Origin of the sequence: Cognatiluteimonas weifangensis, from assembly GCF_003416885.1 — a bacterium.
Lineage (GTDB): Bacteria > Pseudomonadota > Gammaproteobacteria > Xanthomonadales > Xanthomonadaceae > Cognatiluteimonas > Cognatiluteimonas weifangensis.
In genome coordinates this window covers 169,181-223,725 of sequence record NZ_QVPD01000005.1, presented here as the reverse complement: position 1 = coordinate 223,725, position 54,545 = coordinate 169,181, and the positions used below count along the sequence as shown (strand labels likewise).

The following is a 54,545-nucleotide window of genomic DNA, read 5'->3' as shown; positions in this document are numbered from 1 at the left end:
CAGAAGCCCGAGCAGATCGCCGCCAGCGGCACCGGCGACCTGGACGCATACCTCAAGCGCTATCCCGGCGCGGCCGAGCGCATCCAGCGCCGTGGCGGCGGCACGACCTTCATGCCCAACCTGCCGCTCACCAGCGAACAGGTCGGCCAGCTGATCGCGTTCTTCAAGTACACCTCGGAGATGAATACCGAGGGCTGGCCGCCCAAGCCCAAGGTCGATGGCCTGAAATCGCCGCTGGCCAAGCCGATCCCGGGCATCGCCAGCGCCAGTGCCGCCGAGGCACCGGCCGCCGCCGCGTCGGTCGCAAGCGCCGATCCGGCCGCGCAAGGCGCGGAGATCGTGAAGGAATACGCCTGCACCTCCTGCCATGCGCTCGACCGCTCCAAGCTGGTCGGTCCGGGCTGGGGCGGCCTGTACGGCTCGCAGGTGGCCCTGACCGACGGCAGCAGCGTGCTGGCCGACGACGCCTTCCTGGCAGAGTCGATCCGCCAGCCCGACGCCAAGATCGTCGCCGGCCACGTCGCCGGCACCATGCCGTCCTACGCCACCATGCTCAAGGACGACCAGGTCGACGCCATCGTCGCCTACATCCGCACTCTGTCGGGAGACGGGCAATGATCCAGATCCAGTACCAAACCCAGCGCCTGAGCATGCGCTTCTTCATGCTGATGCTGGTGCTGTTCTTCGTCCAGGTCGTGTTCGGCCTGCTCCTGTCGCTGCAGCACGTCGACCCGGCGCTGCTGGCCGGCAAGCTCAACTTCAACGTCGCCCGCACCGAGCACCTCAACCTCGGCATCCTGTGGATCCTGTCGGGGTTCATCGGCACCATCCTGTTCGTCGGGCCGTTGCTGTCCAAGCGCGAGCTGGCCGCGCCGGGACTGATCAAGTTCCTGTTCTACGCGTTGCTGGCGGTGGTGATCTGGAACGTCGCGACGCAGTTCCTGGCACGCTTCGGCATCGCCGGCTGGTGGCTGGGGCAGCCGTGGTTCCATGAAGGGCTCGAGTACCTGGAGGCCGGCCGCGCCGCCGACGTGGTGATCCTGATCGGCTTCTCGATCCTGACCTACGTGGTGCTCAAGACCTTCCCGCCGCGCAAGGAGTGGAACGAGATCCACTGGGGCTTGGCGCTGGGCGTGATCGCGCTCACCCTGGTGTGGATCTTCGGCCTGTTCTTCATCGAGCGTCAGGACGTCAGCGAGTACTTCCGCTGGTACGTGGTCCACTACTGGGTCGAGGGCGTGTGGGAAGTGATCCACATCAGTCTGGTCGGCTTCCTGCTGGTGCTGATGTTCGACGCCAAGGTCAAGAGCGTCGGCTACGCGGTGTTCTGGGGCATCTCGCTGGTGTGGCTGTCGGGCCTGATCGGCAACGCGCACCACTACTTCTGGATCGGCACGCCGGAGTTCTGGCAGTTCTGGGGCTCGCTGTTCAGCGCGCTGGAACCGCTGCCGCTGATCTTCTGCTTCTGGCACATCTACCTGGACGCGCACCACGACCGCAGGCCGCTGAAGAACGCCCCGGCGTTCTACTTCATCCTCGGCTCGGTGGTGCTCGAACAGGTCGGCGCCGGCATCCTCGGCTTCACCATGACCTTCGCCCTGACCAACGTCTGGTCGCACGGCACCTGGGTCACGCCGAGCCACGCGCACCTGGCGCTGTTCGGCACCTTCGGCATGCTCGGGATCGCCTCGGCGTACTACGCGGTGCCGCTGATGCGCAACCTGCAAGGCTACGACGAGCGGCTGGGCCGGCTGGCGTTCTGGCTGGTGTTCGTCGGCATGCTGGGGATGTCGTTCGCCTTCGCCCTGGGCGGCACCATGCAGGTGTTCGCCTACCGCACCCTGGGGCTGGACTGGTTCGGCGGCGACATCTATCCGGCGATGGGCTTCTTCAAGGCGCTGGTGCCGGTGTTCGGTACCGTGTTCCTGGTCGGCACGGGCCTGATCGTGTACGACCTGATCACCCTGGGCCACCGCGTGCCGTCCGAGGCCGCCACGCCGGCCGCCGCGAGCTACGCCGATCCGCACGCGCCCGCCAACGGGGTGCAGGCGGTGACCGGCTGGAGCCGCTACCTCACCGGTTACGAGACCGGCCTGTGGCTGCTGGGCATGTGGTTCTTCGGCGCGGTCATCACCTTCGGCCTGCTCAGCTTCAACCTGGCCAGCGTGCAGGCCGGCAACCCGACCCTGCCCTACCTGCTGGCCTCGATCGGCTACCCCGGCCTGCTGCTGGTGACCCTGCTGTTCGTCTGGCGTTTCCTGGCATCGATGGGCGCGCGGGCGCAGGAGCCCGCGCCCGCAGCCGACGCCGGCGCCTACGCGCTCGGGCAGACGGCCTAACCCTGGGAGGGTCGGCGCCTGCCGTTCCGCACGGTTGCGGGGCGGCAGGCGCGCGGACCTGACGCAATTCCCGCAACCGGTGCCGCCGGCTCAATCGCCGCGGCGCGCCCACCAGCGCCCGAGCACGCGGGCCCGTTCGAAGCGCGACTCGCTGCCCGCACGCAGGCGCGCCAGGTTGGCGCGGTGCGTGTACAGCAACAGCGCCGCAGCCGCCACGGCGAACGCCAGCCGCGGCCATTCGGCCCCGCTCAGCAACGCCAGCAGCGCCAGCGCCAGTCCGGCCAACAGCGTGGACACGCTCGCGTAGCCGCCGACGGCCAAGCTCAGCAGCCACACCGCCAGCACCAGCGCCAACGCGCCCGGCCAGACCACGGCCAGCGTGCCGGCCAGCGTCGCCGCGCCCTTGCCGCCGCGAAAGCCGTGGAACAGCGGCCACACGTGCCCCGCCACTGCGGCCAGCGCGCAGGCATACAGCCACGCCGAAGATGCGGCGGGCGGCAGCAGGCGCAGCGCCAGCCACGCGGCCAACGCGCCCTTGCCGACGTCCACGATCACCGTCCCCAGCGCGAACCACGCACCCTGGGTGCGCAACGCGTTGCTGCCACCGGCATTGCCGCTGCCCAGCGTGCGGATGTCCACGCCGCGCAACCGGCCCAGCAGCAGGCTGCCCGACAGCGAACCGAGCAGATACGCGAGCAGCACCAAAGCGAAATTCACGGGCAGGTCTCCAGGAATGCCCAGCCCGGCGTGCGCGGGTCGTCCGCACCCGGGCGCGCTACGATGTCGCCGCGCGCGCTCAGATGTCCGCCGGCTGCAGACTGAGCACCAGCGTACCCGGCCCGGCGTGCGCGCCGATCGCCGGACCGGTTTCCACCAGCCACGCCTGCGCGCAGTCCAGCAACCCGCGCACGCTGCGCAGTAGCGCCTCGCCGTCGGCGGCGGCGTCGCAATGGCCCACGACCACGCGCCAGCGCCGGCCGCGATCCACGCGCCGGGCCACGTAACGCGCGAACCGCTCCGGGACCCGCCGCGAGCCGAACAGCCCGCCGACCAGGCCCAGCTTGCCGCTGCCCTTGAGCCGGGCGATCGGGGTCAGCCGCAGCGCCTGCACCAGCGGCTTGCCCCAGGCCGGCAGCCGCCCGCCGCGCACCGCCATGGCCAGGTCGCGCGCCATCGCGAAGGTCAGCGTGCGCGGCCGCAGCGCCTGCAGCCGGGCGAGGATCGCGGCCGCATCCTCGCCGCGCTGGGCCGCCTCGGCGGCGGCGATCGCCAGCAACGCCTGGCCGCCGGCGGCGTTGGCGGTATCGAAGACGAAGGTACGCTCGGGATGGCCGCGCTGGGCCGCGGTCTCGGCCGACTGGATGGTGCCCGAAACCGCGCGCGCCACGCCCAGGTACACCACCGCGGGGTGATGCGAGAGCAGGAATTCGAACTGGCGGCGGAAATCCCCCGGCGGCGGCTGGCTGGTGCGCGGCAGCACCGGCGCCTCGCGCAGCTTGCGGTAGAACTGCGCCGGCGTCAGCCCGATCTTGTCCAGGTAATCCTGGTCGCCGAAGTTCAGCCGCAGCGGCACCACATGGATGTTCAGCGCCTCGGCGACGCCCTCGGGCAGGTCGGCGGAGCTGTCGGTCACCACCGCCACGCCGCCGGCGCCGGCCGCGGTCCGCGCCTGCGCGCGCATGTCGTCGGCCTTGGTCGCCTCCACCCGCCCGAAACGCGCCGCCAGCGCGAACAGCGCCTGCGGATCGGCGACGTGCGCATGCACGCGCAGCCGCGCGTGCGAGCCGGCGACCACCACGCACGAGGCGCCCAGCTGCGCGATCGCGGTGCGCAGCGCCGCCGGCTCCAGGCCCGCACCCAGCAGCAGGCACTCGCTGCACCAGCGGTGCGCCGGGTCGGCGTCGAGCAGTTCCTCGTGCGCGCGCGCCGCGTCGAGATCGGCCTCGGCGTCCGGCATGGCGTCGACCTGCGGTGCCGCGATCGCGTTGTCGCCGCCGGCCAGGAACGCGTCGATCCCTTCCAGCAGGTCGACGAACCCCTGTGCGCCGGCGTCCACCACGCCCGCCTTCTGCAGCACCGGCAGCTGCTGCGGCGTGCGTGCCAGCGCGCGCCGCGCCTGCACCAGCGCCGCGGCGAACCAGCCACGCACGTCGAGCACGTCTTCGTGCGGCTCCAGCGCCTCGGCGAACGCGGCGATCACGCTGAGGATGGTGCCTTCGCGCGGCTCGGCCACCGCCTGGCGCGCCGAATGCGCGCCGGCACGCACGGCCCTGGCCAGGTGCGCGGGCGCGACCGCCACGTGCCCGCCGATCTCGCCGGCGACCCCGGTGAGGAATTGCGCCAGGATCGCGCCGGAATTGCCGCGGCCGCCGTCGATGGCATCCTCGCTCACCCGCCGCAGCAGCTCGCCCACGCCGCCCGCCCGGCGGCTCAGCGCGCCGGTCAGCACGCTGCCCAGGGTGAAGGCCAGGTTGCTGCCGGTATCGCCGTCGGCGACCGGGAACACGTTGATGCGGTTGAGGGTGTCGCGGTCGGCGATGACCCGGCGGGCGCCGGCGATCAGCGCGCGGCGCAGGCCCGCACCGCGGATGCGCAGCGCGGTGCGCTCGAGGACGATGGCATTCATTGCGGGCCAGTGTGCCGCATGCCGCGGCCAAAAACAGGGTGCGCTGATCCAGATCAATCCGCGGGCCCGCGCCGGCGACGACGGGCCGGTACCATGCACCTCGCGCGGCCCGGTGCCGCAACCGGGATGGGGATGCCCCCTCCGCGCTCCGCGCCAACCCCTCTCCCCGCCCGGAAGCAAGCCATGTCCCCGACGTTGTCCGAACAGATCGTGCTGGTCACCGGCGCCGGGCGCGGGCTGGGCCATGCCATCGCCCGCGCCTTCGCCGCCGCCGGTGCGCGCGTGGTCGTCAACTACCGCGCCAGTCGCGCCCCGGCCGAAGCGCTGTGCGCGCAACTGGGCGACGGGCGCGCGCTGGCGCTGCAGGCCGACGTCACCGACCCGGCCGCGGTCGCGGCGATGCTGGCCGCCGCCCGCGCGCATTTCCGGACCCCGGTCACGACCGTGATCAACAACGCCCTGGCGGACTTTTCCTTCAACGGCGACGCCCGCTCCGGCGCCGAGGCGATCGCGTGGGAGGAATTCGACGCCCAGTTCCGCGGCAGCGTGCGCGGCGCCCTGAACACCATCCAGGCGGCCGTGCCCGGCATGCGCGAAGGCGGTTTCGGGCGGGTCGTCAACATCGGCACCAACCTGTTCCAGAACCCGGTGGTGCCCTACCACGACTACACCGCGGCCAAGGCGGCGCTGCTGTCGCTCACGCGCACCATGGCCGCCGACCTGGGACCGGCCGGGATCACCGTCAACATGGTTTCCGGTGGGCTGCTGCGCAGTACCGACGCCAGCGCCGCCACGCCCGAGGCGATCTTCGACCTGATCGCGGCGGGCACGCCGCTGCGGCACGTCACCACGCCGGAGGAATTCGCCGACGCGGTGCTGTTCTTCGCCTCGCCGTGGGCGCGCGCGGTGACCGGCCAGAACCTGGTGGTGGACGGCGGCCTGGTCAAGGACTGAGCCGCCCCGCCGCGCGCGGTCAGTGCCGGCTGCTGTGGTACAGCTGCGCCAGCGTATCGGCAGGCACCGGCACGGAAAAGTAGAAGCCCTGCGCCAGGTCGCAGGCCTCGTCCTTGAGGAACTGCAGCTGCTGGCGGTCTTCCACGCCCTCGGCGATCACCCGCAGGCCCAGGCTGTGCGCCAGGCGGATGATGGCGCGCGTGATCTCGCGGTCTTCCTCGTCATGGCCCAGGTCGCGGACGAAGGCCTGGTCGATCTTCAGCGCATCGATCGGCAGGCGCTTGAGGTAGGCCAGGCTGGAATAGCCGGTACCGAAATCGTCCACCAGGATCTTCAGCCCCAGCGCCTTGAGCCGGGCCAGCAGGACGATGGTGTTTTCGGCATCGGACATCAGCGTGGTTTCGGTCAGCTCCAGCTTCAGCGCGCCGCGCTCGACCTGGAAATCGCGCAGGCAGCGCTCGACGTATTCGCAGATCTCGCTGTCGCCCCAGCTCGGCAGGCCGGTGGGAAACCCCTCGGCATCGCGGCGGGCGTCGGGCGGGACCTGGCGCCCGGACATGTTGACCGAGACGCTCAGCCCCTCGATCCCGGCCCGGCGCCAGCGTTGCAGCTGCCGGCAGGCCTGGGCGATCACCCAGCGGCCCACGGCGACGATCTGTCCGGTCTGCTCCAGCACCGGGATGAAATCCGCCGGCTCCACCTCGCCGCGGTCCGGGCACTGCCAGCGCAGCAGCGCCTCCACCCCGGTCCAGCGGCCGCTGCGCAGATCGACCTGCGGCTGGTAATGCAGCACGAACTGCTCGCGTTCGACCGCCTGGCGCAGCGCGGCTTCCAGCTCCCGCCGCTCCTGCGCCCACTGGTTCATCTTCGGGGTGAAGAAGCGGTACGCGTTCCGGCCCGCGGCCTTGGCGTGGTACATCGCGGTGTCGGCGTAGCGCATCATCGCCTCGGCGTCGCAGGCGTCCTCCGGGCATACCGCGATGCCGATGCTCAGGGTGACCACGGCCATCGCCTCGCCCAACAGGAACGGATGCCGCATCGCCTCGGTCAGCTGCCGGGCCAGGGCCGCGGCGTCCTGCGGGTGGCGGGCGATCGGCGCGATCACGCCGAACTCGTCGCCGCCGAAGCGGCCGACGATGTCGCAGCTGCGGGTGCAGGCCTGGATCCGCTCGGCGACCTGACGCAGCAACTCGTCGCCCATCGAATGGCCCTGGGTGTCGTTGACGTACTTGAACCGGTCCAGATCCAGGTACAGCAGCGCCAGACTGTGGCCCTGCTCGATCGCCGCGCGGCATTCGCGTTCCAGGCACTCGGTGGCGTAGCGCCGGTTGGGCAGTCCGGTCAGGGCGTCGTAGTGCGCCAGCCGGTGCAGCTTCTGCTCGGTGCTGCGGCGCCCGGTGACATCGTGCACGGTGCCCACCAGCTGCACGCAGCGTCCGTCGGCGTCGAACACCGGCGCCACCATCACCTCGCCGTAACGCTCGCCGGCAGGGAAGCGCGCGATCTCCTCCCAGTACATCGGCTGGCCGGACGCGGCGGCCTGCGCGTAATGCGACAGGGCCAGGCCCAGCGACGGTTCCGGGAACACCTCCTCGACCCGGCGCCCGATCACCTGCGCGGCGGTCAGCCCGGTGGCCTCCAGGAAGCGGGCATTGACCGCGCCGAAGCGGTAGCCGTCCGGCAGCACGTCGATCAGGTAGACGATGTCCTCGATGGTGTCGAAGATCACCTGCAGCGTCGGCGCGCGCTGCTCCCGCGCGCCGCCGCCGCCGGACGGCACCGGCGGCGGTTCGTTGCCCGAAGGCGGGTTCACGGCCATCGCGGGTCTCCGTTCGTCGCCGGCCTGCGGAGCCTCCGGCTCCGGGCAGCGCGTCCGCGGACCGCGCGGGAATTCCGGCGGGAATCCTCGCAAGCCGCGCACCAACCGGCCGGGGCACCGCCGCCCGGGCCACGCGTCGGGTTCGTCGCTCGACCCTGCGCGGTGCAGACAACGGCCACCCCCGTCGCCGCAGGCCAGCCGGCGGATGCATCGACGCGTCGCGGAAAAAACGGCGGTCCGGGCGGGCGCATCGTCACCGCACGTGCACGGACGACGCAGCGGCCGCGAGCCGCCTGAAGCGATCGCCGCACCGGCGCCGTCGGAGCGTGCGTGCCAGCGCCGGCCGGGCCGATTGCCGCATCGGCTCAGGGCGGCAATCCCGCCCGCCGCAGGGCGTCGGCCAGCTGCGCGGCATCGTCGGGATTGCGGAACGGCTCCTTGCTCATGAAGCGGGCGCTCGAGAACTCCGGCTTCAGCGCCACGCAGTCGGCGGCCTCGCGCCGGGCACGGTCGCTGTCGCCCAGCCGCGCGTGACAGGCGGCGCGCAGCGCGGCCACGCGGTACTGGCGCACGGGGATGCGGTCGAACATCGCCAGCGCCTCGCTGTCGCGCCGCAAGACCATGTACGCCTGGCCGAGCGAGCGCCAGTACCAGGGCGGGTCGAAATAGGGATCGATCTCGCGGGCGCGGCGGAACCAGTCCAGCGCCTCCTCGGCCTGGCCGAGATAGACCAGCATCAGGCCCATGTCGGCGATGTTCCACTGGTTGTTCGGGTTGAGCTCGATCGCGCGCCGCGCGTACTGCAGGGTCAGGTCGTAGGCGCGCCGCTGCAGGCAGACCTGGGCCAGGATCGAGAAACAGGTGCTCTCGTGCTCGTCGAGTTCCACCGCGCGCTGCGCCAGCGCGTAGGCCTGCTGCAGCAGGGCGTCGGCAGCGGCGGGGTCGCGCTGCTCGTCGTACCACTGCCCGGCGCGCATCGCCGCGAGCATGGCGTAGGCCAGGCCGTAGCCGGGGTCCACCTCGATCGCCTTCTCGAACAGGCGCGTGGCTTCCGCCACGCCCGCCGGATCGCTCCAGGGCAGGATGTTGCCGCGCAGCACGTACTCGTAGGCCGCCTGGCTCGCCGCCGGCTTGCGCCGCGCGCGTTCCGCGTCGACCACCCGCACCCGTCCCACCAGGGTGCTGACGATGGTGCGCACCACCTGGTCCTGGACCGCGAAGATCTCGGCCAGGTCGCAGTCGTACTTCTCCGCCCAGATGTGGGCGCCGGTGCCGGTGTCGATCAGCTGCGCGGTGATGCGGATGCGCTCGCCCATGCGCCGCACGCTGCCTTCGACGATGAAACGCACCTGCAGCTCGCGCGCGACCTGCTGCACGTCGACGGCGGCGTCGCGGTAGCGGAACGAGGCCGTGCGCGAGCGCACCGCCAGCAGGCGCCAGCGCGAGAGCTCGGTGATGATGTCCTCGGTGATGCCGTCGCCCAGCGACGCCTGCTCCGGGTCGCCGCCCAGGTTGGCGAACGGCAGCACGCAGATGTCGACGCGCTCGGGCATGCCGACGGGGACCGGCGGCAGCTCCGCGAGCGCTGGCGCGGGCCGGTCCGCCGCGGCGACGGCAGAGGACGGCGGCACCGGCGGCGCCGGTGCGGCCGGGCGCACGATCAACGCCGCGAGCGCACGCAGCATGTCCTGCAGCGGCGGGCCCGCCGCGTGCACGTCGGCATCCTCCAGGTCGATGGTGTGCAGCGCGCGCACGTCCAGCGGCAAGGTCGCGCCGTCGAAGCGCACCGGCACCAGGATGCCGCGCTCGGCGGCCTCGCGCGCCTCGCCGCGTACCCAGCGCGAGGCGACCGAATCGGCGCTCCAGACCACCAGCACGGCGCGGGCCTGGGCCAGCTGCGCATCGATCAGGCGGTCGAACTCCTGCCCCGGCGCGATCTCCGGATCCCACCACACCGACCAGCCCCGGGCTTCGATCGCCGCCACCAGCGGCGCGACCCGGGCACGATCGCGGCGGGAGTAGGAAACGAAGACATCGGCCATGTCGGGGAACCTCAACCGCAGCGGTCGCCGCTTCCCCATCCGGCCCGGCGAGCATACTCCCGGCAGCGCAAGGCAATGTCGGGCCGACGGCCGCACGGCGAGCGCCGCGCCGCGGCGCCGTCACTGGTGGTTAGCGTCCGCCTGCCTACCCTCCATTAGTCCGACCGGGGATGTCCGATGAAGATCCTGATGGTGCTGACCTCGCACGACCGGCTCGGCGCGACCGGCGAGAAGACCGGTTTCTGGCTCGAGGAATTCGCCGCGCCGTACTACGTGTTCCGCGACGCCGGCGCCGAGGTCACCCTGGCCTCGCCCGCCGGCGGGCAGCCGCCGCTGGATCCCCGCAGCGACGCGCCCGATGCGCAGACGCCCGCCACCGCGCGTTTCCGCGACGACGCTGCCGCGCGCGCCGCACTGGCCGCGACGCTGCGCCTGTGCGATGTCGCCGACGCCAGCTTCGACGCCGTGTTCTATCCCGGCGGGCACGGCCCGCTGTGGGACCTGGCCGAGGACCGCGACTCGATCGCCCTGATCGAAGCCGCCTACGCGGCCGGCAAGCCGGTCGCCGCCGTATGCCACGCCCCGGCCGCGTTCCGTCACGCCAGGCGTCCCGACGGTGCGCCGCTGGTGCAAGGCAAGGCGGTCACCGGCTTCGCCAACACCGAGGAAGCGGCCGTGGGCCTGAGCGCGGTGGTGCCGTTCCGGGTCGAGGACATGCTCCGGCACAACGGCGGCCGCTATTCGAAGCAGGACGACTGGCAGGCGCATGTGGTCAGCGACGGCAACCTGGTCACCGGACAGAACCCGGCGTCCTCGGCGCCGGCGGCGCATGCGGTGCTGGCGCTGCTGCAGCGCGGCTGAGCCCGGGAGCCACTCGTCCGATCGCGCATGCCGCACGCGGCGCGGCGCGTTCGATCGCCGTTTCCGCGAAACCGGGATGGGGCAATCGTCCGGACCCTCCTCGACGATCGCGCGCGCCGCAGCGCGTCACCAGCTCAGGATGAAGTCGCCATCGCCCCGTGGCGCGACATCGCAACCCAGCGGCGCGCATTCGCGACGCAGCATCGCCAGCAGCCAGTCCCGGTCCGCGTCCCGCGCCAGCTCGATGCGGAAGCGGCGGATGCGGGTCGGCACCAGCGCCAGCTCGCGCAGGCAGCCGTCGGCGGCATCGATGCGCGGGAAGTACATCAGGCCCAGCTCGCCGCGGAACGCCTCGTGGCCGCCGATGCCCTCGTAGTCGTTGAGCAGGTCGCCGCAGCCGTAGAGCACCAGATGCCCGCGATGGACCTCGATCGCCTTGGGATGATGCGAGGAGTGGCCATGCACCAGGTCCACGCCGGCGCCGTCGATCAGCGCGTGCGCGAACGCGCGTTGCGCCGGCGCCACCGCATACCCCCAGTTGTCGCCCCAGTGCACGGAGAACACGACCACGTCGCCGGCACGCTTGTGCCGGGCGACCTCGGCGCCGATCCGCGCCACCGTGCGCGGCGACAGGTCCGGCAGCCGCTGCACCCCGGCGCGGGCCGCGCGCGCCGCCCAGAACTCCGGCACCCCCGCATCCTCGCTGGCCGCCGCGAACACCAGCACTCGCCGCGCCTGCGGCAACGGCAGCACCGCCGGCGCGCGCGCCGCCGCCAGCCGCGGCCCGGCGCCGGCGACGGCGATGCCGGCCGCGCGCAGCGTCGCCAGCGTCTCCGCCAAACCCTCGCGGCCCCAGTCCAGCATGTGGTTGTTGGCCAGTACGCAGCAATCGACGCCCGCGGCGGCAAGCACGTCGACGTTGCGCGGCTGCATGCGGTAGTTGATGCCCTTGGGCCAGGGCCGGTCGTGACGGGTGACGGCGGTTTCCAGGTTGACGATGCGCGCCTGCGGCTGCCGCTGCCGCCACTGCGCCAGAGCCTCGCCCCAGACGTAGTCGGCGGCAACCTGGCGCGGGATGCGGCCGCTGACGGCCTCGGCCAGTTCCACGTAGCGGCGCGCGTCGCGGACCACGGCCTCGTGCAGCAGCGGCTCGGACGGATGCGCCAGGATCTGGTCGATGCCGCGCCCGAGCATGACATCGCCGCACAGGAACAGCGTGATCGGCATGCCGCCATGGTCGCGGCCGCGCCCGGCGCGCGGCAACGCCCGCCGCGTCGCGCTGCGGGTGTCACCCATCGCCGCGCCGCCCACCGCGCCCAGGACGATGCAGGCCAGCTGCCGCAGGAAACGCCGGCGTCCGCGCATGCCCGGCAGCCTGCAGGCAGCGGCGTGACGCGCGCCTGAAGCCGCGCCCGTCGACGCGCCTGCGGCGTCGCAGCGTCAGCGGGCCGCGTCGCGGTCCGCGGCGTGCGCCTGGCGGCCGAAAGCCAGCACGCGTTCGACCAGCCAGTCGATGTCGGCGCGGCGGCTGCGGAAGTTGACGATGCACACGCGCAGGCTGTAGCGCCCGTCGAGCGTGGTCGGCGACAGGACGATCTCGCCGGTCGCCAGCAACTGCGCCTGGATCGCGGCGTTGATCCGATCCAGCGCGGCCGCATCGGCGCCTGCCGGGCGGTAGCGGAAGCAGCTGATGCTGAGGTCGGAAGCCAGCAGTTCCAGCTCGGCCTCGGCGCGGACCCGCCGGTCGAGGTATGCGCGCAGCGCGATGTTGTCGGCGATCGCGCGCCGGTAGGCATCGACCCCGCGCAGCTTGAACATGACCCACAGCTTCAGCGCGCGGAACCGCCGCGACAGCTCCATGCCGTAGTCCCAGAACGCATGGCTCTCCAGCGGCGCGGTCTCGGTCACGGTGATGTACTCGGAGGTGTCGGCATACGCATCGCGCAGGCGTTGCGGGTCGCGCACCAGCAGCACGCCGGTGTCGAACGGCGCGTACAGCCACTTGTGCGGATCCAGCGACAGCGAGTCGGCCCGGGCGAAACCCTCGCGCAGGAAGGCGTAGGCCGGGGTCAGCGCGGCCGGCGCGCCGTAGGCGCCGTCGACATGGAACCAGACGCCGATCTCGCCGCAGACCGCGGCCAGCTCCGCCAGCGGATCGATGCTGCCGGCGTTGGCGGTACCGGCCGAGGCGGCGACCAGCGTCGGGACCAGACCGGCCGCGCGATCGGCGGCCAGGGCCGCGCGCAGCGTGTCCGGCTGCAGCCGTCGCGCCGCGTCCACGGCCAGGCTGCGGACGTGACCGACTCCGAGAAAACGCGCCGCCTTGGCCAGCGACAGGTGGGTCTCACGCGAGGTGTACAGCACCAGCCGCTCGCGCGCCGTACCCGGATGCCGGCGCTGCGCATGCTCCACCGCCGCGCCCAGCGCGTGCAGGTTGGCCGCCGAACCGCCGCCCAGCAGCAGGCCGTGACCGCCGCCGTCGAAACCCACCAGCGCATCCAGCCAGTGCAGCACCTGCCGCTCCACGGTCGCGGCGGCCGGCGCCGAGCGCCACGCGGTCACGTTCTGGTTGATGGCCGAGGCCAGCAGGTCGGCCAGCGCGCCGACCGGGTCCGGCGAGGCGCAGACATGCGCGAACTGACGCGGATGCCCGTTATGCCGCGAATGGCGCAACACCTTGTCGCGCAGTTCTTCCAGCAGCCTGGCCGCGTCGATGCCCTGTTCCGGTGGCGGTTGCTCGAACAGCGCCGCCAGTTCGACGCCGCTGCAGTGGCGCAGCACCGGCGCATCGGGTTCGGCAGCCAGCCACTGCGCGGCCAGCTCCAGCATGTCGCCGCCCAGCTGGCGGAAGCGCTCGACCGGCATGTCGAGCTCGCTGCGGGCGGCGGGGGCGTCGTGGTGGTTCATGCGGTGGTGTCCTTGCGAGACGGCGCCATGACTGTGGCGGTACGGATCGGGAAAACCATAAGCCAATGGCTACGCCGGCGCCGACGGCGATGGCTATAGCCGTGTCCGCCGCGTCCAGCAGGCGCTTGCTGCCGTACCGCCGCGCGCCGCAAGGTTCGCACAGCGCACGCCCGGGTTTTGCGCCCGCGGGTGTATAACGCCGGGGTCCCCACGGGAGCGAGCGCCATGAAACACCTGCTCAAGTTTGCCGTCTTCGCCATCGTCGCCAGCATCGCGCTGGCGCTGCCGTCGTTTGCCGCATTGAAGGTCGGCGCCCGTGCGCCCGATTTCAGCGCCCCCGCCTATCTCGCCGGCGAACCGTTCACCTTCAAGCTCGCCGATGCGCTGAAACAGGGCCCGGTGGTGGTGTACTTCTTCCCCGCCGCGCATACCCCCGGCTGCAACCTGGAAGCGCACCTGTTCTCCGAGGCCATCGACAAGTTCAAGGCGCAGCACGCCACCGTGATCGGCGTCACCGCCGGCAACGTGGACGAGCTGGCGGATTTCTCCCGGGAAACCGAACACTGCGGCGGCAAGTTCCCGGTCGCCGCCGACCCCGGCGCGAAGATCGCCCGGCAATACGACGCCCTGCTGAAGATGAAGCCCGGCTGGTCCGACCGCACCTCCTACGCGATCGCGCCCTCGGGCACGATCGCCGCCGTGCACTCGGACCTCAATCCCAACCAGCACGTGAAGGCGATGCTGGACGCGGTGACCGCGCTCGGAAAGTAGCCGGTACGGCGCCGCCTCAACCTCGACTGGCCGAGCGGCAGGATTCGTCTCCGGGGCAAGCCTGCAGCGCGATCCAGTCGCCGCCGCTGCTGCCGAATCAGGCGTTGCCGGGGGTGTCGTAGCGGCTGCTGGCCAGGCGTCCGGCGATGCTGTCGAGGCTGCGACCGAGTTTTTCGCCGGCGCCGGCGATCGCCAGTTCCACGGTGGCCGCCTGGTGCGTGGCGACGACGGGATCCAGGCCGGCGGGGCGGGCCTCGAGCACGCAGCGCTTGTCGACGCCACCCTTGTCGCTGTTGACGTCGCTCAGGTGGGCCTGGATCCGGGTGATCTGCGCGCCGAACCGGGACGTCGCCGCCGCGACCGCGGCCTCCAGCAGCTGCTGCAGCCTGTCGCTCGCGGGGATCGTGCGGTCGGTGTGGATCAGGATCTGCATGGCGTCGTCTCCGGAAGGATGCATGGCGGGCGCGTTGGTGCTCGGGATTTGCCGGCCGCGCCGTGCGGCCGGCGCGTTCGGTACGGCGGCCGGCTCAGTACCGGTAGATCGCGGCGAGTCCGCTCGTGCCCGGCATGCGTTCGGCCGGCACCACCAGCACCTCGCCGCCGCTGCGCAGGACGCGCTCGCCGAGCACGTCGAGCAGATCCTCGTCCGCAGCGGCGTCCGGCTGTGCGAACGCCACGGCGCCGGCGGCGTCGATGCGGCCGGGTACCCGACGCCCGGCCTCCAGCAGCAGGGTCGCCACCCGGCCTTCATCCGCGGTCCGTGCCACGTCCGACAGGTCGGTCGAGCCGTGCTGCGCGGCTTGCGCGGCGGCGAACGCCTTGAGCATCCCTGCCAGGCGCTGCAGGTACCAAGGTTTCAGCAGTTGCCAGGCGCGCTCGCGCAGTTGCTCCGGCGTCAGCGCTTCGGGATTGACGTCAATCGCGGTGGCGATCAGTTGCGGGTTGACGCTGAGCGCGCGGAACAGCCGCTGGTGTTCGGGCAGCGCCGCCAGCAGCAGCGGCAACCCGGTGGCGCGCGAATGGTATTCGAGCACGGCGCGATCCACCTGACGGAAGAACTGTTCGGTCTCGACGTCGATCGCATCCTGCTTGACGTCGCTGGCACCGTGCCGGCCCATCGCGCCGGGCTCGATCCGGCCGTAGGTGCGGCTGGCGCGGTCGCGCTCGACCTCGCGCGTCACAACCTGGTCCACGGTGCGCGGTACCTGCGGCGCCAGTTCGATTTCCTGCATGCGATCGCGGTTGCCTTCGAACAGACGGGCGCGGTGCCGATCCAGGCCCAGGATCTGGAAGCGGTCGGCGGACTGCACGATCCGCAGTAACGGCCGGGTGTGCAGGCTGTCGCCTACGACGGCCACCTCCGGCACCGGACGCGGCAGTCGGTAGACGCGGAACATGCCGGGCGCAGCCAGCACCGCCAGGCCCTCGAGGTTGTGCTCCCAGAACTCGGCATCCGCCGCCAGCGCGCGGAACCGTGCCAGCAGCGCATCGGCGTCCCGGTCCGGATATTTCTGCTGCAGCCCGGCCTCGAGCGAGCGGATCAGGTTGCGGAAGCGGATCGGATCCTGCTGGCGGTCCGGGAACTGGCGATGGGTCGCCTGGTACACGGACAGGCACGGCGCCGGGTACGCGCCCAGCAGCAGGTCCGGGTAGTCGTGTTCGAGCTGGTCCATGGCGGTGTCCGGATCGGGATCGCAATTGCGATCGTTACCGATATCCGGGCGACGGCGCGTGAACGCAACGCCGCGCAGCGTCCGGTCGCGCGGGATGCGGCGCGACCGCCGGCGCCCTGCCCTGCTCGGCGCCGCGGCCGCGCGCGCTTACGCGGCGACGCCGTCCAGCACGATCCGCAGCATCGCGTCCAGCCCGGTGGCGCGCTGCTGCGGAGTCATCGCTTCGCCGCGGCGGATGTGGTCGGAGACCGCGAGCACCGCGATCGCCTCGACCCCGAGCGCAGCCGCCGCGCCGTACAGGCCGGCGGCCTCCATCTCCACGCCCAGCACGCCGTGGCGTTCGAGCAGGTCGAACAGCGCCGGGTCGGGATGGTGGAACAGGTCGGTGGAAAACACGTTGCCGATGCGCACCCGCGCGCCGGCGCGCTGCGCGGCGTCGGCAACGCTGCGCACCAGATCGAAGCTCGCCAGCGCCGCCAGGTCGTAACCGCCGAAGCGCAGGCGGTTGACCCGCGAATCGGTGCTGGCGCCCAGGGCGACGACGATGTCGCCCAGTTGCACGTCGGCGCCGGTGGCGCCGCAGGTGCCCACGCGCACCAGCCGCCGCACGCCGTACTCGCGCACCAGCTCGGTGGCATAGAGCGAGCACGACGGGATGCCCATGCCGGTTCCCATCACCGAGATCCGGCGGCCGCGCCAGTGGCCGGTGAAGCCCGGCATGTCGCGCACGTTGCTGACCTGCTCGGCGTCCTGCAGCAGCTGCGTGGCGATGTGGCGCGCGCGCACCGGATCGCCGGGCAGCAGCACGGTGTCGGCGAAGGCGCCGGCGGCGGCGTCGATGTGCGGCGTGCTCATGCGGAACCTCCGGGAAACTCCAGGTCGCGCGCCCGCACGGCGATGCCGGGCGACTCCGGCGCCGGCGGCAGGCTGCGGCTCATGCGCGCGCCGATCCCGCGTCCAGCGCCGCCAGGATGTCGTCCAGCAGGCTGCTGGCACCGATGCGGAAGCGCTGCGGCGTCGCCCATTGCGGCCCGAGGATGGCGTCGGCCAGGGCGAAGTACGTTGCCGCCTGCGCCAGCGTGCGCACGCCGCCGGCGACCTTGACGCCGCAGCGCCCGCCGCGCGCCTGCGTGGCCTGCAGCAGCCGCTGCGCCGCCGCCGGGGTCGCATTCACCGCCACCTTGCCGGTGGAGGTCTTGAGGAAATCGGCGCCGGCGTCGAGCGCCAGCCCGGCGGCCGCGTCGATCAGCGCATCCTCGTGCAGCATGCCGGTCTCCAGGATGACCTTCATCCGTGCGCGGGTGCCGCAGGCCTCGCGGCAGGCGCGCAGCACGGCCGTCGCTGCGGCGGCATCGCCGGCTTGCAGGCGCCGCCACGGCAGTACCACGTCGATCTCGTGCGCGCCGGCAGCGAGCGCGCGCCGGGTCTCGCGCTGCACGCGCGCGGGATCGGCGCCACCGTCGGGGAAGTTGACCACGGTCGCGACCCGTACCGCGGCCAGACCTTCGTCCTGCAGCCGCGCCCGGCAGGTGGCAACCCACTCCGGATACACGCACAACGCGGCTGGCGCCCCGTGCGGCGTGCGCGCGGCGGCGCACAGCGCCTCGATCCGCGCCATGTCGTCGTCCTCGCCCAGGCTGGTCAGGTCCAGCGCGGCCAGGGTGCGCAGCGCCAGCGCCTGCAGGTTCGGTTCCATTGTGGTGCCCCGCTCCCGATTGCTGCAGCCACGGTAAGCGATGTCGCCGGGCAGCCGATTGACGCCCGTCAAGGCCGCACGGGACGCACGGGGGCCGCGCCAAGCGCACGGCCGAGGCTCGCCCGGATTGCCCCTCCTCCGATTCTCCGGGCCGGTGTAACATATCAAATCGAAATGGGAATCACCCGCATCTTCACTGCATCGACGGCAGGATGGACATACCCGTCGCCATGACCGCGCCGGCTGCCGGCCACGTCGCCGACGCCCCCGGCGCGACCATCGGCGCGCCGGCGCCGTTGCTGGTCGCCTACGCCACCCAGACCGGCATCGCCGAACTGCACGCCCGCGACACCTGCCGCGCGCTGCAGGCTGCCGGCGTGCCGACCCGGCTGCTGGACTTCGACAGCCTGTCGCTGCCGATGCTGCATGCCGCCGACCGCGCCCTGTTCCTCGTCAGCACCAGTTACGACGGCGACCCGCCGGACATGGCCGAGGCCTTCAATCGCGACGCGATGGGCCGCAGCGCGCAGCTGGCGCACCTGCGCTACGGGCTGCTGATGCTGGGCGACAGCTACTACGACGATTTCTGCGGTTTCGGCCGCCGGCTGCAGCGCTGGCTGCAGGCCAGCGGCGCCCGGCCGCTGTTCGAGCCGGTGGCGATGGACGACGAAGACCCGGCCGCGCTGCAGCGCTGGCGCGTCGGCATCGGCGCGACGGTGCTGCGCTAGGGCAGGCGGCGCATGGCCGTCCCTCTTCCCGCCGCTGCCCGCCCCTCATCCGCCCCTGCGGGGCGCCTTCTCCCCGCACGCCGGGAGAAGGCGTCGTCCCTCCGCAATCGGTGGCAGCATCAGGCCGCAGCGGCGACGTCGTCGCGCAAGGCGCGTCGCAGGATCTTGCCGATGTTGCTCTTGGGCAGCGGCTGCTCGCGGAACTCGACGATGCGCGGCACCTTGTAGGCGGTCAGGTGCCGCCGGCAGTGCGCCAGCAGGTCGTCCTCGCTCAGGGCCGGGTCGCTGCGCACCACGAACACCTTCACCGCCTCGCCCGAGCGCGGGTCGGGGACGCCCAGCGCGGCGGCTTCCAGCACGCCGGGGTGCAGCGCCAGCACGTCCTCGACCTCGTTGGGGAACACCTTGAACCCGGACACCACGATCATGTCCTTCTTGCGGTCGGTGATGCGGATGCTGCCGCGCGCGTCCATCACGCCCATGTCGCCGGTGCGCAGCCAGCCGTCGGCGGTGAACACCTTGGCGGTCTCGTCGGGCCGCTGCCAGTAACCCGGCATCACCTGCGGGCCGCGCAGGCAGATCTCGCCGACCTCTCCGAGCGCGACCGGCGCGCCGTCGTCGTCGAGGATCGCCGCCTCGGTGCTCGGGATCGGCACGCCGATCGTCCCGCTCCATTCCTCGACGGTGACCGGATTGGCGATCGCCACCGGCGCGCTCTCGGTGAGGCCGTAGCCTTCCACCAGGGGCACGCCCGCCCGCTCCTTCCAGCGCCGCGCGACCACCTGCTGCACCGCCATGCCACCGGCCACCGCGAGCTTCAGGTGGCTCAGGTCGACATCGGCGAAGCCCGGCGCATCGAGCAGCGCGCGGAACAGCGTGTTGACGCCGACGATCGCGGTGAAGCGCGTCTGCCGCAGCGTCTTGACGAACGCCGGCAAGTCGCGCGGATTGGCCACCAGCACCGTCTGCGCGCCCTTGCCGAAGAAGGCCAGGCACGCAGTCAGCGCGAACACGTGGTACAGCGGCAACGGCAGGATCGCCGTTTCCGCGCCGTCGCGCATGTTGGGCGCCATCCATGCGGTCACCTGCAACAGGTTGGCCACCATGTTGCCGTGGGTCAGCATCACGCCCTTGGCCACGCCGGTGGTGCCGCCCGTGTACTGCAGGAACGCCAGGTCGTCATGGTTCAGCGTCACCTCCTGCAGCGCCAGCGTGCGGCCGGTGGCCAGGGCCCGGCCGAAGGGCACCGCACCGGGCAAGTGCCATGGCGGCACCATCTTTTTCACGTGCTTGACCGCCGCGTTGGTCAGCAGCCGCCGGAGCGGCGGCAGCAGATCGCCCACCTGCGTCGTCACCACCGTGCGCAGCGGCGTGGCCGCGACGACCTGCTGCAGCGTGTGCGCGAAGTTCTCCAGCACCACGATCGCGCTCGCGCCGGAATCCTTCAGCTGGTGCTCCAGTTCGCGCGGCGTGTACAGCGGATTGACGTTGACCACCACCAGGCCGGCGCGCAATACGCCGAACAGCGCCACGGGGTACTGCAGCAGGTTCGGCAGCATCAGGGCCACGCGCTCGCCGCGCCGCAGTCCGGCCGCGCTCTGCAGCCAGGCGGCGAAGGCGCGGCTGTCTTCGTCGAGCTCCCGGAACGTCATGGCCGTGCCCATCGAGCAGAACGCCGGCAGGTCGGCAAACCGCGCGCAGCAGGTATCCAGCACCTCGGCCAGCGAGGCGAAGCGCTGCGGATCGATCTCGGCCGGGACGCCGGGCGGATACTGGGCGAGCCATGGCTTGGGCATGCGTGCGCGTCGGTGTCGGAAGCCTGCGAGCCAGTATTGCCCGCGCGGCGTGATAGAACGGTCGTGTCGCGGGCCACGCCCGCCGGCCGCAGCGCGGGCGGGAGCCGCCGACCGGCACCGCGCCGCCGGCCCACGGCGGCCGTCCGCCCTGCGGGTCGCCGTTGACCGCTTCACCGCCCCTCAAGGAGATCCCCATGCACCGCATGCTCGCAGCCGCATTGCTCCCGCTGTCGCTGGCCGCCGCCCTGCCGGCCTTGGCCCAGGACGCCCCGCCGCAGCTGTCGCCCGAGGAGGCGGCGATGATGCAGGCCTACCAGCAGGCCGGCACGCCCGGCGCCGCGCACGCCGCGCTGGCGAAAACGGTCGGCGACTACACCCTGTCGATCCGCAGCTGGAACGCCCCCGACGCGCCGCCGACGGTCGAAACCGGCACCGCCACGCGCAGCATGGTCCTCGGCGGCCGGGTGCTGGTCGAGCAGGTGCAGTCGCAGATGTACGGCCAGCCCTTCACCGGCCACGGCATGCACGGCTACGACAACGTCACCGGCAAGCACTGGGCGACCTGGAACGACAGCATGTCCACCGGACTCATGGTCAGCGAAGGCAGTTGCGACGACGCCGGCGCCTGCAGCTTCACCGGCAGCTGGAACGACCCGGTGACCAAGGGCAGGATCACCACGCGCATGACCAGCCGCTGGACCAGCCCCACGGTCGAAGTGTTCGAAATGTACGGTCCGGGTCCGGACGGCCAGGAAATGAAGATGATGGAGATCACCTACACCAGGCAGTAAGCGCGGGCGCGCCGGCTGCGGCCGGCCCCTCATCCGCCCCTGCGGGGCACCTTCTCCCCGCCCGCGGGGAGAAGGCATTGCACGACCCGGAGCCGGCGGGTGAGGGGCCGCCGGAGCTGGCCATGCCTGTGAGCGACGCTGTAGCCTGCCTGCGGCGAATCCATTTTTGTTGCAGGAAGCCGCCATTGATCGCAATTTCCACGCAATTGTTGAATTTTTACGTCATTTCGCATAAAATTCGCGTTCTCCCGCCCGACCAAGGAGACGCATGTCCCGCACCCGACCGCCCCGCACCCCCACCACCCTCGCCCCGACCAAGACAGCCGCCCGCGCCGCAGGCGCCAGCAAGGCAGCCGTCCGCTCCGCCGCCAATCCGGCCAAGGCAGCAGCCCGTTACGCCGCCACATCCCCCGCCAAGGTCTCGCCCCGCCCTGTCACCGGCGCCGCCGCGGCCGCGACCAAACCGGCAGCCCGCTCCGTTGCCGCAACCCCAGCCAGGCCGGCAGCCGGCCCCACCGCCGCTTCGGCCAAGGCAACGGCCCGCTCTGCCGCCGCAACTCCCGCCAAGGCCTTGGCTCAAGTCGCCGCCGCTTCGGCCAAACCCACGGCCCGTCCCGCCGCTCCGGCCAAGGCGTTGCCCCGCCCCGCTGCCGGCAAGAACGGCAACACGCACGCGGGCATGAGTCGCGAAGACATCGCCGACCACATCGCCGCCTTCCGCAAGCGCGGCGGCCGCATCGAGGTTCTCGGCACCACGCCGCTGCGCACGACCGCACCGGCCGCATTCCGGTCCCGGGCCACGGTCCAGCGCCAGACGCAGGCGCGCGCGACCGGCAAGACCGGCGGCTGAGGCGACACCAGCCGCATCCCGACCCCGGAACACGGTCCAGCGTCAGGCGCGGGCGCGCGCGTCCGGCAAGGCCGGAGTCCGAGGCGACACGGAGCGATCCCGGTCCCCGGAACAGGGGCCGGCGCCAGGCGTCCGGCAAGGGGGCCGAGGCGACGCCGGCGCGAGTCGCGAACCGGCGCCCCAGACGATGGACCTGCGCGGCTGGTTCCCGCATATCGGACTTCGTACGCCGGATTCTCCCTGCGCACCGGACTCCCCGCGAAGATCGCCGCCGCCGACGCGCCGCCTTATCCGGCGGGCGTTATCCGGCGGGCGTTGCGGGATGCGCCAGGGCGTAGTCGATCGCCGCCCGCACCGCCGCCACCTGCGCGGCGTTGCATTGCTCCGGCGTCGCCCGCGGGCTGTCGGGGTAGACCTCGGTGGTGGTCTTGTAGCGCGCCGCGGTGATGCCCGCGCACAGGCCGAGTTCCTCCAGCGCGTACTCGATCACGCCCGGCGCGACCACCGGCGAGCCGATGATCGTGCCGTCGGCGTCGGCCGGGGCGATGTGGGTGACCGCGGCCACCGCCGCGATGATCGCCTGCTGGAACGCCGGCTGCGGCGCCGCGCTGTCGTCCACCAGGTAGAAGCCGTCGGGGATCGTGCCCGGCGTGAACGGCTTGCCGTCGCGCGCGGCCAGCGCCGGGCGGAACTCGGACTCGTCGCTGTCGGTGGTCTCGTGCAGGTCGATGTGCACCAGCACGCGCTCGCGCAGCGGCGCCACCAACTGCAGCAACGCCGCCGACTCCGGCGCCGGGCTGTCGGCGCGGAACGAGCGGTTGGGGTCGAGCGCATCCGGATTCCATCGGTGGATGCGCTCGTAGCCCCACGGGCTGACGCACGGCGCGATCAGCAGGTTGACGCGGCCGGCGTAGTCCGCGGCGTGGTGCCCGGCAAAGCGCAGGGCGCCGTGCACGCCGCTGGTCTCGTAGCCGTGGACGCCGCCGGTGACCAGGGCCACGGGACGCGCGTCGCGCCAGTCGCGGCTGCGCAGGGCGAACAGCGGATAGCGGTCGGCGCCGTAATCCAGCTCGCCGTACTGCTCCACGTCCAGCTGCGCACGCAGGCGCTCGATCGCCGCCAGCACGTCGTCGGCGTAGCTGCGCCGACGCACCTGCCGCGCGCGCCAGGCCGCGACTTCCGCCGCGCCCCAGACCACGCCGGGGGTGCCGATGGGATAGGAGGCTGCGGGCTGCACGGTCACGGGGCGGATCCTTCGAAGTTGCGGTGGAGAGACCGAAAACTGTAGCAGGAACGCCGTCCGGCCCGGGTTGCACGCATCCGGGACACTTCGCGCGCCATGCCCGGCCGCGACTGCAAACAATCGCGCGCGCCCGCCGCGACGACCCGCGGGCCATCGTGCGTGCAATCGCACGGAAGGATCCCGCGCGCAGCCGCAGACGCGCATGCGGCCCGGCGCGCATGGGGTCGCGACGCGCCGGCGCGCGACCTGCGGTGCGGTGCGCCGCTCAGCTCGCGGCGAACGGCCGGCGGCTGCGTCCCGCGGCCGGGCGCGCTCCGACGCGGTCGAACCAGGCGGCGATGCGCGTCAGGCGCCGGTCGAACGGCTGCCCCACGGCATTGCCGAACTCCAGCCACACGTACAGCCAGATGTCGGCGGCGCTGAAGCGCGCGCCGCACAGGTACGGCCCGTCGCCCCACAGGCGTTCCAGCCAGGCCAGCCGGTCCTGCGCGATCCGCTTCAGTCCGGCCGCCGCTTCCGGCGCCACCGGGATGCGGCTTTCGAACCGCGGCCGCCCCTCGGCGTAGTGGTAGGCGTTGTGGATGAATTCGGTGACGTTGAGCTCGACCCGGCGCCACCATTGCCGCGTCTGCGCGCGCTCGGCGGCATCGCGGCCGATCAGCGGCGGCTCGGGATGCAGCTCCTCCACGTATTCGGCGATCGCCACGGCTTCGGCCAGCGCGCGGCCGTCGTCGCACTGCAGCGCCGGCGTCTGCCCGGCCGGGTTGATCGCCAAAAACGGCGGCTGCCGGTTTTCGCCGGCGAACACGTCCACATGCACACTCGGCAGCGCCAGCCCCTTCTCCAGCAGGAACATCCGCAGGCAGCGCGGCGCGGGGCTGTCGGCGTCATGCAGCAGCATCGGTGGTGTCCTCCGGATCGGCATGGCGATCCTGCGCCCGCACGCCGGACTTGCGCGCCACGATCACCTGGCTGAGCGGCAGGAAGCGGTCGAGCCGCTGCTGCAGCTGTCGCCCCTGCGGCGTCTGCAGCAGCGCGTGCCAGGTCGCGACCCAGTGGTCCAGCACCGGATGCGCGGGATCGTCCAGCTCGACCCCGCAGGCCGGGAACAGCGCCCACCAGATCGACCAGAAAAACCCGTACTGGGTGTGTTCCAGCACCGTCAGCCCGGCGTCGGTCACCAGTTGCGCGAATGCGTCGCGGCCGATGACGCGCCGGGCGCCGGGCTGCTCGAGGTAGTCCGGCGGCAGCGCCTGTTGCTGCAACGCTTCCTGTCGCGCATCGGGCACGCTCAGCAGGTACAGCGCGCCCACGCCACCGACCCGGTACAACTCGGCCAGCAGTTGCCGCGGATCGTCCACGTGCTGCAGCAGCTCGGTGCAGACCAGCCGCGTGGCCACGCCGTCCCGCAACGGCAACCGCTCCGCGCAGGCGGCCAGCGCGGTCGCCGCGCGCGCGTCGGCCGCGGCCAGCCCGCGCCGCACCTCGCGCAGCAGGCGCGGCTGCCGGTCGAGCGCAATCACGCGCGCACCGTGACGGACGCAGAACACGCTGTTGACACCGGCGCCGCAGCCCACGTCCACCACCACATCGTCGGCGCCGATCGGTACGCCGCGGAACAGTTCCCCCGTGTCCTCCCGGTACCAGCCGCTGAGGCGGGCATCCAGCAGGCCCACCGCCGACACCCCGGCCGGCACCGCGGCGCCGGTGGGCGCCAGCGCCGCGGACGGCGGGACGGCGTCGCCCCAAGCGGACGCGGCCGCCATCGGCGGATCGGGCTGCCGGGTCATGCGCGCGCCGCCGGCGCGGGCCTGGCCCCGCCCCTCGCCGCAGCGGCGCCCGGCCGCCTGCATTCCGGCCGGCGCGACGGGCCCCGTCCGGCAGTGATCCAGGTCATGGCGGCCGCCCTGCGCCCGCGCAAAGCTGGGCCATCGCCAGTACGGAGCCGCGCATGGGCAAGGCCATCCCCATCGACCTCAACCCCACGCACAGCGTGGAGATCGACGGCGCGCTGGTGGCGCGCGGCCTGGGCATGGGGCTCGACGAATTCCGGTGGCTGATGGAGCACCACAAGATCACCGTGCTGTGCGAGCGCGGCACCGGCGAGGACGCCGGCCTGTACCGCGCCAGCTTCTACCACGAAGGCAAGCGCACGCGGCTGGTGGTGGACGGCGACGGCAACCCCGTGCCGGGGCGCGATGCCTGAGCGCGGCTAGCTGCAGTGGCCGCAGCAGGTGCTGCCGCCGCTGATGTGGACCTCGTGCTCCAGCAGCGTGGCCACGCAGCCGATTTCCTCCAGCACGTCCAGCACCTGCGCGGCAGTGGCGGTGGAGAGCACTTCCAGGCGGCCGCGCCTGGCATCCAGCACGATCTTCGCGTCGGGATCGAGCGGGCGCAGCCCGGCGGCGAGCATGCTCGCTTCGAGATTGCGGTTGGACAGTTCGAACTGCATTGCGGTTACCTTCAAGGATGCCGGCGTTCCCCGGAGCCGCCATGATGGGCGGGGCCGCTGCGGGCGCCCTTGATCCGCGTCAACCTGACGGCAATCCCGACCTCCCCCCGATGCGCCGATGGCAGGCCGATCGCGCTCAGCGCAGCAGCCGCGCCAGATCGTCGTCCTTCTCCCGCCACAGTTCGTTCATCCATTGCTGGAAGCGCGCGCGGAATCGACGGTCGTTGGCGTAATCGCCGCGCAGCATCGCTTCGGGGATCGGACGCCGGCGCACCTGCACCCGCACCTCGGGCACGCGGTTGGCCAGCAGGTCCAGCATCGACGGCGCGCCGCCCGGATAGGCGATGGTCACGTCCAGGATCGCGTGCAGGCCCTCGCCCATCGCGTCCAGCACGAACGCCACGCCGCCGGATTTCGGCTTCAGCAGGTGCCGGTACGGCGAGCCTTGCCGCGCATGCTTGGCCGGCGTGAGCCGCGTGCCCTCCACGAAGTTCATGATCGCCACCGGGATCGCGCGGAACTTTGCGCAGGCGCGGCGGGTGGCCTGGATGTCGCGCCCGGCCAACTCCGGCCGGCGCGCGATCTGCCTGGGCGTGTAGCGGCCCATGAACGGAAAATCCAGCGCCCACCACGCCAACCCCAGCAACGGCACCCAGAACAGCTGCCGCTTCAGGAAGAAGCGCAACAGCGGAATGCGCCGGTTGAACACCTTCTGCAACACCAGGATGTCCACCCAGCTCTGGTGGTTGGCCAGCACCAGGTAATGGCCATCGGCCTCCAATGCCGCGCCCTCGTCGACGCTCAGTCGGGTGCCGATGAAGCGGTCCCACAGCCGGTTGTTGACCCCGATCCAGCTTTCCGCAATCCCGGTGAGCAACGGGTTGCTGGCCAGGCGCAGGCGCTCGGACGGCAGCAGCGCCTTCGTCAGCGCCACCAGCAGCAACGGCAACACGTGCGCCAGGGTGTTGACCGCGATCAGCAGGCAGATCAGTGCAACGCTCAACACGTTCGGTTCCTGGTCGGGAGGCGGCCCGGACGCGACATTCTTGCACCGATCATCGCCATCGCCTCCCGGCGTCGGCGCCAGCAGGGGCACGGCGAGTGCCCATGCGCCCCGCGACTGCCCTATCGCCCCTCGGCCGCGGCCGCCTCGCGCCCCTGCTGGCGGATCAGCGCTTCCTGGCGGGCCTCCTCGATCGCCTCGCGCACGCTGCCGACGTCGGCGGCGTGCTCGTCGTGGGCGAAGCTGCCGGTGAGCGCGGTGTCGGGCTGCAGCGCGCCGGCCTCGAACAACGCCCACAGCTCCTCGCCATACCAGGTGTCCAGCAGCTCCGGCGCCCAGCGGCCCAGGTACGCGGTGAGGTTGTTGACGTCGCGCAGCAGCATCGTCCGCGCGGCATTGTTGCCGGCCGCGCTGACCACCTGCGGGAAGTCGATCAGCACCGGGCCGTCGGCATCGACCAGCACGTTGTACGGCGACAGGTCGCCGTGGATCAGCCCGCAGCACAGCATCCGCGTCACCTGCCGCACCAGCACCGCGTGGAACGCGCGCGCCTGCTCCGGCGTCGGCGCGTACTCGCCCAGGCGCGGCGCGGCCAAGCCGTCGGCGTCGGTCACCATCTCCATCACCAGCACGCCGTGGTGGAACCCGTGCGGCTCGGGCACGCGCACGCCGGCCTCGCGCAGCCGGTACAGCGCGTCCACCTCGGTGTGCTTCCAGGCGTCCTCCTGCTGCTTGCGGCCGTAGCGGCTGGCCTTGCCGATCGCCCGCGCCTCGCGGCTGCCGCGCACCTTGCGCCCTTCCTGGTACTGCACGCGCTGCTGGAAGCTGCGCTGCGCCATGTCCTTGTAGACCTTCGCGCAACGCACCTCGCCGCCGCCGCGGACCACGTACACGGCCGCCTCCTTGCCGCTCTTGAGGGGGCGCACGACCTCGTCGATGACGCCGTCGTCGATCAGCGCCTGCAGCGCATGGGGGGTCTTCATGGAATCCTGGGGGCGGCGCGCCGAGCGGCGCGACCGGGCCGGCATTCTCGCACCTCCCGGCCCCGGAGCGAGCCGATCCTGCGTGGGCGTTCACGCAGGGCCCTGCAGCACGCTGCGTTGCAGTGCCGGGCTTGTCCCCGGCGCCGGGCGGCCGCATCCAGGTTGTCGCGCCGGGCGCCGCGCGGCTGGCGCGCAGCTTCCCGCCGCCGCGCGCAGCGCGCGACACTATCCCTCCCGACCGGCCGACCCGCCCATGGACCTCCTGCTGCATCTGATCGCGCACTACGGCCTGTGGGTGGTGTTCATCGCCGTCCTGCTGGATCAGGGCGGCCTGCCGGTGCCCGCCTTCCCGCCGATCATCGTCGCCAGCGCGATGGCGGTGGCAGCGCAGCAGCCGCTGTGGCCGATCGTGCTGGTGGCCGCGCTGGCCGCGTTGCTGGCCGATGGCCTGTGGTACGCCGGCGGCCGCCGCTTCGGCGCGCACCTGCTGCGGCTGGTGTGCCGGCTGTCGCTGTCGCCCGACTCGTGCGTGGCCGGCACCCGCGACACCTACGCACGCTGGGGCGCGCCGTCGCTGGTGGTGGCCAAGTTCATCCCCGGCTTCGCCGCGCTGGCCACCACCCTGGCCGGCCAGACCCGCACCGGGCTGGCGCGCTTCGCCCTTTACGACGGCCTCGGCGCCGCGCTGTGGGCGCTGGTCGCGGTGGCCACCGGCGCGCTGTTCCACGACGCGGTCAACGAGGTGCTGGCGCGGCTGGACTCGCTGGGCCAGACCGGCCTGCTGGTGCTGCTGGCGGCCATCGCGCTGTTCGTGGCGTACAAGGCGTGGAAGCGCCAGCGCTTCATCCGCCTGATCCGCATGGCGCGGATCTCGGTGCCGGAACTGCAGCAGCTGCTCGACGCCGGCACCGCGCCGCTGCTGCTGGACGTGCGCCCCGGCGCGCAACGCGCGGCCTCGGGCTGGATCCCGGGCGCGGTGCAGGCCACGCACGTGGGCGAGCTGGACCTGCCGCCGCAGCGCGAGGTGATCGTGTATTGCGACTGCCCCAACGAAGCCTCGGCGGCAAAGCTCGCACGCGAGTTGAAGCAGCGCGGCTTCCAGCGGGTGCGGCCGCTGGCCGGCGGCTTCGAGGCCTGGCAGGCGCACGGACTGCCGGTCGCGCGCTGAAGGGATCGCGATGGCCGGCCCGCCCTGCCGCCCCGTCCAACGGTCACCGCTGGCGCGTTGCAGGCGGCAGGCAGCGGACGAGGATCGGCATCCATGCCGGCGCCCTGCCTTGGGCGATCGCGCCTCCGGAAGCGGCCCTCAATCCTCCAGGATCTGACAGGCTTCGAGTCGATTTCCGTCCAGATCGCGGAAATCGAAAAACCGCACCCCGGCACTCTCCACCAAGTCCCCGACACGCACCCCGCGGCGCTGCAGCTCTTCCCGGGAAGCGGCCGCATCCGGCGTCGCGAAAATCGGGAACGGCCCTGATGCGTCCCGACCCGGCGCGGGCTCCCCGGCCTTGCGCTGCCACAGCGTCAGGCTCGTGCCGTGCGCCAGCGGCAGGACCGCCAGACGCTCGTCAGGGTCCGTGAACGAGGCCTGCAAGCCCAGGGCCGCGGCATACCATGCGACCGCGGCTTCGCAGTCCGCGACCCGAAGGATGAAGGTGTCGATCCGGTCGAACAGTGGCGTTGGCTGCTGGGTCAATCGGGTTGCCTCTGACGATGGGCGGATGCGGCCTTGCTGTTTTTGCGCACAGTCTGGGGCAGCGACCTGGCGCAAACGGCATGCATTGGTGGGCATGGTTTCCTGCCAACGTGGCTGAGTTAAGCCGGGCCGCCAGAGGCGAACCGGTTGGCACCGAGGCCGCGAGCGGTCTCGGCTTGAACGTTGTCAGGCCGCACTGGGCCTAGGCCTTGCGGTTGTCTGGAAGCCAGCATGCAGGATTGCGCCTGTAGCGGATATAGCTGGCAAGGGTAAAGATGGCTCCGGTAGCGAGGCCCCACAATCCGGCATATTCAAGCGCCGCCATTGGCGAATGTCCCTTGGCGAACTCCGCCACCATAAGAACGGCGAAGGCTACTGCGAGTGCCACCAGGAATCGTTTGATCCAGAAGGCTGCGCCCATCTTGAGCTCCATTGCGAACGCCCTGGATCAAGCCGAGCCGCGAAGCGGCGTCGGCTTGAATGAAGGTGCCAGGCCCATCCTATGCCAACAACTGCTTGAGGGACGGCACCGGAATGAAAGGCATGTATTCGTGCCAGCCCAGGAATAGAGAGAATGCGACATGGATGGCGGGCGAAGACAGGAACGCCAGGGCCAGATACTGAGCCAGCTCCCGCCGCCTCAGACGGAAGGCTACGGGCGGAACCAGCAGCGTGGCGAGCGCCGGCACGGTGTAGTAGATCCACCACGGCAGTCCAAAATTGTTACCGTACTTGGCGAAGACCATGCCGCCCACGACCACAACTGAAGCCACGACGGCGACCGCGGCTACACGGGGCCGAGACGCGCGATTGCGCGTAACGAACCGCAACAGGCCGACGAACACGGCCAGCGACACGGCGACGAAGATCCAAAAGCGCGTTACATCAGATTCCATGCCGCTCCCCGTGGCAACTAACACCTTATGTCTTGCGTAATCCTTACTCTAGCGCCGCGAAGCTCCGACTCGGCTTGAGCGCATTGTTACTGGCACCCACCGGGCAGGCGCTGAACCAAAGATCGCGTCAAGGCATAACGATTTGCATCCGTCAGCGTGTCATTGGACTTCAAGGCAAGGAAGTGACCGTCCGCATCCGCCCAAAATCCGTCACCGTGCGGCGAAGCTGAATTGTATTGGCAGGCCGCAGCTCGACTGGATAAATGAATTTCAGAAATCGGATTGCAGCCAGGAACATCTTCGAGTGCAGTACCAGGCGGACAAACCCGCAGGCTGCAAGTCTTGGCGTCGGTCGTCACGTAGCCGCAAGTCCGTACGAACTTCCCGTCCCATGAATCTCCATTTTTGACGAGATCAACGGGTTCGACAGTTATGAATTCATTTGTGCATCCGGATAGGATCATGGCAAGCAACAGCAGCATTGACTTTTTCATGGCACCCAACGCTCAAGTTGGACCGAATTGCAGCGCGCGGCTGACAACATGGCAAGTCTTTTCTGCCGTGTTGGTGTCGTAGTGATGCAATTTTGGCTTGAATGTACGCGGACATAGAACGGCTCAGCCTGACCGAAGCTTTGTTTGATCGATCTGGGGGTCAGGAGCGCCAGGTTCAGCTGTGAACCGGGGACGTACTCCTTGAAAAGCTCCAGCGCCTCGTAAAGCGATGTCATGTTTGGGGCACCATCGAAAGTCGGTACCAACACATAGTCGCCGCCGCCCGGATCCAAGACGAGATAAGCCTCGCGCAAGTCTGGATTATTCGCTAGGAGAATGGAAAGACGCTGCAGCAACTCAGATGATATTTCCGAGACAACCTTCTGCTCTGTTGCATCGGCTGCCGGTTTCGTAGCATCCGGAGTGGTCATGCATGCCGTCAGCAGCACTGCAGAAAGAGCGAAAGCGAGTTGTTTCATCGTAGCCCCTAACACCTGAGTTAAGTCGCGCCGCTCCGGTCAGCTTGAATGAATTGCTAGACCTTGTGCGACTCATAAAGATCAGCCCACGAAATAGTCCTTATGCCATCTGATCCGCACAAAAACACACTATCAACGGGGATCAAAGCGCCGAAAGCCAGAAACTTGTCTCTATGTATTGCTTGAAAGGCGCGGCTATAAAACGCCACAGAGGCCTCCGGGATAAGAACTGAATATCTGTTGTTGTGCCGTTTGTCGCGGCCCGTTTCTTTCAGCAACTCTCCGAATATCTTATGGACGGTGTTGTGTTTGTCCCCAGAGTCATCGCTCTTGGCCTCAATTACCCAGTGCGTGCCGTCTTGGCTTATGTATTCAACGTCCGATAGCTTCTTGGATCTGCAATTCTTGTTCAGGAGCGACTTGATCGAAATGCGTGGGTCAGTCGACTTCCTGAGGTGCTCGACGAAGAGATCGATCAGGCTCTGTTCTGGGGATCGCCGTGTTGTCATGGGCAAGATCTAACGCTCAAATTAAGCCGAATTGCACAACTTAGCTGGCAACATGGCAAGCTTTTTCTGCCATGTTGATGGCGTAGCGATGCAATTTCGGCTTGAACGCATTGTTAGCTGTAGCGGCTACCAATCCATGTTTGCCGCATCGTCCCAATGATGATGAAGTGCGTCTAAGAAGCTAGCCATGCTCTCTTGACTCTCCATAGCGCTTACATACGCCCCATTGCAGGCATCACTAAGGATTATTGGCAGGCCACTGTCGACGTACAGCTTGGCGATACCCAAGTCCGTCGACCAGAGCCAACCAAGGAAATCTGATATCAACCGGAGGGCGTCGAAGTCCTTGGTGGACGGGCGCTGGTAAATATCAAATGGATGTTCCGTGCTCTCGGTAATTAGCAACGGGACAGCGCCAGCCCCGGAGTGGAAGGAAAAGGCTTCCCCGCGCTTACCGAATGATCCATGTGCGAGGAAGTTCCGAATCTGCACACGCAAGTCAAGAAGGCCGTCGAAATGCTTCTTTGCATCCGGGCATCTGATGTCGATAGCTAGCCTAAACTTTTCTTTCCACTCCGCACTCGCAAGCTTTCGCACTTGCTCGCCAGTGGAAATTTTCGATTGCAGTATCGCCAGATGAATGAAAACATGCTCCGACCAGCTAAAGAATGCCTCGATAGCTGCTTGTGCGAACCAGTGTGCTTCAGTATTCGCTTGCCTGGCGCGGGAATAGTCTTTACGACTCATCAACGCCGTATGTTGCAGATCCGACTCTGAGGCTTTGTTAGAGAAGAATTCATACCTTTCGTAGAGCCATGAGGAATGATTGGCTACGTTGAGCTTCGAGCCCATCGCTTCCTGTTCAGCGCGCCAACGAAAATAGGGCTTCGCCACCGAGCAAGCTCGCTGAACTAACTTACATATATCAGTGGCGTCCTTTTCGCCCTGCTCAGTGGGCGCGCCACTCATACGCTTGGTCGAGTCATGCTGAGGCTCGAATATTCCAAGCCCCATCTTTCTGTGCTCGATAAGGTAATTTCTGCCTCGGTATTGAAGTGGGACTGACCAAGCGACCTTCTCACCTTGCCCGGAATGGGGAAACTGCAGCAGGTCGATTAGAAGAAAATACACTAAATAGTAGGGTGGAAGCGAACGCCCGCCGTTCGTCCGTGAGCTCAAGAAGAGTCCCATCTTCTCTTCCGAACTGAGTCTGCGCGCAAGTCGAAGCGGCTCCAGAAGTGCAGCCGCACGCTCTCGGCTTTTGGCGATCTCGGGAGGAAGGTCTGGCTCGGTCATGTAGGCAATGATTTGCTACAGCTAACGCTCAAGTTAAGCCGAATTGCAGCGCGTAGCCGGCAACATGGCAAGCTTTATCGGTCATGTTGTTGGCGTAGCGATGCAATTTCGGCTTGAACGCATTGTTAGCCGTCAACGGAAGCCGCAATTTCATGGAACGGCAGGTATATATTCCCTGTGCGCGCTGCGTGTTGCTTCTTCCTTTGAATAAGGCTGACAAAGTCTATGCGCTCTTCCAGAACAGCCATGAGATCAGCCCCATCGATTAAAATGATCACGACGCCGCCACTTGAATGTGCGGCGACCCCGTCTTTTGAAAAGCCATTGATCGAGAGGAAGACACCGAGGGTGTTTTCCAGCTTGCGCCGAACTTTGGCAGCAAAAGTGTCAAGATCAGAAGCATCGCAGGGCGCTTGCTGCCACTTTGCCTCAAATAGGTAGTCGGTTCCGTCTAGCGCGAAGGCGCCATCGATCTGCTCACCCGTGTTCCGGAAAGATGCTTTGGGATCCAAATCAAAAAGCTCGAAAAGATCGTACATGACCTTTTCTAGTTCGAAACCGCGCTGCTGTGCGTTAGGTGAAGTTACCAACGCCATGTAGCGGTTCCGTATGTCTTCGAGTTTTAGACGGACGGCTGCATTGCTCTTCAGCTTTTCTGCGGCCTCCCTCTGGCGCTTGGCGACTTCGTCTCGCTCTGACTTTATCTGCTCGTGAGGCGTAAGAAGTGACCTCAGTTGGAGAACATCTGCTCTTGCTCGTTCGACTTTCTGTGCTCCACCGTCAAGCTGAGCGAGATGCTGAAACTGATTCATCTCACAAACAGAGTGGCATAGCCGCGTAAGGTCTCCCAGATGGCGATCCTGGTCGTCAGTAAGAATGTCTACGAGGTCAGAGACGATCTGACGTTTGTAGTTTTGCCAGTTGATCCGGTTGAGCGGCGTAGGGTCTGATAATGATTGCTGAAGAAAGCTGCGAAGATCCCCTTTGTACCAGTAGATGGCGCAAAGAGCCTCCTTTAGAGCTACCAATGCGGCAGGTGACATTCGCTTGCTCACGTCGTCTCCCCTTTGACGGCTAACGCTCAAGTTAAGCCGAATTGCAGCGCGTAGCTGGCCACATGGCAAGCTCTTTCTGCCATGTAGACGGCGTAGCGATGCAATTTCGGCTTGAACGCAATGTTAGCTGTCTAGCCCGCCTAGTTGCGCGCTCGTGATTCGGTAGACCAGCCCTTGAGGATGGATGCCGCTGTGCTTCCTAACGGCCTCGGGCGTAACCCGGGAAAAGCCTGCCTTTTCATAGAATGTAGCTGCGCCTTCTTCGCACTCGAGCCAAATTCCAGACGTTCTGTGTGGGTCGCTAAGCTGCAGCGCTCGTCTGACGAGCGCGACGCCTATACCCTGGCGCTGAAAATTTGGGAGCACGCCGACAAATGCAAGATAAGGGCGCAGTCTCTTCCAGAGATGACGACTACTCGGATCTGGCCGGTCGATCAAAACGGATGCATAGGCAACGATAGCTCCGTCGATTCTTGCGACTAAATTGATCGTGCCATCGCGTCCAATGTTTTGCGCGTACTGATATGGGTGATTGCTGGGCAGAACGGCGTGCTGGATAGCCACGGCGTCCTGGAAATGGCTCGAGTTTGCCATACGAATTTTCATGAAATTCCGACTGGCAGCTAACTATCTGTTATCAGTTTAAAACGCTGGATATCAAGCCGGCATTTCATTTCGATGAGGGCGGTTCCAGTCACGGTCATCTCGCGCCCTTGCGCTGACGCGCTGTCTTCTTTGGCTGGACGACCCCGAACCGAGGATACGACACGCGGTCGCGGCGCGTGCGATGCGGACGCGGCGAGCCCGCCGGCAGCGCCGCCCGTGCGCGCTGCGCGGGCGGTTGGCCTACACCGCCGCTTCCGCGCGGTGCGCCGCCAGCCAGGCGGCCAGCGCTTCGGGCGGCAGCGGGCGCGCGTAGTGGAAGCCCTGCGCCAGGTCGCAGCCCTCATTACGCAGGAACTCGGCTTCGTGCGCGTGTTCGACGCCCTCGGCCAGGGTCTGCAGACGCAGGTTGCGCGCCAGCTCGATCACGGTGCGGCAGATCTGCTCGTCGTTGGGGTCGTTGCCGATGCCGCTGACGAAGGCGCGGTCGATCTTCAGCCGCGTGACCGGCAGGCGCTTGAGATAGGCGAGGCTGGAGTGGCCGGTGCCGAAGTCGTCGATCGCCAGGCGCACGCCCTGCGCCTGCAATGCGAGGAGCGCGGCGATTGCCCGCTCCGGATCGCGCATCAGCGTCGACTCGGTGATTTCCATCTCCAGCCGCTGCGCCGCCAGCCCGGTGGCGGCCAGCACCGCGGCCACCTGCGCCGGCAGCCGGTCGGCGTCGAGCTGGCGCACCGAGCAGTTCACCGATATCGCGGGGATGTGCAGCCCGGCAGCGTCCCAGGCGCGCAGCTGGCGGCAGGCTTCCATCAGCACCCACAGCCCGACTTCGTCGATCAGCCCGGCCTCCTCGGCAACCGGGATGAACCGCGCCGGCCCGACCAGGCCCCACTGCGGATGCTGCCAGCGCACCAGCGCCTCGACCCCGACCAGGGTGCCGTCGCGCAGATCCAGTTGCGGCTGGTAATGCAGGCGGAACTGGCGCTGGGCCATCGCCAGCCGCAGGCCGCTTTCCACCGCCAGTCGCTGCTCGGCGCCGGCCGAGAGCGCGGCCTCGTAGAACTGCTGCCGGCCCGGGCCCTGGCGCTTGGCTTCGTACAGCGCGAGCTCGGCGTGGCGCAGCAGGGTGTCGGCATCGGCGCCGTCGCGCGGATGCAGCGCGATGCCGATGCTGGCGGTGATCACCATCGGATGCATCGGCGCCAGCAGCGGCCGCGCGAACGCTTCCAGCATTTCCTGCGCCAGCGTGGCGACCGGTACGCCGCCGGCCGGCAGCACCAGTGCGAACTCGTCGCCGCCCAAACGGGCGAGGAAGCCGCTGGCGGGCAGCAGCCCCTGCAGGCGCCGGGCCGCGGCGCGCAGCGCCTGGTCGCCCAGCGCGTGGCCGAGGGTGTCGTTGATGCCGCGCAGGCGGTCCAGGTCCAGCACCAGCACCGCCAGTTCGCCGCCCGCGGCGACCGCATCGCACAGGAACAGCTGCAACAGCAGGCGATTGGGCAGTCCGGTCAGCGCATCGTGGTGGGCGACGAAACTCAGTTCGGCGGCGTGCGCCTTGGCTTCGGACAGGTCGGCCCAGGTGCCGACCACGCGCAGCGGCGCGCCGGGCGCGGTGGCGAGCGTGCGCAACTCCTCGTGCAGGTGGCGGGTGGCGCCGCGGCCATCCAGCAGGCGGTAGTCGCGGGTCAGCGACGGGTGCGCGCGCAGGTGCGCCAGCGCCGGCTCCAGGGTCGGCAGGTCGTCGGCATGTACCCGGCTGTGCCACCAGCCCGGCTGCATCATCTGCGCAGGGTCGTACCCGTACAGCCGCGCGCAGTTGGAGCTGACCCAGTCGATCACCAGCTGCTCGCCCTGCTGGTGCATCAGGAACAGCACTACAGGGCTGGCGTCGAGCACCTGTTCCAGCTGCGCGCGCGCCTTGTCCGCCTCTGCCGTCGCCCGCCGCACGCGCCAGCGCAGCATCAGGCTGAAGCCGGCCAGCGCGAGGATGAGCCCGGCGGCGCCCGCCAGCGTCGGCAGCAGCCAGCGCGGCCGCACGGTGATCGGCGCCGGCGCCAGCGCGCGGCTCATGGCGCGGAAATACGGCGACTGCGGCTGGTTGCGCCAGCGCGCGATCCAGTGGTCGATCCGCGCCAGCTCGTGCGCGCGCCGGCCGCGGGCGGCGGCGTAGTACAGCGTCGCCGGATTGAACATCACCGGCGTCTCCAGCAGGCCGTAGCTGCGCGCCGTGCGCCGGCCGAAGAAGTTGTTGGCCGCCGCCACGTCCGCGTGCCCGTCGCGCACGGCCTCGAAGGCGGCCGCGAAGCTGTCGGTTTCGACCGGCGTCCACGGCACCTGCAGGCCGCCGAGCACGTCGTGCAGCGCGCGTGCCTGCACGCTGCCGCGCAGCAGCGCCACGCGCCTGTGCGCCAGGTCGGGCATCGCCCCGATCGCGATCCCGGGGTGCCGGAACAGCTGCGACCAGGAATAGGTGACCGGCACGGCGTGGAAGTCGAAGCGCTGGTCGCGTTCCGGCGAGTAGGCCACGTCCGGCATCAGGTCCAGTTGCCCCGCCTGCAACCGCTGCAGGCAGTCCTCCCAGTCGCAGCGCTCGTAGGCCAGGCGCCAGCCTTCCTCGCGCGCGATGGCGCCCAGCAGTTCGACGAACAGCCCCGCCGGGCGGCCGTCGGCGTCGGTGTAGATCTTGGGCGGGTTTTCGTACACGCCGACCCGCAGCAGCGGCGCCGCCTGCGCCGGCGCCGCCCGGCCGCTGCGCAGCGGCAGCCAGGCACCGGCCGTCGCCAGGACCAGCAGCGCGACCGCAATCGGCAAGGCCCGTGCCCGCATCGGTGGGTGGCTCCCCCGAGAACCCGGCCCCAGCATACCGGAGCCGGGCCGGGTGGCGCCGCGGCGCGCCCGCCTAGTCGAACGCCGCCAGCACCGCGGCGACGTTGTCGCCGATTTCGGCCACGGCGTAGCCGCCCTCCTGCACCAGTACCGTGGGCAGCCCCAGCGCCGCGATGCGCGCGCCCAGCCGCGGGAAGTCCGCGGCCTGCAGCTTGAACTGGCTGATCGGGTCGCCCTCGAAGATGTCCACGCCCAGCGACACCACCAGTGCCTGCGGCGCGTGCCCGGCGATGCGCTCGAGCGCCTGTTCGAGCGTGGCCGCGTAACGCGTCCAGTCGGTGCCGCGCGGCAGCGGGAAATTGTGGTTGCAGCCATCGCCGGCACCGGCGCCGCGCTCGTCGGCGTGGCCGAGATAGAACGGGTACTCGGTGTCCGGGTCGCCGTGGATCGACACGAACGGCACGTCGTCGCGCTGCCAGAAGATGTCCTGGGTGCCGTTGCCGTGGTGGTAGTCCACGTCCAGGATCGCGACCCGGGCCAGGCCCGCATCGCGCAGCCGCTGCGCCGCCAGCGCCGCGTTGTTGAGGAAGCAGTAGCCGCCGAACATGCCGCGCCCGGCGTGGTGCCCCGGCGGGCGGCACAGCGCGTAGGCGCTGCGCTCCCCGGCGGCGACCAGATCGGCGGCGGTCAGGGCGCAATGCGCCGCCGCCTGCGCCGCCTGCCAGGTGCCCGCGACGATCGGGCTGCCGGCGTCGAAGGCGTAATAGCCCAGGCGCGCATGCAGGCCCGTGGGCACGCGGTCGCGGCGCAGGCCGCGCGCCGGGAACGCGCCGGGCAGCATGAAGCCCTCGCGCCCCTCCGCGCGCCATTGCGCGTACGCCCCGCGCAGGAACGCCAGATAGTCCGCGTCGTGCACGCCGGCGAGCACCGCATCCGGATACTCGCGCGGCGGCTCGACCCGCCAGCCGGCGCGCGCGACGGCCGCGAGGATGTGGTCGACCCGCGCGGGCATCTCGAAGCACGGCACCAGCGCGCCGCGGTGCAGTTCCATGCCGCCGTCGTGGAGGGCATGGCGGGGGGAATGGATGATGCGCATCCGCCGATGATAAGCCGGGGTCAGGCGTCGTCGACGGCTTGCAGGTCGCCCGCGTCGTAGTCGTAGCCGAGCAGGTCGCCGGGCACGCAGCCCAGCACCGCGCACAGCTTGGCCAGGGTGCGGAAGCGGATGCCCTTGACCTTGCCGCCGCGGAACAGCGACAGCTGGGTTTCGCTGATGCCGACCGCGGCGGCGAGTTCGCGCGCCTTCATGCCGCGGCGCGCCAGCATCTCGTCCAGCGTCACCCGGATCGGCATCAGAGGATCCCGTCCAGTTCGGCCTGCAACGCGCGCGCCTGGTCCACCAGCCGCGCCAGCAGCACCAGCGCGGCGCCGACCACGCCCAGCACGATGCCCGACAGGTCGAAGTACAGGTAACCGCCCTCCCCGCCCGCGATCCAGCGCGTCAGGTTGGTCACGGCAACGACGTTGAACAGCGCGCCGGCGAGCACGCCGATGCCGATGTGCCGCATCGCGCGCGCCACGGTCGGATGGAACAGGCGGCCGGCGGCGAGATCGCCCAGCGCCCGCTGCACGGCCCACAGCGCCCACAGGTAGCCGAGCCCGGGCAGGAGCCGGACGGCGAGCAGCAGGGCTTGCGTGCCCGAGATCCCTTCCGCGGCCGCCGGCGGGCGCCAGGGCCACAGCGCGGCCAGGGCCACCGCGCCCAGCATCAGGTACAGGAGCACGAACACGACCAGGGTCGCGGCCCGCAACAGGCGGCATTGACTGCGGAAACGGTCGGGTACCGGCATGGCGGCTCCTCGGGTCGGGGTGGGGTCGAAAATTTAATCTTGACTTAAAGTTTTCCTTCCGGATACTTTACCCCGGACTTAAATTTTTTGGAACACCTCCCCATGCCTCCCGCCATCGAAACCCTGGCCCTGACCCGCCGCTTCGGCGACCGCCTCGCCGTCGACGGGGTTTCCATGACCGTCCCCGCACGCAGCATCTACGGCTTCCTCGGCCGCAACGGCGCCGGCAAGACCACCACGATCAAGTTGCTGCTGGGGCTGCTGAAGGCGGACGCGGGGCAAGCCCGGATCGTCGGCATCGACGTCGCCACCGACCGCCTGCGCGCGGCGCGCAAGGTCGGGGCGCTGCTGGAGGCGCAGGGCTTCTACCCGCACCTGAGCGGGCGCGAGAACCTGGGCCTGACCTGCCGCCTGCTGGACCTGCCCGCTTCGGAGGTCGACCGCGTCCTCGACGTCACCGAGATGACCGCGCACGGCCGCAGGCGCGTGTCCGATTACTCGCTGGGCATGCGCCAGCGGCTCGGCCTGGCCCGCGCCATGCTCGGCGCGCCGCCGGTGCTGGTGCTGGACGAACCCAGCAACGGCCTGGACCCGGAAGGCATCGCCGACATGCGCCGCTTCCTGCGCGAGCTGCCCGCGCGCACCGGCGCCACCGTGCTGCTGTCGAGCCACCTGCTCGACGAAATCGAACGCACCGCCACCCACATCGGCAGCCTCAGCCACGGCCGGCTGGTGCTGGAAGGCGCGCTCGACGAACTCAAGGCCGGGCTGGCGACCGAAGTGGCGATCGGCACCGACGCCCCCGAGCGCGCCGCCGCGGTCGCCCGCGAGCATGGCTTCGACGTCATCCGGGCCGACGGCGCGCAGGCGGACGGGGGGCCAGCCGGCGCCGCCCTGGTCGCGCGCTTCGGGCCGCACGAGGACGCACGCCATGCAACCGCGGCACTCAACCGCGTGCTGTGCACGGCCGGCCTGCGCATCCACGCCCTCGCCCCGCGCCAGCGTTCGCTGGAAACCCTCTATCGCCAGTCGGCGCCCGCCACCGCCCTGTCCTGAGCCACGGAATCCGCCCATGCCCGACGCACCTTCCCCCCGTTTCGCCACCGCACTGGCCGTGGAGGCCTACAAGCTGCGCCGCTCCCTGGCCCTGCTGCTGGCCGCGGTCGCGCCGCTGCTGATCGCGGTGTTCATGTTCTTCAACGTGTTGCGGATGAAGCATCCCGTGTCCTGGGAGACGATGCTGCAGACGTCCGCGGGGATCTGGGCGTTCTTCATGCTGCCGATGAGCGTCACCGCCTTCACCGCCCTGGTCGCGCACACCGAGCATGGCCCGCGCGCCTGGGACCACCTGCGCGCGCTGCCGCTGCCGCGCTGGCATCTGCACGCGGCCAAGGCGGTGTGCGTGCTCGGCGTGGTCGCGGCGATGAGCCTGCTGCTGGCCCTGCTGTCCACGCTGGCGGTGCAGGCCGCGGGCTGGTGGAAGCCCGCGCTCGCCGCCACCGGAACCCCGGACCTGGCGGGATACCTGGCGCTCCTGGCGCGGATTTTCCTGGCGGCGTGGTTGCTGGTCGCGGTGCAGCTGTGGATCGCGCTGCGCTACGCCAGCTTCGTGCCCGCGCTCGCCACCGGCATCGGCGGCACCTTCGTCGCGGTGGTCGCCACTTCCGCGAAGATCGGGCTCGTGTTGCCCTGGCAGATCCCGGTCAACATGCTGGCCGCGGACCCGGCGCGCGCGCAGCTGGCCCTGGCGCTGGGCAGCCTCGGCGGCTGCGCGGCCTTCGCGCTGATGCTGTGGCGGCTCGGCCGGCGCGAAGCGCTCGCGTGACGGCAATGGGGGACAATGCCGGACCGCGACTTCCGGGTTCGCCCATGCCCCGTCCGCGCCTGTACGCCCATCCGTTCTCGTCCTACTGCCAGAAGGCGCTGGTCGCGCTGTACGAAAACGCGACCGCGTTCGACTACCGCAACCTCGAGGACCCGGAAGCGGGCGCCGAGCTCACGGCATTGTGGCCGCTGCGCCGCTTCCCGGTGCTGGTCGACGGCGAACGCACCGTGATCGAAGCGACCTGCATCATCGAATACCTCGACCTGCACCATCCCGGCCCGGTGAAACTGATTCCCGCGGACCGCGACGCCGCGCTCGAGGTGCGGATGCTCGACCGCTTCTTCGACAATTACGTCTCCACGCCGCAGCAGAAGGTGGTGGCCGACCGCCTGCGCCCCGAAGCCGACCGCGATCCGTACGGCGTCGGGGAAGCCCGCGCCCTGCTCGAGACCGCCTACGCCTGGCTCGATGCGCGCATGGCCACGCGCGCATGGGCCGCCGGCCCGGACTTCACCCTGGCCGATTGCGCCGCGGCGCCGTTCCTCTTCTACGCGGACTGGACGCATCCCATCGATGCCCGTTTCGCCCATGTCCGCGCGTATCGCCAGCGCCTGCTCGCCCGCCCCTCGTTCCAGCGCGCCGTGGACGAGGCGCGGCCGTTCCGCGCCTACTTCCCGCTGGGCGCGCCGGACCGGGATTAGCCTGGCGCCCGCAGCGCGGGATCACATCCTCGACGCGGTCAGGCGCACATCGGCATTGCGCCATGCGCGGGCGAAATCCTGTTGCACGCGGGCAGCCTCGGCCGCCTTGCCCTGCGCGCGCAGGCTCTGCGCCAATCCGAACAGCGACCAGCCGTTGCCCGGATTGCGGTGCAGTTCCTCGCGGTAGACACGCTCGGCGTCGCCCGCGCGCCCGGCGTCCAGCAGCACCGCGCCCAGGGTCTGCCGCACCGGGGCGTGCCAGCCGGGCGGTTCGTCGTAGGGAATGCGGTCCTCGATCGCCACCGCCTCGCGCAACGCCGCCACCGCGGCGTCGTGCGCGCCGCGCGCCGCCGCCAGTTCCGCCGTGACCATGCGCTCGGCGATGCGCGCCGCATGCGCCAGCGGGTAACGATCCCACACGGTCAGCTTTTCCATCAGCGGATCGGCCGCCTGCGGGCGCAGCGCGTCGAGGTGCTTCTGCGCATCGTCGAGGCGCCCCTGGCGTACCGCCGCCATGCCCTGCGCGTAGTGCCAGATGGCGGTGACGTAGGGCAGGTCGGGCGCCGGGTTGGGCCCGCCGACGATCTCGTCCCAGCGGCCGAAACGCACACGCTCGAACCACGGCGTGAGCCAGTAGTGCTGCAAGCCGGCGAACCCGTCCTGGCGCATCAGCTCCTGCAGGTCGGTGCGCTCGGCGGTGGTCCGTGCCGCCGATTGCGCCAGTGCGCTGTTGCCTTCCATGCTGGCGGCGAACCACAGGAAGTGATGGTTGTGCGGCACATACCCCAGCGGATACACGCCCTGGGTATTGCCGCGGCACAGGGCCAGATACGCGTCATCGGCCTCGATCGCGCGCTGGTTGGCGGCCACCGCATCGTGCCAGCGCCCGACCCGCGAATAGATGTGCGCGGGCATGTGCACCAGATGGCCGGAACCGGGAACCAGCGCGCGCAGGCGGTCGGCCGCGGCGGCGCCGCGCTCGGGCGCGGAGGAAGCCTCCACCGCGTGCACGTAAAGGTGCAGCGCGCCAGCGTGGTCGGGGTTGCGCGCCATCACCGACTCCAGCACCGACACGATCTCGGCGGTGTGCCCCTTCGGCCGCTGCTGCTCGTCGTAATAGTCCCAGGGCTGCAGGTCCATCATCGCCTCGGCGTGGAACACCGCGGCGTCGAGGTCGTCCGGGCGCTGCTGCACCAGCTTGCGCGTGGCCTGCGCGTAGGCCCGGTCCAGCGGTTTGCGGTCGGCCGGCGGATCCTGGGCATAGCGCGCCGACAGCGCCTGGATATAGGCGCGTTCGCGCTCGCTGGCCCGCGGCGCCAGCGCCTGCGCGCGCTGCAGCCGGATCCAGGCATCGGCGTTGTCCTGCGGGTCCATCGCGGCGTTGACATGCGGGCCCAGCACCAGCGACGCGCCCCACCAGCACATGGCGCAGTCGGGGTCGAGTTCGGTGGCCTTGAGGAAGGAACGCTCGGCGGCGTCGTGGTTGAAGCCGAAGGTCAGCATCAACCCCTGGTCGAACCAGCGCTGCACCTGCGGGTGCGTGCTGGTCACCGGGAAGTGGTAGTTGCCCAGGCCCTCCAGCAGGTTGGCGCCGATCATCGCCATCTGCGGCGGCGATACCGCGGGTGCGGGTTCGGCGCTGGCCGCCGCGCCGGGGTTGCGGCAAGCCGACAGCGCCAGCAGCGCGGCGCTGCAGGACAGGGCGAGCGGACGGAAGAAGACGGATGACATGGCGTGTGCTCCGGGGGATAGGCACGAAACGGAAGCGTGACGGCGGCGGGCTGATGCCTGAACCGGCGACAGAACGACCATGGCCCGCCACGCCCGGACCAACGCAGGGAGAAACGAAGCCGGGCCAGGACACCGCTGCGGCCGCCCCGGGCGGGCATTCGATGCCGTAAAACCGGGATCGGCAAACAAAGCGGTCACAGTGGCGTGACCCGATCATCACGCGGCTTCACTTTTCCCGTGCTATGGGAAACTGCCGCGCTGCGGCGGCCGCGCCACCGCACGCCCCATCGGCCCGGCGCCAGGAGACCCCGGATGACCAGCAAGAACACGATCTGCCTGTGGTACGACGGCTCCGCGCTGGAGGCCGCGACGTTCTACGCCGACACCTTCCCCGACAGCGCGGTGGGCGCAATCCTGCGTGCCCCCGGCGACTATCCCGCGGGCAAGCAGGGCGACGTGCTCACGGTCGAGTTCACCGTGCTCGGCATCCCCTGCCTGGGCTTGAACGGCGGGCCGCAGTTCCGCCACAGCGAGGCGTTCTCGTTCCAGGTCGCGACCGAGGACCAGGCCGAAACCGACCGCTACTGGAACGCGATCGTCGGCAACGGCGGCCAGGAAAGCGCCTGCGGCTGGTGCAAGGACAAGTGGGGCCTGTCGTGGCAGATCACCCCGCGCGCGCTGACCGAAGCGATCGCCGACCCCGACCCCGCCGCGGCCCGGCGCGCGTTCGAGGCGATGATGCAGATGGGCAGGATCGACATCGCCGCGATCGAAGCGGCGCGGAAGGGCTAACCACCATGCGCAAGCTCATCGTGGCCGCAATGATCAGCCTCGACGGCGTGATGCAGGCGCCCGGCAGCCCGGAAGAAGACGGCAGCGGCGGTTTCGCCCACGGCGGCTGGGTCTGGCCCTACTCGGACGAACACGAAGAGGCGATGGGCGGCGTGTTCAAGCGCCCGTTCGAGCTGGTGCTCGGGCGCCGCACCTACGACATCTTCGCCGGCTACTGGCCGTACGTGCCGCAGGGCGCGCCGCATCGGGACATCGCCGACCTGTTCAACGGCGCCGCCAAGCACGTCGCCACCCACCATCCCGACACGCTCGCGTGGCGGAACAGCCGCGCCCTGGGCGCGGACATCGCCGCCGCGATGCGCGCACTCAAGCGCGACGACGGCCCCGACCTGCTGACCCAGGGCAGCAGCGACCTGGTGCACCAGCTGCTGGCCACCGACCTGGTCGACGAGCTGCGCCTGCTGGTCTACCCGCTGCTGCTCGGCCGCGGCAAGCGCCTGTTCGACGAGCGCGCGCAGGCGTCGGCGTTCCGGCTGGAGGAGTCGCGGGCCTCGACCACCGGCGTGCTGGTCACCCGCTACGTGCGCGAGGGCGAGCTGCGATCCGGCGGTCGGTGAGCACGCGCCACGCGCGCTTGCCGATGCGCCGAGCGGGTGCCGGCGGAATAAGCCGGTTACCGCTCGGCAGGCACCGTGTTCACCATCCACGGGATGCCGAACCGGTCGACCAAACTGCCGTAACCCGGCGACCAGAAGGTCTCGCCAAATTCCATCCCCACCGTACCGCCTTCCTTCAGCGCATCGAACCAGCGGCGCGCCTGGTCGGCGTCGTCGGTATGCAGGGTCACGTCGAAGCCGTTCTTCGGCTTGCCGATGTTGGGCGCCCACGGCTCGTCCATGTCCGCGCCCATCAGCGCCTGGTCCCCGACCTCGAGCCAGCAATGCATCAGCCAATCCTTGTACTTGGCATCGGTGACCGTCATCTCCGGCGGCGCCTCGCTGTAGGGATAGGCCGCGGTGATCCGGCCGCCCAGGACTTTCGCGTAGAACTCGAACGCCTCGCGGCACTGGCCACGGAAGCTGAGACTGGTCACGATCTTCACGAGACGTCCTCCTGTGCATGGCGGGCGTCGCCACGGCCGCGGCGACGGCGCAGGTTGCCATAGCGCCGTTAAAGCAACGTCACGGCCGAAAGCGCGCAGAGGACGGCTACGGTCGAGGCCTCGCAATGTTTCCGGCTGCGGTCATCGGCAGGCTGCTCTCGTCGTGCGCCGTTTGCGGCCTGCCGATGACCGCCTGCCGATCACAGCCTGCGCTCGACCCCCAGCCACCAGCCGCGGTCGACGGCTGCATCGTCCGTACCCCAGCGGTACCGCAACGCGCCCGACCACCCCGCGCCGCGGCCGCCCTGCAGTTGCAGGTCGAAGGTCGAGGCATCGCGCGCCGCAGCGTCGTCGATCCGGAACACTGCGTCCGGTGCGCCGGCAAAGGCCGCCGCCAGCGCACGGCCATCCATGTACCGCGCGTGCCGACGCGTACCCGCCGCGTCCAGCCGCAGCCAGCCGTCGCCCCAATGCCAATCGCGGGCATAACGCAGCCCGGCTTCGGCGCCGAGGCGTCGATTGCCCGCCGCCTGCCCCAGCAGCTCGAATCCGGTATCTCCCGTTTCGGCGAAGCCACCGCTGCCGATCGCGTCGTACTGCAGGCCGGCAAACGGGGTGAGTCGGCCGCGGCCGAACGCATGGTCGAAACCGCCTTCGAATCGCGTACGCAGTCGGGTCATGCCGAAGCTGGTCGTCGCCTGGTGATCGCGACCATCGCCCAGCTCGATCCGGCGCCAGCTGTCCACCTGGCCACGGCCACCCTGCACCTCGCCGTAGGCATACCAGGGGCCGCGCCAGGCATAGCCGTACAGCATCGCCACCGACTGCCGCGTCAGCGCATGACCACCGCCACGATCGAAGCTCATCGAAGCCTGGCCGCTGCCGACCGCCACACCCACCAGCGCCTGTGGTCCCAGCCGGTGGCTGGCGCCGGACACGACACCCGTTTCCGACATGCGGCCCGGCATGGCTCCCGCACCGCCGGAGCGGGTCTGCATGTTCGATGCCGCCCAGGACCCGCTCGCCAGCGGGGATTCGCGCCAATGCCGCAATTGCGGCCAGGACGGACCGTACCCGCTGAAGCTGTCCAGCAACCGGCTGCGGGCACTGGCGAAGGATTGACCCGACAGGCTGTCGAGCGTCGCGGTCAACCCGGGCATGTCGCGGATACTCTGGATCGCGGCCGAGGAGCGCAGGAACCGGCGTTGCGAATCGGACAGGCCACTGCGATCCGGCAAGGATGCCAGCACGTCGGCTGCGGCGAAGGCCTGGTCCAGGCGGGCGGCGCTGTTCATGGTCATCGCATCGGCACCACTGCCACCCACGGCGCTCTGCGCGGATACGCGCGTCAGCCGATACAGGATGTCGTTCGCACCATATTCGACGGTGCCTTCCAGCAGCAACCCAGGGGCGACCACTTGATCGAAACCGCCGCTGACCCCGCCAAAAGCATGGAGGATGCGTTCGTAGCCGGTCGCGTTCTGGACATAACTCACGTATTCGCGCACCTCGCGCAACTCCAGCGTCCCGCCTTCCAGGATGGCCTGGCCGCCGATGATCAGCGGCGTGCCGAACTGCAGCGCCAGCGTCCCGGCAGCGGTCTGCCGATAATCGCCGGTCACATAGGCACGGTAGGGCCTGCTCCCGTCGCACAGGCAGTTGCCCGCGCTGTACGCGGGGCCGTGGACGTAGAGCACGCCACCGTCGTTGAAGACGGAGCCGTGGATCGCGGTGTGGCCGTGGATGCCGCCGTCGGCGCCGTCCTCGAGATCGAGCCTGCCGGTTCCGTCGGCATCGGTCAGGCCGTCGGGCACGGTTTGCGAACGGATGGTGACATCCGCGTAGAGGTCGCCTTGCACGCGCAAGCGGCCGGCATCGATGAGCACCCCGCCATCGAAGCGGTTGGGGGTGGCAGTGCCTGCACCGTCCCAGCCCTGCATCAATGGGGTGTGCCCGCCCCACCAACCGTCGAACGCGAACGAACCAGCGGTGGAAACGCCCACGATCGGTGAGCTGAACGGACCCTCGAGATATACATCGCCGGTCGAGTTGTAGGCAGGCGGCGGGGGTTCCGGCGGCAACGGCTCTTCCGGTGCCGGCGTCTGCTGCTGGTTCGCCGGAGCCTCCCAACTCCACGGCGCCGCCGCAGCCGGCGGCTCGGTCGGCGGCGGATCGCTGCGAATCATCCCGCCTCCACTGCCACCGCCGCACCCGCTCGACAACGACGCGCCAAGGGCGACGGCAATGGCGACCGGCAGATGCCGGTAGTCCATGACTGCATGGCTGGATTTCATGTTCATCGCGCTACCTCCGGATGGCCCGGAACTGAGGCCCGGCCTACCCTTCGAGAACGCACACCGCAGCTGCGGCGGCATGACACCCGCCCAACGATTCCATGAAATTTGCCTGAAGGTGCAGTAAGCTCGCCGAGCGCCGGTCACCCGGCCGGCGCGAGGGTTGGCTCATGACCGATGAGACGACCGCCATCCCCAGGCCGCAGGCGATCTACGAGTTCGCCGACCTGACGCTCGACGCGGGCCAGTGCGCCGTGTATCGCGGCGCGGCGCGCATCCCCCTGCCGAAGCTGAGCTACGCGCTGCTGCATGCTCTCGTCGATGCCGCGCCCGATCTCCTCGCCCACGACACCCTGGCCGAGCGCGTCTGGCAACGGCGCCTGGTCACGCCCGAGACGCTGGCCCAGCGCATCTCGCTGCTGCGACGCGCGCTTGGCGACGATGCGAACGATCCGCGCTACCTGCGAGTCGTCCGCGGCATGGGATTCCAGCTCGTGCCTCCCGTCAGGGTGCGACGGAATCCCGCGGAGCCCAGGTCATTGCCTGCGGCGTCCATGGCCGGCCCGGCAGCGTATGGCGGGAGCCTCACCGCGGGCATCGACCTGTCGCTACCGGCGCAGCCGTCGATCGTCATTCTCCCGCTCGACTCCGACCGTGTCCCCCACCATCAAGATTATGCGCGCGGGCTGACGCACGACATCATGACGCGCATCGCGCGCACCCGTTCGCTGTTCGTGATCGCACGCGGATCGGCCTTCAGCTTCGCACCGGGCGTGCACGACGTGCGCGAGGTCTCCCGAAAACTCGGCGTGCGCTATGTCGTCCAGGGCAACATCCAGTTCGACGGCGCGAAGATGCGCATCAGCGCATTCCTGGCGGATGCCGTCGAGGGCCGGGAACTGTGGGCGGAGCATTTCCAGTGCAGGCAGGAGGGCCTGTTCGACGCCCAGGAGGAGATCGTGGACCTGATCGTCGGTGCGATTTCGGCAGAGGTCGAATTGGCGGAAAGACGGCGGGCCCTGCTCGAGCGCCCGGCGAGCCTGGACGCCTGGAGCGCCTATCACCGCGGCTGCTGGCACATGTACCGTTTCACGCCTGCGGATTACGAGCTGGCCCAGAGCTTCTTCGAACACTCGGCCCGGCTCGACCCCGCCTCCCCGCGCACATTCGCCGGCTTGTCGTTCGTGCACTGGCAGCGCGCCTTCCTCGAAATCTCGCCCGACCGGCCCGGGGAAATCCGGCGCGCATTCGACCTGGCGCTGCAAAGCGTCTCGCTCAATTCACGCGACCCGCTCGGACACTGGGCCCTCGGGCGCGCGCACCTGTTGCGCGGCGAAATGAGCGAATCCCTCGCGGAACTTTCGCTGGCGACGGACCTGAACCCCAGCTTCGCCATCGGCCAGTACAGCCTGGGATTCGCGCAGATGCATGCCGGCGACACGGCGCGCAGCATCGAGCTGGCGGACAGGGCGCGCCGCCTCAGTCCGTACGATCCCATGAGCTTCGCGATGATCGGCCTGCGCGGCTTCAGCCTGGCCCTGGCCGGCGATTACCAGCGAGCCGCCGAGCTCCTGGCGGATTCAATCGGCCGGCCGAACGCCCACTTCAACATGGTCGCCATGGCCGCTGTCTGCGACGCGCTCGCGGGCAACGACGACGCGGCCCGACACGACCTGACCCGATTGCTCAAGGCCAAGCCGGGGTATGGCGCGCGGGATTTCCTCCGCGCATTTCCGCTGCAGCAGGCCGAGCACACCAGGCTGATCGACGATGCGTTCCGCCGCCTGAAGCGCTTGGCGTGAGCGCAACCGGCGCTCAACAACGGACCAGGTCGGTGTGGCCGAAGCCCTGGCTGTAGTCCAGCACCGAGATCACCACCGGCTCGACGCGGAAGATGCGGACCTGGTCGGGCGTGGGCATCGGCATCGGCAGCGGCGTCGTCTGCGCGGGGTACTTGCCGGGCAGCAGGCCGAGGATGCGCTCGGCCTCGCTGCGATCGCGCACGGGCGTCGCCCGCGCGGCCATCGACAGGCCGGTGATGCGCATGATGTCCGGCGTGTCGTGATCGATGGTCAGCGACACCCGATCGTCGCGCGCCAGATTGGCCGCCTTCTGGCTGTCGAGTCCGCACAGGAAGTACAGCAGCAGGCCCTCGTTGACGTAGCCGACGGTAGTGGCCTGCGGCCAGCCGTCGGGGCGCAGCGTCGCGACGGTCATGATGCGGTGCGCGTCGAGCAGGGCCTCGATCTTGCGCCGAATGTTCTCGTCCATGCCGGGTGCTCCGCCGTGGCAACACGCAGCATCCTCGGTCCGCCCGGGCGCCGGACGTTGACCTGCGTCAATCCCGGGAGCGCGTCGCGGGAGCAGGCAGCGCCGGGCGAGGTTCACTTTCCCCTCACGCCGCCGGACTCATCGCCATATCCCCGTCGCCGCTGCCGACCTTCGCATCCCGCGGCAGGACACGCCGGTCACGCGCGCCGAACCGGAATACGAACGCCATCCTCTCCTCGAAGAAATCCATCTTGGCACCGGTACTCGTAGCCATCCCCCGCCGCAGAGGCGCGGCGGGCATCTTCATGGATGCATTGCAGCGGACCGGACGTCATGCCCCCTGCCCCCCCTTGTTGCGTTGCCGGCGGCGGCGCCACCAGCGCAGCAGGCCGTACGACAGGCGCACCTTCTCCTGCCCCACCGGCAGGTCGGCGCGGGCGAAGATCCACGAGGACTTGCTGTAGGCGATCTGCTGCGCGGGGTACACGCTGCGGTGGCCGATCACCAGGTAGGCGGCCACGCAGGCGCCGGCGACGTGCAGCAGCGCACCCGCGCCGAACAACTCCACGCCCATCAGGATCGCCGCGATCGGCGCGTTGGAGGCCGACGCCACCACCGCGGCCAGGCCCACCGCCGCGCCCAGCGCCGGCGCCAGCCCGAACAGGTGCGCGAACGCGCCGCCCAGCACCGCCCCGATCACGAACTGCGGGGTGACGATGCCGCCGTAGAACCCCGAGCCCAGCGTGATCGCCACCAGCAACGCCTTCCACAGGAACCCCAGGTGCGGCACCGCCTCGCCGTGCAGCGCGCGCTCCATCACCGGCAGGCTCAGGCCGAGGTAGTCGTCCGGCACCATCAGCACCAGCAACGCGACCAGCGCGCCGCCCAGCACCGGCACCAGCGGCGGCCACAGCGCGTAGCGCGTGCGCAGCCGTCCGAACAGCCGCCGCGCCAGCTGCAGCAGTTCGACGAACAGCCACGCCGCCGCCCCGCACAGCACGCCGATCAGCACCGTCTTCAGGAACAGCAGCTCGGTGAACCCGGCCGCGAAGTCGATGTGGTAGACCGGATACGGCACGCCCAGCGACTTGCACACCTGCAGCGCGGTCACGCCGGCGACGATGCCGGGGAACAGGAAATCGTGGCGGATGCGCCCGATCGCCAGCATCTCCACGCCATAGATCGCGCCCGCGATCGGCGTGCCGAACACGCTGGCGAACCCGGCGCTGACGCCGCACGCCAGCAGCCGCTTGCGCAGCTCGGAATTCAGCCGCAGCATGCGGCCGATGCCCGCCGCTAGGCTGGCGCCGATGTGCGCGCACGGCCCTTCCTTGCCGGCCGAGCCGCCGCAGCCCAGGGTGACCAGCGCCGCCGTCGGCTTGATCCACGCCGTGTGCAACGGCATCTGCCCGCGCTGCTGGTTGACCGCGACGATCGGCGAATCCTGCAGGCCGTTGCGCCGCCGGTAGCCGTAGTGCAGCAGCAGCCCGTTGGCGAGCCCGCCGGCCAGCAGCAGCCCCAGCTGGCTCCACCACGGCAGGCCGTAGGCGCGGCCCTCGACCGCGAACAGCAGCCGCAGGAACACCGTGCAGCCCGCGCCGACCACGGTGCCGGTGAGGATCGACAGCAGCAGCCATTGCAGCACCGTCGCCAGCATCACGACCGGCTCGGCGACGTGCGGGCGGGACATGGCGTGCGCGGGCCTGTGCAAGCGGAACCGTCTGCGATTGTAGCCAAAAGGCAAGCGCGGACGCGGCCACCGCGATCCCGCACCCCCTGCGCTTGCGTCAGCTGCGCCGCAGCGCTCCGACCGCTGCGTGCGGTTCCGGACCCGTTGTCTTGGCATTGGCATCGGCCATCGCCACCTCGGGTACCGCCGATTGCGCTGCCGGCCCAGCTTGTCCCGCGCAATCTTCATGAAATCTTCGGGTGGCCTTCAAGCAGGCGCCCGCGACGCGTGAATACTGGTTGCCGCGGTAAGTGAAGGAGCTGGGGCGCATGGTCTCCGTGTGCGCGGATGACTCGGCGTTGCTCCTCGTGTGCAGTGAAACGACTTCGACAAGGAGGAAGACATGAAACTCATGAAACTGGCCATGGCGGTCGCGGCTGCGGGCAGCCTGTACGCCGCGGCGACAGCGGCGGTCGCCGGAACCGTCCTTGGCGGCGCGACCGTGACCAACGGCGCCCGTGGCACCGTGGATGGCAAGGTCATCAATGGCCCGGTGAAAATCATCATGCCCGATGTCGAGAACGAGCAAATCGACGTCATGGCCGCCAACATCAATCTTCCTGCCAACGGCGGCGGCATCGACTGGCACACCCATCCGGGGCCGACCTTCGGCATCGTGACCGGCGGCGGCACGCTCACCATCATCGATGACGACTGCGTTGCGCACGAGTACGCGACGGGGGAGGCGTTCGTGCCGCCCGAGAACCCGCACACCGCGCGCAACTACAGCAATCTGCCGGTCACGATCCGGGCGACGTTCTTCATGGCACATACGTCTCCACCGACTGCGCCGACGACGTTCCTGTCGGAATACGACGACGACGTGATGGACGCGTACTGCCGCCTGGCCGAGTGAAGGAGCAATGGGGTCAGGCTCGCTTTTCCGATCAAGAAAATCGACCCTGGCCCCTGTTTTTCTGCTTTCGCGGGATTCGCGCTCAGCGACTCACCACCTACCGGCCGAACGGGATCCCGCCCGTGCCGCAGTGCCCGACCCGGCAGTCCCTGCCCCGGTAATAGATGGCGAGCCGCGCTCCACCTGGCATCCGGCCCCGCGCCCCGCTGCGCTTGCGTCAGCTGCGCCGCAGCGACCAGAAGCCGATGTCGCGGCGCAGCCGGAATCCCATGCGCTCATACAGCGCCCTGGCCCGCGCGTTCTCGTGGCTCACGTGCAGGAAGGGCATGCGCCCCTGCGCCAGCACGTCGTTGGCCAGCCAAGCGGTCAGGCGGCGCGCGAGCCCGCGCCCGGTGAACTCCGGATGCGTGCAGATCGCGCTGAGCTCGGTGGCGGCGTCGTTGCCCAGGCGCTCCCCGATCATCGCCGCCAGCCGGCCTTCGACCCGGATGCCGAAGTAACGGCCCAGCTCCATCGTGCGCTCGCGGAAGTAGTGCGGATACACCAGCGCGACCAGCGCCAGGACCTCGGCGCGGTCGGCGTCGGCCAGCGGCCGCACGTCGGGGCCGGCGATGACGTCCATCGGCGTCTCGCGCACCATCTGCGCCAGCGGGCGGAACGCCTGCAGCGCCCAGCCGCGCGGCACCGCGGCGGGCGCCACCCCGAGCAGGTACACGCTCTCGCCCGCCGCGACCAGCGCATCGAGCGCGCCGCCCAGCGCGCTGTGCGCGTGCGCGATGCCGAGGAAGGGCGCGTACTCGGCCGGATAGCGCGCGACCTCGCCGGCCACGCGCGCGATGCCGCGGTGGCGCGTGCGCAGCGAGGACCAGAACGGGTTGTCCAGCGGATTGGCGTCCATCGCCAACCCCTAGTCGCGTTCCATGAGGCCTCGGGCGGCAGTCGCCGCTGCCTGCAACACGCGGGCATAAGCCTCGCGCGCAGGCGCTGCCTCGCGGGCCGTGGTCTCCAGCCATTGGACGTAGGCCGCAAGCAGGTCCCGGGCATTGTATTGGAGCCCGAGCTCGCGGATCGTCGCCGCGACGGCATCCTTCACATGCCAGTCGACGTTGGCGCCTGCCTCGGCTTGCTTGGCGAGATCAGCGACCCGCAGGACATGCGGGGTGATGAGACCTGCGACGGTGGCCTTCATGGGATCGACCTGGTTTCCACGAGCTGGCAGGATAACGTTCCGCTCCCTTGGAGGTACATGGCGGGCAGCAACAAGGGCGTCCAGGTTATTCACGTCGCCAAACTCTGCAATGAGTACTCTGCCCCCTGTTTTCCGCTCCGCGACACTCGTTCCTCGCCCTCACGCACCACGCAATCGACCAAGGAGCGAGCGATGGCAACCCGCAAACCGGATACCGGCACCAGGCCCGCCGCCAGGCGGGCGGCCAAGCCCGCCACGGTGCCCGCGCCGCTGCCGGAGGCGATGAACGGAAAGGCCAGCCCGGCCAAGGCCGCCATCGGCGACAAACCCGTCTTCGCCTACATCGCCAGCCTGCCGCAACCGCAACGCGGCATCGCCGAACGCATCGACCGGCTGGCCGCCGACGCATTGCCCGGGCTGCAACGCAGCGTGAAATGGGGCATGGCGTACTACGGCGTTGGCGATGGCTGGTGCTTCTCTTGCGGCGGCTTCGCGAGTCACGTGAAGCTGATGTTCATCAACGGCATGACACTCGAACCGGTCCCGCCGGTCACGCCCGTGGCCATGGGCAAGTCGACCCGGGGCGTCGAGCTTGCCTCTCTGGACGACATCGACGAACGCCAGCTTGTAGCGTGGATGAGACAGGTCACTGCAGTGCCGGGGGTCGGCAAGCGTCCGGAAAAGAAAAGCTAGCGCTCTTCAAAAGGGGACACAGCGTCCGCGCGCCTGATGCTACCGACCTGCCTGCGATCGAAAGCGGCGACCGCGCCATTCGAGCACTCCGGCTTCCGGCTGGCAGGTCATCGGCTCGGGAACATCG

The 54,545-nt window shown here is 69.8% G+C and carries 56 protein-coding genes (2 of these 56 running past the window's edge); 18 read left to right on the top strand and 38 right to left on the bottom strand.

The genetic code is table 11. From position 1 onward, the window contains the following. Both D0Y53_RS13220 and D0Y53_RS07060 read left to right on the top strand, forming a co-directional pair. Window positions 1-618: the 3' portion of a c-type cytochrome gene (locus D0Y53_RS13220; RefSeq protein WP_117202498.1), read on the top strand. 351 nt of this gene lie to the left of the window's left edge; 618 of the gene's 969 nt are visible here — the last part of the coding sequence; the start codon falls outside the window, past its left edge; it ends in the stop codon at window positions 616-618. Continuing rightward, on the top strand, window positions 615-2,339 hold the full coding sequence (locus tag D0Y53_RS07060; protein WP_233511695.1) for a cbb3-type cytochrome c oxidase subunit I: 1,725 nt from the start codon (window positions 615-617) through the stop codon (window positions 2,337-2,339). The genes D0Y53_RS13220 and D0Y53_RS07060 overlap by 4 nt, the downstream gene beginning before the upstream one ends. A 90-nt stretch (window positions 2,340-2,429) precedes the next feature. Here the strand turns inward: D0Y53_RS07060 and D0Y53_RS07055 are convergent, their stop codons facing one another. Next, window positions 2,430-3,056: a glycerol-3-phosphate acyltransferase gene (locus tag D0Y53_RS07055; protein WP_158550602.1), complete on the bottom strand. Its 627-nt coding sequence runs from the start codon at window positions 3,054-3,056 to the stop codon at window positions 2,430-2,432. A 79-nt stretch (window positions 3,057-3,135) separates the two neighbouring features. Further along, window positions 3,136-4,965 carry a DegV family protein gene (locus D0Y53_RS07050; protein ID WP_158550601.1) on the bottom strand — a complete coding sequence of 610 codons (1,830 nt, stop codon included), beginning with the start codon at window positions 4,963-4,965 and terminating at the stop codon, window positions 3,136-3,138. 183 nt (window positions 4,966-5,148) lie between these two features. Here D0Y53_RS07050 and D0Y53_RS07045 point away from each other — a divergent pair, with 183 nt between their 5' ends. Beyond that, a complete protein-coding gene (locus D0Y53_RS07045) occupies window positions 5,149-5,919 on the top strand; it encodes a 3-oxoacyl-ACP reductase (protein WP_117202495.1) in 771 nt (256 codons plus the stop codon). Window positions 5,920-5,938: 19 nt separating this feature from the next. On the opposite strand, the gene D0Y53_RS07040 is transcribed toward D0Y53_RS07045, so the two are convergent. Both D0Y53_RS07040 and D0Y53_RS07035 read right to left on the bottom strand, forming a co-directional pair. After that, complete coding sequence (locus D0Y53_RS07040) at window positions 5,939-7,738, bottom strand: putative bifunctional diguanylate cyclase/phosphodiesterase (protein WP_117202494.1); 1,800 nt, start codon at window positions 7,736-7,738, stop codon at window positions 5,939-5,941. A gap of 365 nt (window positions 7,739-8,103) precedes the next feature. Further along, a complete protein-coding gene (locus D0Y53_RS07035; RefSeq protein WP_158550600.1) occupies window positions 8,104-9,780 on the bottom strand; it encodes a TIR domain-containing protein in 1,677 nt (558 codons plus the stop codon). A 177-nt stretch (window positions 9,781-9,957) separates the two neighbouring features. On the opposite strand from D0Y53_RS07035, the gene D0Y53_RS07030 reads away from it, so the two are divergent. Then, a complete protein-coding gene (locus D0Y53_RS07030) occupies window positions 9,958-10,641 on the top strand; it encodes a type 1 glutamine amidotransferase domain-containing protein (RefSeq protein ID WP_117202492.1) in 684 nt (227 codons plus the stop codon). 126 nt (window positions 10,642-10,767) lie between these two features. Here D0Y53_RS07030 and D0Y53_RS07025 read toward each other — a convergent pair whose 3' ends face one another. Beyond that, window positions 10,768-12,006 (bottom strand): CapA family protein, encoded by a 1,239-nt coding sequence (locus D0Y53_RS07025; RefSeq protein ID WP_199492014.1) that lies wholly within the window; start codon window positions 12,004-12,006, stop codon window positions 10,768-10,770. A 75-nt stretch (window positions 12,007-12,081) separates the two neighbouring features. Further along, complete coding sequence (locus D0Y53_RS07020; protein WP_117202491.1) at window positions 12,082-13,548, bottom strand: pyridoxal phosphate-dependent decarboxylase family protein; 1,467 nt, start codon at window positions 13,546-13,548, stop codon at window positions 12,082-12,084. A 225-nt stretch (window positions 13,549-13,773) separates the two neighbouring features. Here D0Y53_RS07020 and D0Y53_RS07015 point away from each other — a divergent pair, with 225 nt between their 5' ends. Further along, complete coding sequence (locus D0Y53_RS07015) at window positions 13,774-14,319, top strand: peroxiredoxin (protein WP_117202490.1); 546 nt, start codon at window positions 13,774-13,776, stop codon at window positions 14,317-14,319. A gap of 97 nt (window positions 14,320-14,416) precedes the next feature. On the opposite strand, the gene D0Y53_RS07010 is transcribed toward D0Y53_RS07015, so the two are convergent. From D0Y53_RS07010 to deoC, 4 genes are all read right to left on the bottom strand, one after another. Then, window positions 14,417-14,752, bottom strand: a complete 336-nt coding sequence (locus tag D0Y53_RS07010; RefSeq protein WP_117202489.1) for an HPF/RaiA family ribosome-associated protein — start codon at window positions 14,750-14,752, stop codon at window positions 14,417-14,419. Between the two features lie 94 nt (window positions 14,753-14,846). After that, window positions 14,847-15,992, bottom strand: coding sequence for a baeRF3 domain-containing protein (locus D0Y53_RS07005; protein WP_117202488.1), 1,146 nt, complete (start codon window positions 15,990-15,992; stop codon window positions 14,847-14,849). A 147-nt stretch (window positions 15,993-16,139) separates the two neighbouring features. After that, the gene (gene deoD, locus D0Y53_RS07000; protein ID WP_117202487.1) at window positions 16,140-16,847 is read right to left on the bottom strand and encodes a purine-nucleoside phosphorylase; all 708 of its coding nucleotides are present in this window, start codon (window positions 16,845-16,847) and stop codon (window positions 16,140-16,142) included. Window positions 16,848-16,926: 79 nt separating this feature from the next. Beyond that, window positions 16,927-17,688 (bottom strand): deoxyribose-phosphate aldolase, encoded by a 762-nt coding sequence (gene deoC, locus D0Y53_RS06995; RefSeq protein WP_117202486.1) that lies wholly within the window; start codon window positions 17,686-17,688, stop codon window positions 16,927-16,929. Between the two features lie 230 nt (window positions 17,689-17,918). Between deoC and D0Y53_RS06990 the strand changes: the two genes are divergently transcribed. Then, a complete protein-coding gene (locus tag D0Y53_RS06990; RefSeq protein WP_233511694.1) occupies window positions 17,919-18,416 on the top strand; it encodes a flavodoxin domain-containing protein in 498 nt (165 codons plus the stop codon). 119 nt (window positions 18,417-18,535) lie between these two features. On the opposite strand, the gene D0Y53_RS06985 is transcribed toward D0Y53_RS06990, so the two are convergent. Further along, window positions 18,536-20,212 (bottom strand): AMP-binding protein, encoded by a 1,677-nt coding sequence (locus D0Y53_RS06985; RefSeq protein WP_117202484.1) that lies wholly within the window; start codon window positions 20,210-20,212, stop codon window positions 18,536-18,538. Window positions 20,213-20,406: 194 nt separating this feature from the next. Here D0Y53_RS06985 and D0Y53_RS06980 point away from each other — a divergent pair, with 194 nt between their 5' ends. Continuing rightward, window positions 20,407-21,003: a DUF1579 domain-containing protein gene (locus D0Y53_RS06980; protein ID WP_117202483.1), complete on the top strand. Its 597-nt coding sequence runs from the start codon at window positions 20,407-20,409 to the stop codon at window positions 21,001-21,003. 268 nt (window positions 21,004-21,271) lie between these two features. Next, entirely contained in the window at window positions 21,272-21,853 is a 582-nt protein-coding gene (locus D0Y53_RS12665; protein WP_147319033.1) for a hypothetical protein, read from the top strand. Window positions 21,854-22,154: 301 nt separating this feature from the next. Here the strand turns inward: D0Y53_RS12665 and D0Y53_RS06970 are convergent, their stop codons facing one another. From D0Y53_RS06970 to D0Y53_RS06960, 3 genes are all read right to left on the bottom strand, one after another. Continuing rightward, window positions 22,155-23,090, bottom strand: coding sequence for a M14 family metallopeptidase (locus D0Y53_RS06970; protein WP_117202547.1), 936 nt, complete (start codon window positions 23,088-23,090; stop codon window positions 22,155-22,157). 271 nt (window positions 23,091-23,361) lie between these two features. Continuing rightward, window positions 23,362-23,997 (bottom strand): glutathione S-transferase family protein, encoded by a 636-nt coding sequence (locus tag D0Y53_RS06965; RefSeq protein WP_117202481.1) that lies wholly within the window; start codon window positions 23,995-23,997, stop codon window positions 23,362-23,364. Next, the gene (locus tag D0Y53_RS06960) at window positions 23,984-24,886 is read right to left on the bottom strand and encodes a class I SAM-dependent methyltransferase (RefSeq protein ID WP_233511693.1); all 903 of its coding nucleotides are present in this window, start codon (window positions 24,884-24,886) and stop codon (window positions 23,984-23,986) included. Before D0Y53_RS06960 ends, D0Y53_RS06965 begins: the two co-directional genes overlap by 14 nt. A 161-nt stretch (window positions 24,887-25,047) precedes the next feature. On the opposite strand from D0Y53_RS06960, the gene D0Y53_RS06955 reads away from it, so the two are divergent. Continuing rightward, complete coding sequence (locus tag D0Y53_RS06955) at window positions 25,048-25,302, top strand: DUF6522 family protein (RefSeq protein WP_117202480.1); 255 nt, start codon at window positions 25,048-25,050, stop codon at window positions 25,300-25,302. A 6-nt stretch (window positions 25,303-25,308) separates the two neighbouring features. On the opposite strand, the gene D0Y53_RS06950 is transcribed toward D0Y53_RS06955, so the two are convergent. The 3 genes from D0Y53_RS06950 to D0Y53_RS06940 all read right to left on the bottom strand — a co-directional run bounded on the left by D0Y53_RS06950 (window position 25,309) and on the right by D0Y53_RS06940 (window position 27,534). Next, window positions 25,309-25,548 (bottom strand): hypothetical protein, encoded by a 240-nt coding sequence (locus D0Y53_RS06950; protein ID WP_117202479.1) that lies wholly within the window; start codon window positions 25,546-25,548, stop codon window positions 25,309-25,311. 136 nt (window positions 25,549-25,684) lie between these two features. Beyond that, window positions 25,685-26,551, bottom strand: a complete 867-nt coding sequence (locus D0Y53_RS06945) for an acyltransferase (protein WP_233511692.1) — start codon at window positions 26,549-26,551, stop codon at window positions 25,685-25,687. Between the two features lie 122 nt (window positions 26,552-26,673). Then, complete coding sequence (locus D0Y53_RS06940; RefSeq protein ID WP_117202477.1) at window positions 26,674-27,534, bottom strand: PA4780 family RIO1-like protein kinase; 861 nt, start codon at window positions 27,532-27,534, stop codon at window positions 26,674-26,676. A gap of 253 nt (window positions 27,535-27,787) precedes the next feature. On the opposite strand from D0Y53_RS06940, the gene D0Y53_RS06935 reads away from it, so the two are divergent. Beyond that, entirely contained in the window at window positions 27,788-28,702 is a 915-nt protein-coding gene (locus D0Y53_RS06935; protein ID WP_117202476.1) for a rhodanese-like domain-containing protein, read from the top strand. Between the two features lie 138 nt (window positions 28,703-28,840). Here D0Y53_RS06935 and D0Y53_RS06930 read toward each other — a convergent pair whose 3' ends face one another. The 12 genes from D0Y53_RS06930 to D0Y53_RS06890 all read right to left on the bottom strand — a co-directional run bounded on the left by D0Y53_RS06930 (window position 28,841) and on the right by D0Y53_RS06890 (window position 39,235). Further along, complete coding sequence (locus D0Y53_RS06930) at window positions 28,841-29,326, bottom strand: VOC family protein (RefSeq protein ID WP_117202475.1); 486 nt, start codon at window positions 29,324-29,326, stop codon at window positions 28,841-28,843. A gap of 106 nt (window positions 29,327-29,432) precedes the next feature. Continuing rightward, the gene (locus tag D0Y53_RS12660) at window positions 29,433-29,651 is read right to left on the bottom strand and encodes a hypothetical protein (protein WP_147319032.1); all 219 of its coding nucleotides are present in this window, start codon (window positions 29,649-29,651) and stop codon (window positions 29,433-29,435) included. A gap of 79 nt (window positions 29,652-29,730) precedes the next feature. Beyond that, complete coding sequence (locus D0Y53_RS06925) at window positions 29,731-30,126, bottom strand: DUF6518 family protein (protein ID WP_117202474.1); 396 nt, start codon at window positions 30,124-30,126, stop codon at window positions 29,731-29,733. A gap of 86 nt (window positions 30,127-30,212) precedes the next feature. Beyond that, the gene (locus D0Y53_RS12655) at window positions 30,213-30,608 is read right to left on the bottom strand and encodes a hypothetical protein (RefSeq protein WP_147319031.1); all 396 of its coding nucleotides are present in this window, start codon (window positions 30,606-30,608) and stop codon (window positions 30,213-30,215) included. An 8-nt stretch (window positions 30,609-30,616) separates the two neighbouring features. Then, the gene (locus D0Y53_RS12650; protein ID WP_147319030.1) at window positions 30,617-31,099 is read right to left on the bottom strand and encodes an enhanced serine sensitivity protein SseB C-terminal domain-containing protein; all 483 of its coding nucleotides are present in this window, start codon (window positions 31,097-31,099) and stop codon (window positions 30,617-30,619) included. A 635-nt stretch (window positions 31,100-31,734) separates the two neighbouring features. After that, window positions 31,735-32,904, bottom strand: coding sequence for a hypothetical protein (locus D0Y53_RS12645; protein ID WP_147319029.1), 1,170 nt, complete (start codon window positions 32,902-32,904; stop codon window positions 31,735-31,737). Between the two features lie 125 nt (window positions 32,905-33,029). Then, window positions 33,030-33,959, bottom strand: coding sequence for a hypothetical protein (locus D0Y53_RS06915; RefSeq protein ID WP_117202472.1), 930 nt, complete (start codon window positions 33,957-33,959; stop codon window positions 33,030-33,032). A 123-nt stretch (window positions 33,960-34,082) separates the two neighbouring features. Further along, a complete protein-coding gene (locus tag D0Y53_RS13255) occupies window positions 34,083-34,553 on the bottom strand; it encodes a GNAT family N-acetyltransferase (protein ID WP_386724197.1) in 471 nt (156 codons plus the stop codon). A 252-nt stretch (window positions 34,554-34,805) separates the two neighbouring features. Further along, window positions 34,806-37,385, bottom strand: coding sequence for an EAL domain-containing protein (locus tag D0Y53_RS06905; RefSeq protein WP_158550599.1), 2,580 nt, complete (start codon window positions 37,383-37,385; stop codon window positions 34,806-34,808). A gap of 73 nt (window positions 37,386-37,458) precedes the next feature. Then, entirely contained in the window at window positions 37,459-38,436 is a 978-nt protein-coding gene (locus D0Y53_RS06900; RefSeq protein ID WP_325048065.1) for a histone deacetylase family protein, read from the bottom strand. A gap of 65 nt (window positions 38,437-38,501) precedes the next feature. Next, the gene (locus tag D0Y53_RS06895) at window positions 38,502-38,738 is read right to left on the bottom strand and encodes a helix-turn-helix domain-containing protein (protein WP_117202468.1); all 237 of its coding nucleotides are present in this window, start codon (window positions 38,736-38,738) and stop codon (window positions 38,502-38,504) included. Further along, window positions 38,738-39,235, bottom strand: coding sequence for a DUF2975 domain-containing protein (locus D0Y53_RS06890; protein ID WP_117202467.1), 498 nt, complete (start codon window positions 39,233-39,235; stop codon window positions 38,738-38,740). Before D0Y53_RS06890 ends, D0Y53_RS06895 begins: the two co-directional genes overlap by 1 nt. A gap of 102 nt (window positions 39,236-39,337) precedes the next feature. Here D0Y53_RS06890 and D0Y53_RS06885 point away from each other — a divergent pair, with 102 nt between their 5' ends. Genes D0Y53_RS06885 through D0Y53_RS06875 form a run of 3 tightly spaced genes read left to right on the top strand, consistent with a single transcriptional unit; the run spans window position 39,338 to window position 41,761 of the window. Further along, window positions 39,338-40,291, top strand: a complete 954-nt coding sequence (locus tag D0Y53_RS06885; protein ID WP_117202466.1) for an ABC transporter ATP-binding protein — start codon at window positions 39,338-39,340, stop codon at window positions 40,289-40,291. A gap of 16 nt (window positions 40,292-40,307) precedes the next feature. Next, entirely contained in the window at window positions 40,308-41,060 is a 753-nt protein-coding gene (locus tag D0Y53_RS06880; protein ID WP_117202465.1) for an ABC transporter permease, read from the top strand. 44 nt (window positions 41,061-41,104) lie between these two features. Continuing rightward, entirely contained in the window at window positions 41,105-41,761 is a 657-nt protein-coding gene (locus tag D0Y53_RS06875) for a glutathione S-transferase family protein (RefSeq protein ID WP_117202464.1), read from the top strand. 21 nt (window positions 41,762-41,782) lie between these two features. On the opposite strand, the gene D0Y53_RS06870 is transcribed toward D0Y53_RS06875, so the two are convergent. After that, window positions 41,783-43,492 (bottom strand): tetratricopeptide repeat protein, encoded by a 1,710-nt coding sequence (locus D0Y53_RS06870; protein ID WP_117202463.1) that lies wholly within the window; start codon window positions 43,490-43,492, stop codon window positions 41,783-41,785. A 312-nt stretch (window positions 43,493-43,804) separates the two neighbouring features. Here D0Y53_RS06870 and D0Y53_RS06865 point away from each other — a divergent pair, with 312 nt between their 5' ends. Together D0Y53_RS06865 and D0Y53_RS06860 are read left to right on the top strand one after the other, a co-directional pair. Then, window positions 43,805-44,284: a VOC family protein gene (locus D0Y53_RS06865; protein ID WP_117202462.1), complete on the top strand. Its 480-nt coding sequence runs from the start codon at window positions 43,805-43,807 to the stop codon at window positions 44,282-44,284. A gap of 5 nt (window positions 44,285-44,289) precedes the next feature. Further along, window positions 44,290-44,901, top strand: coding sequence for a dihydrofolate reductase family protein (locus D0Y53_RS06860; RefSeq protein ID WP_117202461.1), 612 nt, complete (start codon window positions 44,290-44,292; stop codon window positions 44,899-44,901). A gap of 56 nt (window positions 44,902-44,957) precedes the next feature. Here the strand turns inward: D0Y53_RS06860 and D0Y53_RS06855 are convergent, their stop codons facing one another. Together D0Y53_RS06855 and D0Y53_RS06850 are read right to left on the bottom strand one after the other, a co-directional pair. Continuing rightward, window positions 44,958-45,386: a VOC family protein gene (locus D0Y53_RS06855; protein ID WP_117202460.1), complete on the bottom strand. Its 429-nt coding sequence runs from the start codon at window positions 45,384-45,386 to the stop codon at window positions 44,958-44,960. A gap of 200 nt (window positions 45,387-45,586) precedes the next feature. Then, window positions 45,587-47,686 (bottom strand): autotransporter family protein, encoded by a 2,100-nt coding sequence (locus D0Y53_RS06850; protein WP_158550598.1) that lies wholly within the window; start codon window positions 47,684-47,686, stop codon window positions 45,587-45,589. A gap of 164 nt (window positions 47,687-47,850) precedes the next feature. On the opposite strand from D0Y53_RS06850, the gene D0Y53_RS06845 reads away from it, so the two are divergent. Next, window positions 47,851-49,482 (top strand): winged helix-turn-helix domain-containing tetratricopeptide repeat protein, encoded by a 1,632-nt coding sequence (locus D0Y53_RS06845; RefSeq protein WP_117202459.1) that lies wholly within the window; start codon window positions 47,851-47,853, stop codon window positions 49,480-49,482. 13 nt (window positions 49,483-49,495) lie between these two features. Here the strand turns inward: D0Y53_RS06845 and D0Y53_RS06840 are convergent, their stop codons facing one another. From D0Y53_RS06840 to D0Y53_RS06830, 3 genes are all read right to left on the bottom strand, one after another. After that, a complete protein-coding gene (locus tag D0Y53_RS06840) occupies window positions 49,496-49,951 on the bottom strand; it encodes a pyridoxamine 5'-phosphate oxidase family protein (RefSeq protein WP_117202458.1) in 456 nt (151 codons plus the stop codon). A 124-nt stretch (window positions 49,952-50,075) separates the two neighbouring features. Next, the gene (locus D0Y53_RS06835) at window positions 50,076-50,258 is read right to left on the bottom strand and encodes a hypothetical protein (protein ID WP_117202457.1); all 183 of its coding nucleotides are present in this window, start codon (window positions 50,256-50,258) and stop codon (window positions 50,076-50,078) included. Between the two features lie 24 nt (window positions 50,259-50,282). After that, window positions 50,283-51,641: a chloride channel protein gene (locus D0Y53_RS06830; RefSeq protein WP_117202456.1), complete on the bottom strand. Its 1,359-nt coding sequence runs from the start codon at window positions 51,639-51,641 to the stop codon at window positions 50,283-50,285. A gap of 382 nt (window positions 51,642-52,023) precedes the next feature. On the opposite strand from D0Y53_RS06830, the gene D0Y53_RS06825 reads away from it, so the two are divergent. Next, window positions 52,024-52,536, top strand: a complete 513-nt coding sequence (locus D0Y53_RS06825; protein WP_147319028.1) for a cupin domain-containing protein — start codon at window positions 52,024-52,026, stop codon at window positions 52,534-52,536. A 217-nt stretch (window positions 52,537-52,753) separates the two neighbouring features. Here D0Y53_RS06825 and D0Y53_RS06820 read toward each other — a convergent pair whose 3' ends face one another. Both D0Y53_RS06820 and D0Y53_RS06815 read right to left on the bottom strand, forming a co-directional pair. Continuing rightward, the gene (locus D0Y53_RS06820; RefSeq protein ID WP_117202454.1) at window positions 52,754-53,434 is read right to left on the bottom strand and encodes a GNAT family N-acetyltransferase; all 681 of its coding nucleotides are present in this window, start codon (window positions 53,432-53,434) and stop codon (window positions 52,754-52,756) included. Between the two features lie 9 nt (window positions 53,435-53,443). Further along, window positions 53,444-53,725 carry a hypothetical protein gene (locus D0Y53_RS06815; protein WP_117202453.1) on the bottom strand — a complete coding sequence of 94 codons (282 nt, stop codon included), beginning with the start codon at window positions 53,723-53,725 and terminating at the stop codon, window positions 53,444-53,446. Window positions 53,726-53,917: 192 nt separating this feature from the next. Here D0Y53_RS06815 and D0Y53_RS06810 point away from each other — a divergent pair, with 192 nt between their 5' ends. After that, a complete protein-coding gene (locus D0Y53_RS06810; protein WP_117202452.1) occupies window positions 53,918-54,418 on the top strand; it encodes a DUF1801 domain-containing protein in 501 nt (166 codons plus the stop codon). A 39-nt stretch (window positions 54,419-54,457) separates the two neighbouring features. Here D0Y53_RS06810 and D0Y53_RS06805 read toward each other — a convergent pair whose 3' ends face one another. Continuing rightward, a protein-coding gene (locus tag D0Y53_RS06805) for a serine hydrolase domain-containing protein (RefSeq protein ID WP_158550597.1) crosses the window boundary here: on the bottom strand, window positions 54,458-54,545 show its 3' portion. The gene runs 1,418 nt beyond the window's last position; 88 of the gene's 1,506 nt are visible here — the last part of the coding sequence; its start codon lies beyond the right edge, outside the window; it ends in the stop codon at window positions 54,458-54,460.

Coding starts and splice junctions, on each gene's coding strand:
- D0Y53_RS06960 (WP_233511693.1), bottom strand. CDS start 24,886: ATGACCCGGCAGCCCGATCCGCCGATGGCGGCCGCGTCCGCTTGGGGC.
- D0Y53_RS07020 (WP_117202491.1), bottom strand. CDS start 13,548: ATGAACCACCACGACGCCCCCGCCGCCCGCAGCGAGCTCGACATGCCG.
- D0Y53_RS06940 (WP_117202477.1), bottom strand. CDS start 27,534: ATGAAGACCCCCCATGCGCTGCAGGCGCTGATCGACGACGGCGTCATC.
- D0Y53_RS06890 (WP_117202467.1), bottom strand. CDS start 39,235: ATGCCGGTACCCGACCGTTTCCGCAGTCAATGCCGCCTGTTGCGGGCC.
- D0Y53_RS07005 (WP_117202488.1), bottom strand. CDS start 15,992: ATGGACCAGCTCGAACACGACTACCCGGACCTGCTGCTGGGCGCGTAC.
- D0Y53_RS07025 (WP_199492014.1), bottom strand. CDS start 12,006: ATGCGCGGACGCCGGCGTTTCCTGCGGCAGCTGGCCTGCATCGTCCTG.
- D0Y53_RS07030 (WP_117202492.1), top strand. CDS start 9,958: ATGAAGATCCTGATGGTGCTGACCTCGCACGACCGGCTCGGCGCGACC.
- D0Y53_RS07015 (WP_117202490.1), top strand. CDS start 13,774: ATGAAACACCTGCTCAAGTTTGCCGTCTTCGCCATCGTCGCCAGCATC.
- D0Y53_RS06835 (WP_117202457.1), bottom strand. CDS start 50,258: ATGAAGATGCCCGCCGCGCCTCTGCGGCGGGGGATGGCTACGAGTACC.
- D0Y53_RS06980 (WP_117202483.1), top strand. CDS start 20,407: ATGCACCGCATGCTCGCAGCCGCATTGCTCCCGCTGTCGCTGGCCGCC.
- D0Y53_RS06820 (WP_117202454.1), bottom strand. CDS start 53,434: ATGGACGCCAATCCGCTGGACAACCCGTTCTGGTCCTCGCTGCGCACG.
- D0Y53_RS06925 (WP_117202474.1), bottom strand. CDS start 30,126: ATGGAATCTGATGTAACGCGCTTTTGGATCTTCGTCGCCGTGTCGCTG.
- D0Y53_RS12660 (WP_147319032.1), bottom strand. CDS start 29,651: ATGGGCGCAGCCTTCTGGATCAAACGATTCCTGGTGGCACTCGCAGTA.
- D0Y53_RS06845 (WP_117202459.1), top strand. CDS start 47,851: ATGACCGATGAGACGACCGCCATCCCCAGGCCGCAGGCGATCTACGAG.
- D0Y53_RS06900 (WP_325048065.1), bottom strand. CDS start 38,436: ATGGAACTGCACCGCGGCGCGCTGGTGCCGTGCTTCGAGATGCCCGCG.
- D0Y53_RS13255 (WP_386724197.1), bottom strand. CDS start 34,553: ATGGCAAACTCGAGCCATTTCCAGGACGCCGTGGCTATCCAGCACGCC.
- D0Y53_RS07050 (WP_158550601.1), bottom strand. CDS start 4,965: ATGAATGCCATCGTCCTCGAGCGCACCGCGCTGCGCATCCGCGGTGCG.
- D0Y53_RS06965 (WP_117202481.1), bottom strand. CDS start 23,997: ATGCTGCTGCATGACGCCGACAGCCCCGCGCCGCGCTGCCTGCGGATG.
- D0Y53_RS06955 (WP_117202480.1), top strand. CDS start 25,048: ATGGGCAAGGCCATCCCCATCGACCTCAACCCCACGCACAGCGTGGAG.
- D0Y53_RS06815 (WP_117202453.1), bottom strand. CDS start 53,725: ATGAAGGCCACCGTCGCAGGTCTCATCACCCCGCATGTCCTGCGGGTC.
- D0Y53_RS06865 (WP_117202462.1), top strand. CDS start 43,805: ATGACCAGCAAGAACACGATCTGCCTGTGGTACGACGGCTCCGCGCTG.
- D0Y53_RS06985 (WP_117202484.1), bottom strand. CDS start 20,212: ATGCCCAAGCCATGGCTCGCCCAGTATCCGCCCGGCGTCCCGGCCGAG.
- D0Y53_RS06825 (WP_147319028.1), top strand. CDS start 52,024: ATGAAACTCATGAAACTGGCCATGGCGGTCGCGGCTGCGGGCAGCCTG.
- D0Y53_RS06840 (WP_117202458.1), bottom strand. CDS start 49,951: ATGGACGAGAACATTCGGCGCAAGATCGAGGCCCTGCTCGACGCGCAC.
- D0Y53_RS06870 (WP_117202463.1), bottom strand. CDS start 43,492: ATGTCATCCGTCTTCTTCCGTCCGCTCGCCCTGTCCTGCAGCGCCGCG.
- D0Y53_RS06880 (WP_117202465.1), top strand. CDS start 40,308: ATGCCCGACGCACCTTCCCCCCGTTTCGCCACCGCACTGGCCGTGGAG.
- D0Y53_RS06875 (WP_117202464.1), top strand. CDS start 41,105: ATGCCCCGTCCGCGCCTGTACGCCCATCCGTTCTCGTCCTACTGCCAG.
- D0Y53_RS06860 (WP_117202461.1), top strand. CDS start 44,290: ATGCGCAAGCTCATCGTGGCCGCAATGATCAGCCTCGACGGCGTGATG.
- D0Y53_RS06930 (WP_117202475.1), bottom strand. CDS start 29,326: ATGCCCACCAATGCATGCCGTTTGCGCCAGGTCGCTGCCCCAGACTGT.
- D0Y53_RS07035 (WP_158550600.1), bottom strand. CDS start 9,780: ATGGCCGATGTCTTCGTTTCCTACTCCCGCCGCGATCGTGCCCGGGTC.
- D0Y53_RS07060 (WP_233511695.1), top strand. CDS start 615: ATGATCCAGATCCAGTACCAAACCCAGCGCCTGAGCATGCGCTTCTTC.
- D0Y53_RS06850 (WP_158550598.1), bottom strand. CDS start 47,686: ATGAACATGAAATCCAGCCATGCAGTCATGGACTACCGGCATCTGCCG.
- D0Y53_RS12650 (WP_147319030.1), bottom strand. CDS start 31,099: ATGAAACAACTCGCTTTCGCTCTTTCTGCAGTGCTGCTGACGGCATGC.
- D0Y53_RS06885 (WP_117202466.1), top strand. CDS start 39,338: ATGCCTCCCGCCATCGAAACCCTGGCCCTGACCCGCCGCTTCGGCGAC.
- D0Y53_RS07045 (WP_117202495.1), top strand. CDS start 5,149: ATGTCCCCGACGTTGTCCGAACAGATCGTGCTGGTCACCGGCGCCGGG.
- D0Y53_RS06895 (WP_117202468.1), bottom strand. CDS start 38,738: ATGCCGATCCGGGTGACGCTGGACGAGATGCTGGCGCGCCGCGGCATG.
- D0Y53_RS07010 (WP_117202489.1), bottom strand. CDS start 14,752: ATGCAGATCCTGATCCACACCGACCGCACGATCCCCGCGAGCGACAGG.
- deoC (WP_117202486.1), bottom strand. CDS start 17,688: ATGGAACCGAACCTGCAGGCGCTGGCGCTGCGCACCCTGGCCGCGCTG.
- D0Y53_RS07040 (WP_117202494.1), bottom strand. CDS start 7,738: ATGGCCGTGAACCCGCCTTCGGGCAACGAACCGCCGCCGGTGCCGTCC.
- D0Y53_RS06950 (WP_117202479.1), bottom strand. CDS start 25,548: ATGCAGTTCGAACTGTCCAACCGCAATCTCGAAGCGAGCATGCTCGCC.
- D0Y53_RS06905 (WP_158550599.1), bottom strand. CDS start 37,385: ATGCGGGCACGGGCCTTGCCGATTGCGGTCGCGCTGCTGGTCCTGGCG.
- D0Y53_RS06830 (WP_117202456.1), bottom strand. CDS start 51,641: ATGTCCCGCCCGCACGTCGCCGAGCCGGTCGTGATGCTGGCGACGGTG.
- D0Y53_RS06935 (WP_117202476.1), top strand. CDS start 27,788: ATGGACCTCCTGCTGCATCTGATCGCGCACTACGGCCTGTGGGTGGTG.
- deoD (WP_117202487.1), bottom strand. CDS start 16,847: ATGAGCACGCCGCACATCGACGCCGCCGCCGGCGCCTTCGCCGACACC.
- D0Y53_RS06990 (WP_233511694.1), top strand. CDS start 17,919: ATGACCGCGCCGGCTGCCGGCCACGTCGCCGACGCCCCCGGCGCGACC.
- D0Y53_RS12665 (WP_147319033.1), top strand. CDS start 21,272: ATGTCCCGCACCCGACCGCCCCGCACCCCCACCACCCTCGCCCCGACC.
- D0Y53_RS12645 (WP_147319029.1), bottom strand. CDS start 32,904: ATGACCGAGCCAGACCTTCCTCCCGAGATCGCCAAAAGCCGAGAGCGT.
- D0Y53_RS06810 (WP_117202452.1), top strand. CDS start 53,918: ATGGCAACCCGCAAACCGGATACCGGCACCAGGCCCGCCGCCAGGCGG.
- D0Y53_RS12655 (WP_147319031.1), bottom strand. CDS start 30,608: ATGCTGCTGTTGCTTGCCATGATCCTATCCGGATGCACAAATGAATTC.